The 57671-nt window shown below is 42.5% G+C and carries 60 protein-coding genes and 1 pseudogene (1 of these 61 running past the window's edge); 11 read left to right on the top strand and 50 right to left on the bottom strand.

Annotation, left to right across the window (positions count from 1 at the left end; all coding sequences use genetic code 11):
- A protein-coding gene (locus ACEQ1T_RS13000; RefSeq protein ID WP_370223247.1) for an EamA family transporter crosses the window boundary here: on the top strand, positions 1-454 show its 3' portion. 416 nt of this gene lie to the left of the window's left edge; only the last 454 of its 870 coding nucleotides appear in the window; its start codon lies off the left edge, out of view; it ends in the stop codon at positions 452-454.
- A 252-nt stretch (positions 455-706) separates the two neighbouring features.
- Here the strand turns inward: ACEQ1T_RS13000 and ACEQ1T_RS12995 are convergent, their stop codons facing one another.
- Together ACEQ1T_RS12995 and ACEQ1T_RS12990 are read right to left on the bottom strand one after the other, a co-directional pair.
- Complete coding sequence (locus ACEQ1T_RS12995; protein ID WP_370223246.1) at positions 707-1552, bottom strand: GNAT family N-acetyltransferase; 846 nt, start codon at positions 1550-1552, stop codon at positions 707-709.
- 68 nt (positions 1553-1620) lie between these two features.
- Positions 1621-2124, bottom strand: coding sequence for a hypothetical protein (locus tag ACEQ1T_RS12990; RefSeq protein WP_206844456.1), 504 nt, complete (start codon positions 2122-2124; stop codon positions 1621-1623).
- Positions 2125-2255: 131 nt separating this feature from the next.
- Between ACEQ1T_RS12990 and ACEQ1T_RS12985 the strand changes: the two genes are divergently transcribed.
- From ACEQ1T_RS12985 to ACEQ1T_RS12975, 3 genes are all read left to right on the top strand, one after another.
- Positions 2256-2300 (top strand): erythromycin resistance leader peptide, encoded by a 45-nt coding sequence (locus ACEQ1T_RS12985; RefSeq protein WP_142301762.1) that lies wholly within the window; start codon positions 2256-2258, stop codon positions 2298-2300.
- Between the two features lie 334 nt (positions 2301-2634).
- A complete protein-coding gene (locus ACEQ1T_RS12980; protein ID WP_370223245.1) occupies positions 2635-3507 on the top strand; it encodes a putative RNA methyltransferase in 873 nt (290 codons plus the stop codon).
- A gap of 2 nt (positions 3508-3509) precedes the next feature.
- Positions 3510-4976, top strand: coding sequence for an Msr family ABC-F type ribosomal protection protein (locus tag ACEQ1T_RS12975; RefSeq protein WP_370223244.1), 1467 nt, complete (start codon positions 3510-3512; stop codon positions 4974-4976).
- 57 nt (positions 4977-5033) lie between these two features.
- On the opposite strand, the gene ACEQ1T_RS12970 is transcribed toward ACEQ1T_RS12975, so the two are convergent.
- The 5 genes from ACEQ1T_RS12970 to blaOXA all read right to left on the bottom strand — a co-directional run bounded on the left by ACEQ1T_RS12970 (position 5034) and on the right by blaOXA (position 11480).
- Positions 5034-5444 (bottom strand): RidA family protein, encoded by a 411-nt coding sequence (locus ACEQ1T_RS12970; protein WP_370223242.1) that lies wholly within the window; start codon positions 5442-5444, stop codon positions 5034-5036.
- 334 nt (positions 5445-5778) lie between these two features.
- Positions 5779-8106: an alkaline phosphatase gene (locus tag ACEQ1T_RS12965; RefSeq protein WP_370223241.1), complete on the bottom strand. Its 2328-nt coding sequence runs from the start codon at positions 8104-8106 to the stop codon at positions 5779-5781.
- Between the two features lie 534 nt (positions 8107-8640).
- Positions 8641-9213 (bottom strand): glycerol-3-phosphate responsive antiterminator, encoded by a 573-nt coding sequence (locus ACEQ1T_RS12960; protein ID WP_370223240.1) that lies wholly within the window; start codon positions 9211-9213, stop codon positions 8641-8643.
- A gap of 247 nt (positions 9214-9460) precedes the next feature.
- A complete protein-coding gene (locus tag ACEQ1T_RS12955; protein ID WP_370223238.1) occupies positions 9461-10480 on the bottom strand; it encodes an SDR family oxidoreductase in 1020 nt (339 codons plus the stop codon).
- A gap of 199 nt (positions 10481-10679) precedes the next feature.
- Positions 10680-11480 (bottom strand): class D beta-lactamase, encoded by an 801-nt coding sequence (gene blaOXA, locus ACEQ1T_RS12950; RefSeq protein WP_370223237.1) that lies wholly within the window; start codon positions 11478-11480, stop codon positions 10680-10682.
- A gap of 144 nt (positions 11481-11624) precedes the next feature.
- On the opposite strand from blaOXA, the gene ACEQ1T_RS12945 reads away from it, so the two are divergent.
- Together ACEQ1T_RS12945 and ACEQ1T_RS12940 are read left to right on the top strand one after the other, a co-directional pair.
- A complete protein-coding gene (locus ACEQ1T_RS12945; protein WP_370223236.1) occupies positions 11625-12971 on the top strand; it encodes a PLP-dependent aminotransferase family protein in 1347 nt (448 codons plus the stop codon).
- Between the two features lie 112 nt (positions 12972-13083).
- Positions 13084-13578 (top strand): hypothetical protein, encoded by a 495-nt coding sequence (locus ACEQ1T_RS12940; RefSeq protein WP_370223234.1) that lies wholly within the window; start codon positions 13084-13086, stop codon positions 13576-13578.
- A 107-nt stretch (positions 13579-13685) separates the two neighbouring features.
- On the opposite strand, the gene ACEQ1T_RS12935 is transcribed toward ACEQ1T_RS12940, so the two are convergent.
- The 18 genes and pseudogenes from ACEQ1T_RS12935 to ACEQ1T_RS12850 form a co-directional block, all read right to left on the bottom strand.
- Positions 13686-14771, bottom strand: a complete 1086-nt coding sequence (locus tag ACEQ1T_RS12935; protein ID WP_370223233.1) for a hypothetical protein — start codon at positions 14769-14771, stop codon at positions 13686-13688.
- A 419-nt stretch (positions 14772-15190) separates the two neighbouring features.
- Entirely contained in the window at positions 15191-16297 is a 1107-nt protein-coding gene (gene menC / locus ACEQ1T_RS12930) for an o-succinylbenzoate synthase (protein ID WP_370223232.1), read from the bottom strand.
- 21 nt (positions 16298-16318) lie between these two features.
- Positions 16319-17137: a GNAT family N-acetyltransferase gene (locus ACEQ1T_RS12925; protein WP_206844426.1), complete on the bottom strand. Its 819-nt coding sequence runs from the start codon at positions 17135-17137 to the stop codon at positions 16319-16321.
- 2 nt (positions 17138-17139) lie between these two features.
- Complete coding sequence (locus ACEQ1T_RS12920) at positions 17140-18267, bottom strand: M20 peptidase aminoacylase family protein (protein ID WP_206844424.1); 1128 nt, start codon at positions 18265-18267, stop codon at positions 17140-17142.
- A complete protein-coding gene (locus tag ACEQ1T_RS12915; protein WP_206844422.1) occupies positions 18264-19127 on the bottom strand; it encodes a MurR/RpiR family transcriptional regulator in 864 nt (287 codons plus the stop codon). The genes ACEQ1T_RS12920 and ACEQ1T_RS12915 overlap by 4 nt, the downstream gene beginning before the upstream one ends.
- Positions 19128-19299: 172 nt before the next feature.
- The gene (locus tag ACEQ1T_RS12910) at positions 19300-20379 is read right to left on the bottom strand and encodes a Ger(x)C family spore germination protein (RefSeq protein WP_370223231.1); all 1080 of its coding nucleotides are present in this window, start codon (positions 20377-20379) and stop codon (positions 19300-19302) included.
- Complete coding sequence (locus tag ACEQ1T_RS12905) at positions 20376-21464, bottom strand: GerAB/ArcD/ProY family transporter (RefSeq protein ID WP_206844417.1); 1089 nt, start codon at positions 21462-21464, stop codon at positions 20376-20378. The genes ACEQ1T_RS12910 and ACEQ1T_RS12905 overlap by 4 nt, the downstream gene beginning before the upstream one ends.
- Positions 21465-21500: 36 nt before the next feature.
- A complete protein-coding gene (locus ACEQ1T_RS12900) occupies positions 21501-23027 on the bottom strand; it encodes a spore germination protein (protein WP_206844415.1) in 1527 nt (508 codons plus the stop codon).
- A gap of 232 nt (positions 23028-23259) precedes the next feature.
- Positions 23260-23409, bottom strand: coding sequence for a 50S ribosomal protein L33 (gene rpmG / locus ACEQ1T_RS12895; protein ID WP_370223230.1), 150 nt, complete (start codon positions 23407-23409; stop codon positions 23260-23262).
- Between the two features lie 26 nt (positions 23410-23435).
- Positions 23436-24602, bottom strand: coding sequence for an FAD/NAD(P)-binding protein (locus tag ACEQ1T_RS12890; protein ID WP_370223228.1), 1167 nt, complete (start codon positions 24600-24602; stop codon positions 23436-23438).
- 60 nt (positions 24603-24662) lie between these two features.
- Positions 24663-25037 carry a hypothetical protein gene (locus ACEQ1T_RS12885; RefSeq protein WP_370223227.1) on the bottom strand — a complete coding sequence of 125 codons (375 nt, stop codon included), beginning with the start codon at positions 25035-25037 and terminating at the stop codon, positions 24663-24665.
- A gap of 24 nt (positions 25038-25061) precedes the next feature.
- Positions 25062-25313 (bottom strand): type B 50S ribosomal protein L31, encoded by a 252-nt coding sequence (locus ACEQ1T_RS12880; RefSeq protein ID WP_370223226.1) that lies wholly within the window; start codon positions 25311-25313, stop codon positions 25062-25064.
- Positions 25314-25336: 23 nt separating this feature from the next.
- On the bottom strand, positions 25337-25606 hold the full coding sequence (gene rpsN / locus ACEQ1T_RS12875) for a 30S ribosomal protein S14 (protein WP_370223225.1): 270 nt from the start codon (positions 25604-25606) through the stop codon (positions 25337-25339).
- A 520-nt stretch (positions 25607-26126) separates the two neighbouring features.
- Entirely contained in the window at positions 26127-26612 is a 486-nt protein-coding gene (locus ACEQ1T_RS12870) for a peptide ABC transporter substrate-binding protein (RefSeq protein WP_370223223.1), read from the bottom strand.
- Between the two features lie 403 nt (positions 26613-27015).
- A complete protein-coding gene (locus ACEQ1T_RS12865; RefSeq protein WP_370223222.1) occupies positions 27016-28617 on the bottom strand; it encodes an ABC transporter permease in 1602 nt (533 codons plus the stop codon).
- On the bottom strand, positions 28617-29519 hold the full coding sequence (locus ACEQ1T_RS12860; RefSeq protein WP_370223221.1) for an ATP-binding cassette domain-containing protein: 903 nt from the start codon (positions 29517-29519) through the stop codon (positions 28617-28619). Before ACEQ1T_RS12860 ends, ACEQ1T_RS12865 begins: the two co-directional genes overlap by 1 nt.
- A 2-nt stretch (positions 29520-29521) precedes the next feature.
- The gene (locus ACEQ1T_RS12855) at positions 29522-30124 is read right to left on the bottom strand and encodes a TetR/AcrR family transcriptional regulator (RefSeq protein ID WP_370223220.1); all 603 of its coding nucleotides are present in this window, start codon (positions 30122-30124) and stop codon (positions 29522-29524) included.
- Between the two features lie 392 nt (positions 30125-30516).
- Positions 30517-30804, bottom strand: a pseudogene (locus tag ACEQ1T_RS12850) (aminoglycoside phosphotransferase family protein); the annotation flags it as partial.
- Between the two features lie 276 nt (positions 30805-31080).
- Here ACEQ1T_RS12850 and ACEQ1T_RS12845 point away from each other — a divergent pair.
- Positions 31081-32199: a YibE/F family protein gene (locus ACEQ1T_RS12845; RefSeq protein WP_370223218.1), complete on the top strand. Its 1119-nt coding sequence runs from the start codon at positions 31081-31083 to the stop codon at positions 32197-32199.
- Positions 32196-32972 carry a YibE/F family protein gene (locus ACEQ1T_RS12840; RefSeq protein WP_370223217.1) on the top strand — a complete coding sequence of 259 codons (777 nt, stop codon included), beginning with the start codon at positions 32196-32198 and terminating at the stop codon, positions 32970-32972. The genes ACEQ1T_RS12845 and ACEQ1T_RS12840 overlap by 4 nt, the downstream gene beginning before the upstream one ends.
- Positions 32973-33064: 92 nt before the next feature.
- Here ACEQ1T_RS12840 and ACEQ1T_RS12835 read toward each other — a convergent pair whose 3' ends face one another.
- Entirely contained in the window at positions 33065-34084 is a 1020-nt protein-coding gene (locus ACEQ1T_RS12835) for a DUF3231 family protein (RefSeq protein ID WP_370223216.1), read from the bottom strand.
- A gap of 242 nt (positions 34085-34326) precedes the next feature.
- On the opposite strand from ACEQ1T_RS12835, the gene ACEQ1T_RS12830 reads away from it, so the two are divergent.
- The gene (locus tag ACEQ1T_RS12830) at positions 34327-34818 is read left to right on the top strand and encodes a CBO0543 family protein (protein ID WP_282172349.1); all 492 of its coding nucleotides are present in this window, start codon (positions 34327-34329) and stop codon (positions 34816-34818) included.
- 87 nt (positions 34819-34905) lie between these two features.
- On the opposite strand, the gene ACEQ1T_RS12825 is transcribed toward ACEQ1T_RS12830, so the two are convergent.
- The 6 genes from ACEQ1T_RS12825 to ACEQ1T_RS12800 form a co-directional block, all read right to left on the bottom strand.
- The gene (locus ACEQ1T_RS12825; protein ID WP_370223215.1) at positions 34906-35709 is read right to left on the bottom strand and encodes a DUF817 domain-containing protein; all 804 of its coding nucleotides are present in this window, start codon (positions 35707-35709) and stop codon (positions 34906-34908) included.
- 68 nt (positions 35710-35777) lie between these two features.
- Complete coding sequence (locus ACEQ1T_RS12820) at positions 35778-35987, bottom strand: helix-turn-helix transcriptional regulator (RefSeq protein ID WP_048008671.1); 210 nt, start codon at positions 35985-35987, stop codon at positions 35778-35780.
- A 9-nt stretch (positions 35988-35996) separates the two neighbouring features.
- Positions 35997-36479 (bottom strand): DUF2975 domain-containing protein, encoded by a 483-nt coding sequence (locus ACEQ1T_RS12815; protein ID WP_206844373.1) that lies wholly within the window; start codon positions 36477-36479, stop codon positions 35997-35999.
- 255 nt (positions 36480-36734) lie between these two features.
- Positions 36735-37883 (bottom strand): M20 family metallopeptidase, encoded by a 1149-nt coding sequence (locus tag ACEQ1T_RS12810; protein WP_370223214.1) that lies wholly within the window; start codon positions 37881-37883, stop codon positions 36735-36737.
- 30 nt (positions 37884-37913) lie between these two features.
- Positions 37914-39596 carry a gamma-glutamyltransferase gene (gene ggt / locus ACEQ1T_RS12805; RefSeq protein ID WP_370223213.1) on the bottom strand — a complete coding sequence of 561 codons (1683 nt, stop codon included), beginning with the start codon at positions 39594-39596 and terminating at the stop codon, positions 37914-37916.
- A 241-nt stretch (positions 39597-39837) separates the two neighbouring features.
- A complete protein-coding gene (locus ACEQ1T_RS12800; protein ID WP_206844369.1) occupies positions 39838-40392 on the bottom strand; it encodes a DUF3231 family protein in 555 nt (184 codons plus the stop codon).
- A gap of 93 nt (positions 40393-40485) precedes the next feature.
- On the opposite strand from ACEQ1T_RS12800, the gene ACEQ1T_RS12795 reads away from it, so the two are divergent.
- A complete protein-coding gene (locus ACEQ1T_RS12795; RefSeq protein ID WP_206844367.1) occupies positions 40486-41061 on the top strand; it encodes a CBO0543 family protein in 576 nt (191 codons plus the stop codon).
- Positions 41062-41102: 41 nt separating this feature from the next.
- On the opposite strand, the gene ACEQ1T_RS12790 is transcribed toward ACEQ1T_RS12795, so the two are convergent.
- Entirely contained in the window at positions 41103-41783 is a 681-nt protein-coding gene (locus ACEQ1T_RS12790; protein ID WP_370223211.1) for a lysoplasmalogenase, read from the bottom strand.
- A gap of 53 nt (positions 41784-41836) precedes the next feature.
- The gene (locus tag ACEQ1T_RS12785; RefSeq protein ID WP_370223210.1) at positions 41837-42403 is read right to left on the bottom strand and encodes an MOSC domain-containing protein; all 567 of its coding nucleotides are present in this window, start codon (positions 42401-42403) and stop codon (positions 41837-41839) included.
- 209 nt (positions 42404-42612) lie between these two features.
- On the opposite strand from ACEQ1T_RS12785, the gene ACEQ1T_RS12780 reads away from it, so the two are divergent.
- Positions 42613-43197, top strand: coding sequence for a hypothetical protein (locus ACEQ1T_RS12780; RefSeq protein WP_370223209.1), 585 nt, complete (start codon positions 42613-42615; stop codon positions 43195-43197).
- A gap of 134 nt (positions 43198-43331) precedes the next feature.
- On the opposite strand, the gene ACEQ1T_RS12775 is transcribed toward ACEQ1T_RS12780, so the two are convergent.
- The 16 genes from ACEQ1T_RS12775 to ACEQ1T_RS12700 form a co-directional block, all read right to left on the bottom strand.
- Positions 43332-43826: a CBO0543 family protein gene (locus ACEQ1T_RS12775; RefSeq protein WP_370223208.1), complete on the bottom strand. Its 495-nt coding sequence runs from the start codon at positions 43824-43826 to the stop codon at positions 43332-43334.
- 156 nt (positions 43827-43982) lie between these two features.
- Positions 43983-45179, bottom strand: coding sequence for a CbiX/SirB N-terminal domain-containing protein (locus ACEQ1T_RS12770; protein WP_370223207.1), 1197 nt, complete (start codon positions 45177-45179; stop codon positions 43983-43985).
- A 252-nt stretch (positions 45180-45431) separates the two neighbouring features.
- On the bottom strand, positions 45432-46412 hold the full coding sequence (locus ACEQ1T_RS12765; protein WP_370223206.1) for an ABC transporter substrate-binding protein: 981 nt from the start codon (positions 46410-46412) through the stop codon (positions 45432-45434).
- Between the two features lie 23 nt (positions 46413-46435).
- Positions 46436-47200, bottom strand: a complete 765-nt coding sequence (locus ACEQ1T_RS12760) for an ABC transporter ATP-binding protein (protein WP_370223205.1) — start codon at positions 47198-47200, stop codon at positions 46436-46438.
- 2 nt (positions 47201-47202) lie between these two features.
- Complete coding sequence (locus ACEQ1T_RS12755) at positions 47203-48243, bottom strand: FecCD family ABC transporter permease (RefSeq protein ID WP_370223204.1); 1041 nt, start codon at positions 48241-48243, stop codon at positions 47203-47205.
- Entirely contained in the window at positions 48240-49076 is an 837-nt protein-coding gene (locus ACEQ1T_RS12750) for a methyltransferase domain-containing protein (protein WP_370223202.1), read from the bottom strand. The genes ACEQ1T_RS12755 and ACEQ1T_RS12750 overlap by 4 nt, the downstream gene beginning before the upstream one ends.
- A gap of 64 nt (positions 49077-49140) precedes the next feature.
- Positions 49141-49680 carry a cob(I)yrinic acid a,c-diamide adenosyltransferase gene (locus tag ACEQ1T_RS12745; RefSeq protein ID WP_370223201.1) on the bottom strand — a complete coding sequence of 180 codons (540 nt, stop codon included), beginning with the start codon at positions 49678-49680 and terminating at the stop codon, positions 49141-49143.
- A 13-nt stretch (positions 49681-49693) separates the two neighbouring features.
- On the bottom strand, positions 49694-50248 hold the full coding sequence (locus tag ACEQ1T_RS12740) for a nitroreductase (protein WP_370223200.1): 555 nt from the start codon (positions 50246-50248) through the stop codon (positions 49694-49696).
- A complete protein-coding gene (gene cobA / locus ACEQ1T_RS12735; protein ID WP_370223199.1) occupies positions 50242-51003 on the bottom strand; it encodes a uroporphyrinogen-III C-methyltransferase in 762 nt (253 codons plus the stop codon). Before cobA ends, ACEQ1T_RS12740 begins: the two co-directional genes overlap by 7 nt.
- A complete protein-coding gene (locus tag ACEQ1T_RS12730) occupies positions 51000-51629 on the bottom strand; it encodes a bifunctional precorrin-2 dehydrogenase/sirohydrochlorin ferrochelatase (protein ID WP_206844338.1) in 630 nt (209 codons plus the stop codon). The genes cobA and ACEQ1T_RS12730 overlap by 4 nt, the downstream gene beginning before the upstream one ends.
- Positions 51598-52983, bottom strand: coding sequence for a cobyrinate a,c-diamide synthase (locus ACEQ1T_RS12725; RefSeq protein ID WP_370223197.1), 1386 nt, complete (start codon positions 52981-52983; stop codon positions 51598-51600). Before ACEQ1T_RS12725 ends, ACEQ1T_RS12730 begins: the two co-directional genes overlap by 32 nt.
- Positions 52980-54116, bottom strand: a complete 1137-nt coding sequence (locus ACEQ1T_RS12720; protein WP_370223196.1) for a cobalt-precorrin 5A hydrolase — start codon at positions 54114-54116, stop codon at positions 52980-52982. Before ACEQ1T_RS12720 ends, ACEQ1T_RS12725 begins: the two co-directional genes overlap by 4 nt.
- Positions 54109-54891 carry a precorrin-4 C(11)-methyltransferase gene (gene cobM, locus ACEQ1T_RS12715; protein ID WP_370223195.1) on the bottom strand — a complete coding sequence of 261 codons (783 nt, stop codon included), beginning with the start codon at positions 54889-54891 and terminating at the stop codon, positions 54109-54111. The genes ACEQ1T_RS12720 and cobM overlap by 8 nt, the downstream gene beginning before the upstream one ends.
- Positions 54888-55592, bottom strand: a complete 705-nt coding sequence (gene cobI, locus ACEQ1T_RS12710; RefSeq protein ID WP_206844331.1) for a precorrin-2 C(20)-methyltransferase — start codon at positions 55590-55592, stop codon at positions 54888-54890. Before cobI ends, cobM begins: the two co-directional genes overlap by 4 nt.
- Positions 55593-56786 carry a precorrin-6y C5,15-methyltransferase (decarboxylating) subunit CbiE gene (cbiE, locus tag ACEQ1T_RS12705; RefSeq protein WP_370223264.1) on the bottom strand — a complete coding sequence of 398 codons (1194 nt, stop codon included), beginning with the start codon at positions 56784-56786 and terminating at the stop codon, positions 55593-55595.
- Positions 56761-57671, bottom strand: a 911-nt coding sequence (locus tag ACEQ1T_RS12700; RefSeq protein WP_370223194.1) for a cobalt-precorrin-5B (C(1))-methyltransferase, incomplete at its 5' end; no start/stop codon positions are given. The genes ACEQ1T_RS12700 and cbiE, both read right to left, overlap by 26 nt.

Genomic DNA, 57671 nt, shown 5'->3' with positions numbered 1-57671 from the left:
CCGGAAAAAGGGCCGCAAGAAGAAAGTATTCAATACAAAATCGTATATTTTTCTCGCAGTCCTTTCTGCTGTATTTGCGGCAGCCACCAATATTTTAGCGAAAATAGGAATTGAAGACGTCGACTCCAATGTGGCCACTTTCATCAGGACTGTGGTTATCATTCTTTTCGCCTGGGGAATTGTGTTTTTTCAGGGGACCTTTAAGGAGCTTAAAAGCATTTCGAAAAAGTCTTATTTATTTCTTTTCCTCTCGGGAGCTGCAACCGGATTATCCTGGCTGTGCTATTTCGGCGCTCTTTCCATCGGAAAGGTTAGTGTCGTCAACCCCATCGATAAATTCAGTGTGGTGCTGACAATGATATTAAGTTTTATCATTTTAAAAGAGAAGCCCTCAATGAATACAATTGCCGGTGCTATTTTGATTACGATCGGAACGGCTCTGCTGATAATCTAGGCGAAAATTAGAGTTAAACACATAAAAAAACGGCTTTAATCCTGAGATTAAGCCGTTTTTTTATGATTTTGCATGGAGATTGGACTTCCCGCAGCCGTTTTTCAGAGCTATATAAGCATTATTGACCCGCTAGTGAAATTTACGTGCGGATAGACCAAATTTACTTTCGGATAAAATATTTTATTTGCACATAGCCCTATTTTACTTGCGGATAAAACTATTTATTTGCACAAAGCATATTTCAACATTCCCCTATCCAAAAGCCTGCGAAGCAATTGCATATAAGGAATGGTTCCTCTGCGGCATAGCTGCTGAATTTTTCATCATGACTGGTGGAGTATTTGCTTTAACAAAACCGCTTCGTTCCAAAAAAGACATAAAATCCGTTCTTCCCTCTGGAACATCAATTCGCAGCTTCCCTTTATGATGTAAAGCCAATTTTGCTGCGATTAAAGCAGCTGTTTCTGAATCAGCTGCTGCAATGGGTCCGAGTATTAAATTGACTGGCCCCTGTATGGATAATCCATACCCAATGATTTCTCCATTATTATTTTTAGCAACAAGACATTGTTTGGACTGGCTGATTCGATTGCGGAGAAAAACGCTTCGCTTATCGCCAAAGGCAGCAGCATCTATTTGGAGGATTTTTGGAAAATCTGCCTGGATAAAGGCTTCAATAGAAATTCCATCTGCAGACTTATCGGAAGCAAACTCATCACAAATAAATTTGTGAATAAAATCCACAGTGATAAAGCCCATTTTTTCATACAAAGGCTTTCCTTCCTTTGTCGCAATTAACATGACAGCAATATCGGCGGGTACACTGGATGCACACGTTTGAGCAGCTTCCTTTCCCAGCCCAAGTCCTCGATAATCCTCATGAACAATAACCATGCCGATAGAGGCCAAATTAGTATCATAACGAATGATAGCTGCACTGGAAACAATCCTGCCCTCAGCATTTTTATGTCCGAAAACTCTGCCGGACCTCAACAGGGTTTCAACCTCATGTTCGTCATAATCCCAGCCAACTGAAGCCGACAGATCAATCAGTCCGGGGATATCTTTCTCATTTAGTTCTCTTAAGTCTAATATCATTGGTTTCTCACTCTATATCCCTTCTGATAAAATATACTCCCTCATTATAATTAAGGATTGCTAATGCATTATCCTTCCTGCTTTCCGCATCCCTTTAATGTATTTTGTAAAACTGCCGGTCCCAGATTACCGGAACGGGAATTGGAAAGGCGCAATTGCACGATTGCATCAGCAGAAAGTTCTGCGGATATTTCGTCAAACTTTCCGGCCAATGGGAAGCCGCCAAACCAGCTTGGCTGATCTTCTTTAACAGGATACATTTTAAATCTCCAGCTGATCACACCAGGTATTTGTGCAAACCCTTCATATTGATCATAATCGCCAAATGCTGAAGGCAAGGGCATCCAGTCAGCGTAGACTCCAATAGCTGTCCGTTCTCTGACAGGACTCCCCGGCATATCTGAATATGGTTTCTTCACTTTAGTTATAAGAGCTGTGCCCTGGATATTCGGGATATCTTTTACAGGCTCCAGCACAATGCTGCAGGGATAGGAAAGAGACGCTGCATGCGCTGCATTTATTTGAAGTGCAAAAAATGCAAAAAATACCGTTAAAATCAAGAATTTATTCATCAGATTTCCTCCATTTCAAAGAGTAATTTTCCCCTTCCTTCTTTTTAAAATTCGGAGGAACCTTTGACTTTTTTAATAGATGAATTTATAATGACCAATGTATCTAATTATTTTAGGAGGATTATTAAAAAATGACACACGCGATGAGACTTCGATTCCCAACTTTGAACCAGTAATTTAATACGTTCAAAGGCTCTGTTTGTGTTAACAGAGTAAACGGGATTAGTCTGTCCTTTTTTAATAATCTTCAGTTCATATTGAAATAGCCCATTTTGGTGTTATTTCTTAAATTGCCAGTTATCTGTGGCAATTTTTGATATGAATGGAAAGGCGGATTTTTCTGCCTTTCTTTTTTTTATGTCTATACGTCTTCCCATAGACAAGCAAAAGGAAGGTTTATTTGCTGACGGCTCCTGATCAGCCCCTAACCGAATAAGGATGGGTCCTCTTCCCTTTACTCTGAATCACAGGCAGATGCCTGTGATTTTTTTATTGAAAGGAAGAAGAAAAATGGAGAATCATGCAAAATATAAAAATTTCGGAAATGCACTTAGATGCCCGCTCTGTGAGAAATCACTGCAGGTTGTTCAAACGAAAAGCCTGATTTGCCCAAACAGGCATACCTTTGATATTTCACACCATGGCTATGTGAACATGCTCAGCCATTCACCGAAAAGCCGTTACAATAAAGCCTTATTTGAAGCCAGGAAGAAAATCATTATGGGGAGTGACCTTTTTAAACTGCTTCATGAGAAGATATCAGCCGTAATTGACACCTATTCCGCCAATTCTGACACCCCTGCCTTTATCCTTGATGCAGGATGCGGTGAAGGATCCCATTTGGATAAAATTTTGGGCAATTCCAGAAACGGAACAGTGACAGGCATTGGCCTGGATTTATCCAAAGCCGGTATTGCTCAGGCTGCAAAAAGTTATAAACATTCAATTTGGCTTGTCGGGGATCTGGCAAAATCTCCTCTGGCAGATCACTCTATGAACATGATTTTAAATATCTTTTCTCCTTCTAATTACAAGGAGTTTAAAAGGATCTTGGCTCCAGATGGGCTTATCATTAAGGTGGTTCCGCGAGCTGCCCATTTAAAAGAGCTGCGGGATGCCATTCATGGAAGCAAAGAGAAAAGTCTTTACAAGAATGATGAAACCCTTTCTCTTTTTAAAAAGTATTTTACTCTTACTGACAAAATCACTGTGACGGATGCAAGAGAGTTGGATAAAAGCGAACGGACACATTTAGTGCAGATGTCTCCGCTTGCCTGGGATTCAAATGAGACAGCTTTAGATGCATTTATCACCAGGAGCAGTCAAATCACCACCGACGCCGATATTTTAATCGGATTAAACCAAAAAGAAAAGAGGTTATAAGAATGGAAAATGTACTTTTTGAATTAGAAAATATAGAAGTGTCCTATTTAGATAGATTAGTATTAAACATACCCCGGCTGGCCGTGCACCAGTTTGACCGGATTGGCATTGTCGGTAAGAACGGGACTGGTAAAAGCACCCTGCTGAAGCTGATGGCTGGACAGTTAAAGCCTGAAAAAGGAATGGTTAAAAGATTTGCTGATTTTGCCTATTTCGATCAGCTGTCAGCGCCAGAAGCGAGAGAAATAGATTATAAACTGGCTGGTCAGCTATCGATTCCTCAAACCGAAATAGAAAATTTAAGCGGCGGGGAAAGAACCAGGAGGAAATTGGCGCAAATTTTTTCCAGCTATTATGAAGGCTTATTAATTGATGAGCCAACCACCCACCTCGATAAGGAAGGCACACAATTCTTTATTGAAGAGCTGACCTATTATTATGGAGCCCTTGTGCTTGTCAGCCATGACCGATATGTGCTTGACAATCTCGTCACGAAAATTTGGGAAATTGAAGATGGTTCTGTGACAGAATATACCGGGAACTATTCTGATTACACGGAACAAAAAGACCTGCAGCGAAAACAGCAGCTCGAGCAGCATGAAAAATTTGTGAAAGAGAAGTCCCGCCTATTAAAAGCGGCTGAGGAAAAAATGAAAAAGGCTGATAAGATTACACAGGCGAATGGGCATATCTCCAAAAAGGAAACAAAGGCCAAAGCCAATAAAATGTTTATGACAAAATCCAAGGATACCAGCCAAAAAGCTGTCCAGCGCGCTGCCAAAGCAATTGAACAGCGGGTACAGATGCTGGAGAATGTGGATGCGCCAAAGGAAGAAATGACGATTCGTTTTCATCAGCAGCCGGCACTGGAAATGCACAATAAATTTCCCATCATGGGCGATCGGGTAACGTTAAAAGGCGGAGAAAGAACACTCCTGAAAGAAGCAAGCTTCCAATTTCCCCTTGGCCATACCATTGCCATTACAGGAAAAAACGGATCAGGAAAAACAACTCTGCTCAACCACATCCTGAATCGCGGCGAGGGCATAACCCTCTCTCCTAAAGCAGTTGCAGGCGCCTATGAACAGATGGATTATCAATTCGATAAAAGCAAAACGGTGCTGGAATATATGAAAGAAAAAAGCGATTATGAAGATAGTAAAATCCGTTCTGTTCTTCACTCCATGTGTTTTACAGGGAATGACCTGAAAAAGGATGTGCGCAATTTGAGCGGCGGAGAAGCTATCCGTCTCGTGCTGTGCCAGCTTTTCCTTGGCAGATATAATGTGCTGATATTAGATGAACCCACAAATTTTCTGGATATTTATTGCATCGAAGCGCTGGAACGGTTTTTAGAAGCCTATAAAGGAACCGTCCTGCTGGTTTCACATGATAAAGTGTTTGTTGAACGGGTGGCTGATTGTGTGTATGCCATAGAAGAAAAGATGCTGGTTCTAAAGAAGAGCTAAAAGAAAAAATTGACCCGACTGCTTTTGCAGGAGGGTCCATTTCTGTAGTCAGGCTGCTTATTTTGCGTTTTGGGGTAATGCAGCAACCGCTTCTATCTCAACTAATTGGCCGCTATAACCCAAAACGGTGACACCTGACAATGTACTTGGAACATCATGAGAACCGAATTCTTCTCTAATTGCCTGCCATGCGGCCACCAAATCTGACTGGTCAGAAGATGCGACGAGGACTCTTGTATATGCCACATCCTTTAATTCAGCACCACATTCCTTTAAGGCAGCTTTCAGGTTATCAACACACAGTTTGGCCTGTTCTTCATATCTGATTCCCTCAGGCACTTTTCCCTCTTGGTCGAGCGGGCAGGCTCCTGCCATAAAATAAAGATCCATTCCAGCAGGAACATGGGAGGCGTAAGCATAGTCAACTGCAGGCAACATCGACGAATGTATTAACGAAATATTTTTCATTTCTAAAATTCCTTTCAAACCGTATTACCTATTTAAATTCTACCTATTTGCATGATTTCCTTTTTAGATAACTGTTATAGGGCTTCCTGACGGGTGGAAATATGGGATGTATATAGATATGATTTTAGTTTTTTCCGTTCTCCAAATGTTTGAATGTCCAAATAAAGCTGTTGAAGAAACTGGTTTTCCTCCTTTGACGCTTTTTTTTTTCAAAAGAGTCCCAGCACAATATATTTTCCTATTGTTAACTGTTTCACCTTTAGAGTTCCTGAAATCCCTTTGTATCTAGCAGGTGGCGGCAATGTGAAAGCCACCTGCAAATGACCTCACTATCCTACTTCATCATTAGGGAAACCAGTCTCCACCATCCATCTCCAAGCTCCCCCGTAATGGACAAGTCGATTTCTTTTCCGCTGCTGCCTCCATCTAAATCAAAATGGAGCCATTTGAATTGTCCCGGTGCCAGCGTTCCGCCTGTCTCAGCAAGCATCTTGTTATCTGAATGAATGATCGTGTTTGCTGAGGTATAAATGGCATCTCCTGTTAGGAAATAAATGCGATGAATACCCGCTGGAATCGCCAGCCTTAACGTTGCTGGAGCATCCCGGCCCACGATCATATCGCGCTGCAGCTCATCCAGCTTATTTCGATCCCTCGCCGAATGGGAAGTTCCGATCCATCCATACCCCTTCGCATTATCCCAAGTATCTTCTGGAACAAAGCGTTTAAAGGACGTAAAGACAGGCGACGTTGAAACTCCGGCATCAAGAGCGAGCAGAAACTCGTCTCCAGCGGGGACAGAGACTGCCTGAACATCTCTTGGCCGGCCAAAAACAGTTGTTTTGCCGGCGTCCACCTCTACACGAAGTCTTTCTGCAGCTGGAACAGCAGCTGGAGGTGTTGCCATTACCTCAACCGTTAATGAAGATTGAGCTTCAATAACCGCAGTCACACTCTCACTCTTCCAGCCCATTGGAACTGGAATGCTTACATGAACTTTCGCTGCTTTTTTCGTCCCATTGCTGAGGGAGACGGTAACAGGGCTTGGTTTTCCTGCTATCATCGTGTTAGCTTGAATGTCTGTTACATCCACTCCGCCTATTCGCATCGCCCCAGCCTTACCATTCTTTACTTCAAAGGAGGCGATGGTGCTTGCGGCAGCCACTGGATTACTAGGTGATGAGACAACTCGATAATCACTTTGCCATGATTTATGTGTGACGTGAAATCGTACATATCCACGATATTCACCATCAAAGAACTTGACATGCGGATTAACCGATAATGCTGCTTCAACCTGATCCTTCCAGCCACAGCCAGAGCTAATCGACGTCCCGACAAACTCGGTAGCAAGTGTCTTGGATTTTGGATCACTGAAATCCTCCTTTAAATCATTTACCCAGCTTGAATGCCAATCCCCGCCTAGAACAATTGGATTGGATGGTCGACGCTTCTTAATAAATTCGAAAAGGCGATCCCGATCTGCCGAGTATCCATCCCACTGATCATGGTTAACACTAATTCCCTCACCTGGATCGTAGTCATATTGAGCCATCATTGTTTGCTGTGCCAGCACATTCCATTTTGCCTGTGAACGGTGAAGATTTCCGATGAGCCATAATCCTTGTTCAGATCCTACCATCGTTCTTTCCGGATTAGAAGCTTCAGGATCAAGCGGACCGCCTGGAAATCCTTTTCCTACTTGATTGTCACGGTATTGTCTTGTATCCAGCACACTGAATTCTGCAAGATCTCCATATGTAAATTTACGGTAAAGAAGCATATCTGGGCCATTCGGTTTGGAGCGGCGCCTTAGCGGCATATGCTCATAATAGGCCTGGAACGCAGCTGCACGCACTGCCAGAAAACGTTCACGCTCTCCTTCCGGATAGTTCGGATCAGAAATATCATTGGACCAATCATTATCTACCTCATGGTCATCAAACGTCACAATAAAGGGGAAAGCGCTATGCGCTGCCTGCAAATCTGGTGATGTTTTGTATTGTGCATGAAGGAGGCGATAATCTGCCAGTGTTTCAGTATCCCCTTTTTCATAAATATAGTCACCAAGGTGGAACACAACGTCCAGGTCCTCCTCAGCCATATTTTTGTAAGCGGCAAAGCGTCCACCTGCCCATGCTTGGCAGGAAGCAATTGCGAATGAGAGACTCTTAAGATGTGAGCCTTCATCAGGAGCAGTTTTTGTTCTCCCCACGGGACTAATTTCATTACCAGCCTTGAAACGGTAATAATACTCTCTCCATGGCCTTAAGCCAAAGACTTCAGCATGCACTGAATGACCTAGTTCAGGCCCTGTAATTTCTTTTCCTCTACGAACAATCTTCTTAAACGCTTCGTCTTCTGCCACTTCCCATTCAACAGAAACATAGCGCTTATCCATCCCTCCATTTCCGTCCTCTGCAAGCGGATTAGGAGCAAGCCTTGTCCATAAAACAACACTATCCGAAAGCGGGTCGCCAGAGGCAACACCCAGCGTAAATGGATAAGCTGAAAAGTCTGGTGTTTCCTCTGCGTTTACTGACGTAATGACAGGCAGCGAAAAAAAGGCTGCAACTGCGGCTGTTTTCCCTGTAACTTCTAAAAAATTTCGGCGAGTCATCTTTTTTGCGGTAATGTCTTTTAACCATTTTTGGTTATTCAATGTACTCTCTCCCTTTTACTAGATTTAAATAACTTTAAACGAGCTGGCAGGAAATTTTTCCAAGCTGACTATGCAGCTTCTAAGCTCGCTTTCTAGCTATTTCGATAACGAAAGCAGCTGCACTTAATAGGTGCAGCCAGAAGGGCGTTTATTTAGCGTCCTTATTTAATTCTTTGTCTTATTTGCTCAATTAGCGCTTCCTCCCTTTCAAAAATAAAGGTTTCTATATTGAATCCACTTTCGTGGAGGTCAATTGACAAAGACAACCGAAGCAGTATAGGCTATTTCCTCATCCTATATTGACTAAAGAGAACAAAAAACCCAAGTATAGCCAGCCCTAAAAAGCATTCCTATGCTTAATAAAACTAGTAACTATACCTGGGTTTTCTCCATTTACTCCACCCTTGGCAGTTAGATAATATGTAATTTTTTACATATAAGTATTCATCATCTACATTGTCATAGTAAAACTTCATTATTAAAACAGTATTGTTATTAAGTAAAATAATTGTTAAAGATTTCTTCACATTTCAACTAGAATTTAGAGTCTAAACTCCATAAATCAGGTTCACCGATCGCTACACCATGTGCTCCAGCCTCTAACACCTCTTTTATCTCATTCGGATTTTTAATTAATCCAGCTGTAATAATAGGACAATCTATTTTTTCGTAAATCTCCCTTATGACTCTTGGCATTAATCCGGGCATAATCTCAATTGCATCAGGCTGTACATTAGATACGTTTCGAATTCCATTTTCATATGCTTGTGTATCCAGCATAAATAAATGCTGGATCGTTAATAATCCCTCTTTTTTAGCAGCCTGAATCAATTGATTTTTTGTCGAAACAATCCCATCTGGCTTTACTTTTTTAGACAAGTACTTTATTCCTTCTCGATCATTCGCTATGCCTTTGATTAGATCAACATGCAGAAAAATAGACTTGTGATACTTTCTGCTTTCTTCAACGCAATGCTCAATTGAGAAAATATCACCTGTCATTAAAAAGATCGTCTCAACAGGTGAAAGAACAGCTCTCTCAATTAATGAGACATCGCGTACGGCAGCTATGATAGGATTATTTTTCACTAAAACTTTTTTCTCCATCACTTCCACCTCCAATAATATGTTTATAGCACTTTGTCATTAAGAAATAGGTACCCTTTTGTAAAAGTTTATTAAGTTTCTGAGTAAACAGAAGGAGGGTAACTGATAGTGTACAAACAGATGGTAAGTGTAAAAAAAATGACAGTGTAATTTATACCTGTCATTTTTCATTAGCATTATTATTAGTAAGGTAAGTACAACCTAATATGGACGTTGGGATAATACCCCATCACAAAGTATCCTTTTTCTATTTTTGAAACCAGGCATCCAGCAGCTCTTGCTCTTTTTCACGAGATATTCCAGCTTTTCTTCCGGAACCCTGTCTCCCTTTCTCCCATTGATATACATCCTGAATTGTATCTTCAAGCGGTCTGAAGGAAAGTCCGTTTTCTATGGCCTTTTTTACGCTGATGCACATGTGCCACGGTTTATCTTCTCCATCTAACGGGAAATGTTCAGGAATCCATAACGGCATTTCAGTCCATGGCTGTATTTGATGATCCAATACAAATTCTTCATCGGCCCAGACAAATTTGGCATTGCTGTTTGTAACTGATTTACATGTATTCAAAAGCTCTTCCATCGTCAATTCATAATCGGGGCCTGTAATATTATACGTTCCAGCTTTGCTATTTTCCGCCATATTAAAGCCCCATGCTGCTATATCTTTCACGTCGATCAATTGAATTGGACGGTCCGGACGTCCCGGCACCGCTATATTTCCGCCTTCCGAGACACGCTGAACCCAGTATGGGAGCCGATCTGTATAGTCAAACGGCCCAACCAGCTGACCTGCCCTGATATGCAGCACTCGCCCCGGCCAATGCTTTTCTGCTTCAGCTTCGCATAACACCTTCAACGCGCCGTAATACTCATAAGGAGAAATTCTGCCTTCCTCAACATCTTTCAATCGATCCTGCGGCATGGACTGTAAATGATAGTCTTCCGTGAGATTGAGCGGAATCCAGTCTTTATATACAGAGATGCTAGAAATGTACGTATAATGTTCGATGCTATCTCCAAGCACTGCTGCGATTTTGTTAATTTGGTGCGGTGCGAATCCGCATGTATCCATTACGGCATCCCATTTTCTGTTTTTGAGCTGCGACACATCACCATCTCTATCACCTGCGAGCTGTTCCACTTCGGAAAACGCTTCTTTATTATTCCCGCGATTGAATAATGTAATATCGTGACCTCTTTTCAAGCCTTCTTCTGCCAGCGCTTTTCCTAAAAAACGAGTACCTCCCAATATTAAAACCTTCATACTTTTCCCCCGTTCACTTTAATAGCTGCAATAAATACATTCATCTTATATAACGTTTTTCCTTCCAAATAAGATACGGAGAGTATTAAGAAATATGGGAATTTTGGTAAAACATTTTATCTATAAGCTATTTATTCCTGCATCCTTTTTACAATTGGGAAACCATAAACATGGTTTCCCTCAATAGGATCAGTTAAAATTACTCTTTAATGATCACTTTCTCCTTCAGTACTTCTACAGCAATATTCCTGGCCTCCGTACCTGTTCCATCGATATTCACCGCAAACACCCATGTGCCCTTCCCTGTTTCAATAAAACCAACGTACCAGCCCAGTCCCATGTCGGACAGCCTTGTCCCCGTTTTGCCATGCAGTATGAAATGATCCTGTTCATCCTGAATCATCATTCTCTTGACAGTTTTTTGATTTTTCTCTGTAAAAGGCAGCTTCTCCTCCACAAGCTTTTCTATAAAATCAGCTTGCTCTGCTGCGGAAATTTTCAGGCTGCTGTCCAGCCAAAACGCATCAATCCCACCGGAAATATCCTGGTTGCCATAGTCTATCTTTGAAACGTACTCTTTCATGTTCTTTTCACCAATCGTTCTCGCCAGGTCCTGATAAAACCAGATAGCTGATTCCCTCATGGCAGAAGCCAGCGAATGGTCCCGGTTCCAGCTTTCGAATTCGCGTTCAACTCCATCCCATCTTTTCACTTCGTATTCATCCCTGACAGCGGCAGTTTCCAGCCCGATCAGGGCATTTGCGACCTTAAAGGTTGATTCAGGCGTCAGTCTCTCTTTGCTCCTCTCCTTGTTGTAGACATAAACCTTGTCATTCTTAAGATTTTTGAGGACCATGGTGCCCTCTGTTCCTGCAAAAGCTTCTTCAATGTGCAGGTCTTTTATGTTTTCTTGTCCGCCTGATGCCCCAGCTCCTGTACCCGTCAGCAGCAGCAGCAGCACGGAAAGGGCCGCAATACCCGCTCTTCTCATCCACTTCATCTTTTCTTCCTCCTTCATAAAATAGGATTTCTGTCATGATGTCAGCTCTGTATTTGTCACTTATACTATAAACAGCATGATGGATACAGAAAAGAACAGTTTTGGCCATCTGTACCCATACAAATCAACGAGAGGAGTGTAAACTTGGGCACTAAATATGATGAAATCATAGGAGAAATCCAATCCAGATTGGCTGATGAACGCTTGAAATCCGGAGAAAAGCTCCCTTCCATCCGCAGCTTTGCAAAGGTATACAACTGCAGCATCAACACTGTACTGAAAGCTTACAGTGAATTGGAAAAGGCCCATCTGATTTACTCTGTGCCAAAAAGCGGCTATTTTGCGGTAGGCACCGATTTGCCTAAAAAACACAAACCTGCAATCATTGACTTTGTCTCAGCAGGACCGGATAAAAGCAAGATGCCATACCGTGATTACCAGCACTGTATGAATCAGGCAATTGAGCTTTATAAAGAGGAAATGTTTCAGTATTCCCATCCCCTCGGTTTGCCGAGTCTTCGGCATCAGCTTTCAGCTCAGCTTCAGGATCTGCAGGTTTTCGCCCCGGCCGAAAGAATTGCGGTGGTATCCGGCTCCCAGCAGGCTCTGGATCTCTTGATCTCACTCCCTTTTCCCAATAATAAAAAAGAGATCTGCTTAGAGCAGCCAACCCACTTCAGTTTCATAGATTCCATCACTTCCCGCGGCTTGAAGCCTATTGGCATAGAGGTGAATCAGAATGGCATTGACCTCCATTACTTAGAAAAGATATTCAGAGAACGAAGCATCAAATTTTTCTATACTGTTTCCAGATTCCAGAACCCCACAGGCTGCAGCTACTCCAACCGGGAAAAAAAGGTGATGGTCGAGCTTGCTCAGAAATATGATGTCTACATAGTGGAGGATGACTATATGGGAGATCTTGATACAAGAAAAAAGGCAGATCCCATGTTTGCCTATGACCCTTCCGGGAGAGTCATTTACACAAAAAGCTTTTCGAAGGTTTTGCTGCCAGGGCTGCGATTAGGATTGGCCGTTCTTCCAGAAGCCTTAATGAAAAGTTTTACACAAGCCAAATTTGCAGCGGACGTCCATACACCAGTCCTCACACAAGGAGCACTTGAGATTTACTTAAGCAGCGGCATGTTTAAAGCTCATATTGAAAAACTCCGGCGTCAATACAAGAAAAAGGGCACCATTCTCAAAAAGGCTTATCTGGAGCATTTGCCCCCCAATACTGCATTTACTGGCGGGGATTCGGGATTCTATTCGACAGTTGTCCTCCCGGGCAGAATGAAAGCAAAGCATCTTGTGAAGCATCTTGAAAAGAAAAATGTATTGGTTCAGGATGCTGCACCAATGTATCTTCCAGAATATCTAAAGGAAAATAGAATTCGATTGAGTGTCTCTCAGGTCGAGGACCAGAAAATTGGAGTTGGAGTGAAGAAGATCGGGGACGGGATTCGTGCGTTAACCTATTCTTATATCTAAAAGGTAAGCTTAAATATGGACTAGCCGCCACCGCCCAAAATGACATGACCCCCGATTAACAATCATATCTATAATGATGGGGTTCCAATATCCATAAAAGGAGATGGTTCGATTGAATCCTTATTATTATTATCCATATTATCGGGCAACTGGCTGGGAAGATATATTAACACTGCTGCAGCAAAGTTTATATGCTGAGGAAATGGTTTGTTCCATGAGTTCTGAACTTTTTCATATTCCAGAGACCAAAGATTTAAAAGGAAATGCAGAGATGCACAACCACCTCGTTCCGGCTTCGTATCACCGCGTTACCGCTGTTGGATGTGCACATAGACTAGTAAATGGAGAACAGCGGCAATCGATTATCACCACAATGGCGGCTTGCATCGTGAATGCGGAAAATCAGGATAAAAAGGTGCGGGAAGGACTAAAAACGATGGAGGAAAATGCAGGTCCAGAGTATAAGGCGTTTATAAGTTTAATCATCAGATGGCAGGACCAGGCAGAAAATTACCTCTCTCAAGCTAAAGAAGCTTTGCGAACGATGGGTGTAACTTTTCCTTCAGCTGGAAGCGGACCGGAGAACTCAGAATATAATCTTTATTAATGAATAAGGAATCCAGCCACTGCAGGTACAGAGGCAAGTATGAGGTAAATTTGAGAAGGTATAGAAAGCTCAGGGATACTGAGCTTTCTATTGTTTCAGCATAGTTTTTATTGTTTTAAAACAACTTCACGCCCTATACTTCCAGACGTCTTCCTCTTCCCCCTAAACCAGGCAACCACAATCGCCGCAATCAGTGTAAATCCCAGGTATCCCATCAAAGGATAAACCGTCCCTACCAGTGTAATGAAGCCTGCGAAACTGGCACCGAACGCTGCTGCACCAAATAATACGGCAAAAAGATTGAATTTAGGATTTTCTCTTTTCACGACCCTGGCCGTGAAGGCATACAGCATACCAACAGCTGTGTTGTAAATCATGCCCAGCAATACAACGAACATCAATAATCCAAACACAGGTGAAATTTCATTGGCGAGAGCAAGAATTGGCATGTCTGAGCCACCCACCACATCCATTTTGACCAGCATGGCTGCATTGATAAGCAAAATAAGTATACCCAGTCCAGCACCGCCCAGGATGCCGCCTACCCCTGCCTGCTTTTCATCTTTCGTTGTTCCGCCCATGACAGCCAGCATCGCGGCCCCAGCCGCAATATTGTAAGAAACATATAATAGTCCGCCCATAAACCAGTTGGAAGCGGCAGGCGTTTGGCTTTCCGCCAGTTTCTGAACTTCCGATAAATCCACCCCCATCGTGCTGAGGGCATAACCGCCAATGATCACCACCATGATTAATAGAAATGGTGTGACCAGGCTGATAATCGATATCACTCTTTGGATATTCAGACAAACGGTCAGGATCGTTAACACGGCCATGATGATATTCCCCGCCATGCTCGGGATTCCGAATTGCTCTTCGAAAATGGATCCCGATCCCGCAAGCATGACAGCTGCCACCCCAAAAAGAAAGAAGGTAATGATGAAGTCGACAGCCATCCCCAGATACCTTCCGCAAATATGATATATCACGTCTTTGTGAGAATCTGTCTGCAGACGGCTTCCAAGCTGAGTTAAATTCATGCCAAGAAAAGCAAAGAAAAAGGTTGCAAGTATGGCTCCGGCAATCCCCATCCAGCCAAAGCCCGTGAAAAACTGCAAAATCTCCTGGCCTGAAGCAAATCCCGCTCCGACTATGACCCCAATAAAAGCACCGGCAATTTGAATACTCTTTTTCATTCTGATCCCCCTTTTATATATTTGAATTTTTTGACAATTTAACTTAAAAGAGAAAGAGAGAATCTCTCTCTGAGCCCACTCGCGGTTATTTATTCGACTTCAGCGGAGCTATTCCTGGCGTTGTGTGACACTCACATTTGACTATCTGACTTAAGCGGAGCTATTCCTGACGTTGTGTGCCACTCGCGTTTGATTACCCGACTTCAGTGGAACTATTCCTGGTCTGGCGTTGGGTGCCACTCGCGTTTGTTTTTCCGACTTAAGCGGAGCTATTCCTGGGGTTGAGTGCCACTCGCGTTTGATTTTCCGACTTCAGCGGAGCTATTCATGGCTTAAAGTGCCACTCGCGTTTGATTATCCAAATTAAATGGAACTATTCCCTCCAATGAGTGCCTCTCGCGCTTGATTATTCAGCTTGCTTAAGAAAAGCTTTTTTCAAAAACAGTAAACTGTTTAATGGTCTCATAATTTGGTTCATATCCCAAGCCTGATTTATCAGGAACCTTAATCATTCCCTCTTCAACAGTTACTTCAGGGTCAATCAGATCCTTCTCCCAATAGCGGGATGATGCGGCTGTGTCCCCTGGCATAATAAAGTTGGAAAGTGTGGTTAAGGCAATATTGTGCGCCCTGCCAATTCCGGATTCCAGCATGCCTCCGCACCATACCGGAATGCCACGCTCCTTGCAGAGATCATGAATTCTCCTGGATTCTGTCAGCCCCCCAACCCGACCGATTTTGATATTAATAATTTTGCAGCTTCCCAGTTCAATCGCCTTGCGCGCATCATCATAGGAATGAATGCTTTCATCGAGGCAGACAGGCGTTCTGAGTTCTCTCTGAAGAACGGCATGATCAATAATATCATCTGATGCCAGCGGCTGTTCGATCATCATTAAATCGAATTCATCCAGCTGTTTTAATAGTTCGATATCTTCAAGGGTATATGCTGAGTTTGCATCTGCCATAAGCGCTATATCCGGGAAATGCTTTCTCACTTCCCTCATGACCTCAACATCCCAGCCTGGCTTGATTTTCACCTTGATGCGCTTATAGCCTTCCTCTACATATTCTCTAATAAGGTTCAGCAGGTCATCAACACGATCCTGAATCCCGATGCTGATGCCAACCTCAATTTCATTAGCTGTTCCGCCAAGGGCCTTTGCAAGCGAAATTCCCTTTTGCTTGGCATATAACTCCCAAACCGCCCCTTCGAAGGCTGATTTCGCCATATTGTTTTTCCGTATGTAGGAGAGAGTTTCCGAAACCTCATCAGGGTGTTCGATTTCTTTGTTTAATAGATTCGGGATGATGAAATCTTCAAGCATATGCCAGTTTGTTTTCAGCGTTTCTTCGTTATACCATGGTGAATGAAAGGCAACAGACTCTCCCCAGCCGCTCACACCATTTTCGTCCTTGGCTTCCAGCAAGAGAAATTCTTTATCCTGAAACGTGCCGAAGCTTGTTGTAAATGGAGCTTTCATTCTCATTTTCATATGCCGCAATACGACTTCTGTCACTTTCATATTCATTCCCGCCTTTTCCTGTTAGTTGAGTTTAAGCTGATTCCTCTGAACGAATACATAATAATGCACCGGGCCTTCCAGCCCTTTTTGAAATCCTGCCATGGCGTACCCTTTAGAAAATAACTCCTGAAAAATCCTTCTTGTTTTAAAGCGCCAATCGATCGCAAGCTCGAAATTCTTATTTTTAATAGTCTGGAAGTTTGCCGGAATTGGAACTAGCACTGGACCGGCAGCAGCATCCCATTCAGTATTTAATAAAACAGGAAAGTCATCCTCCGATACTCCCCAATCGTAGGGATTCTCTGCGTGCGCTGTTTCAATGCCCAATGGCTCCTCCACATGTGAACTGGTGATCCACCATTCTGCCTTTAAACGGTCTGTCGGCAGCCCATGGTTCAGGCTATCATCCATATCTCCGTAGCAATTCTCCACATATGTGGAACAAACCGCATTCAGCTTGGAAAGATTCAGGTAAGCATTCCGGCTTTCAAGCGGATCAAAAGTCCAGGTGATCAGGTCATAGCCCATCCCGGAAGCCAGTTCTTTTTGTTTCTGCTTCAATAATGCCCCCATTCCCTTATCCTGGTGGTCAGGATGAATGCCCAGCATATGGGAGCATAAATAGCCTTTGCCCTTGTGAAAGCCGGGAAATCCGTAGCTGAATCCCACAAGATCATCTTCAATAAATGCCCCGAGGAGCAGCCCTCCGTTCTGGGCAGCTGTGATGGTTTGATGAACCGGAAGGGGAGCCATATTCCAGATTGTCTTCTCCAGCTTTTGAATGAGATTCATATCGGATGCTGTCTTTAATACTCGTACATCCATTGTCACAGCAGCCATCTTCACTCCTCCTTTTCCAAAGTGGCCATTACCGCTTTGGCCAGTATTTCCATTCCCGAGTAAATCGCTTCCCGATTGAACGTCATGTCCGGATGATGAAGCCCCGGCTTTAAATCACAGCCCAATCCGAGCATCGCGGCCTTAATATTCGGCTTCTTGAGAGTATAAAAATGGAAGTCCTCCCCGCCTGAAGTCAAGATTGGCTCCCTTAATTGTCCGGCTCCAAGGACATCAATTATGGCCTTCTCCAGAAAATGCTGAGCTTCCTCATCAACTTCAGCTGCTGCCACATTCGCTTTTGTCTCAAGAGTAATCTTGACTCCATACAGCTTGGATAAATACTCAGTGATCGTCTCAATTTTTTCTGCCAGTGCATGAATGACTTCATTTGTTTGTGCCCTCAGATCCAGGCTAAAGGATGCTTTTCCCGGAATGATATTGCCTGAGTCACTGCCGGCATGGAATTTGGTCATTTTAGCCGTATGCGGAACCATCGGATCCAAATAAATATTTTTAATTTCATGGATGAAAGAAGCACCGATCTCGATGGCATTCTGCCCAAGGTGCGGGCGGGCCCCATGGGCATCTTCCCCGATAATTTCCCCGGTCAGAAATCTTGCAGCACCATGGTAAATGGCTGCAGACGCTTCTCCATCCCTTATTTCCTGGATTGGCCTAAGGTGTACACCGTACAGGTAATCCACATCATCCAGCACGCCATGCTCAATCATTTTCAGGGCACCAGTGCCCTTTTCTTCAGCCGGCTGGAAGATGAATTTCAGTTTGCCTTTTTTAGGAAAGCCTGCCTTTTGAAGCAGCAGCATGGCCCCAACCCCCATTGTCATGTGGGCATCATGTCCGCAGGAATGATTAGCCTGGAACTTGCCGTCCACCTCCTGCCAAAGTGCGTCCATATCCGCTCTAAGCGCAACGCATGGACTCCCTTCCCCCACTTCAACAGCCAAACCAGTGCAATCCCCAAACAGCTGAACCTGGAACCCCCGGCATTCCAGGAATTTTTGCAAGTACTCAGTGGTTTTATATTCCCTCCAGCTCACTTCCGGGTTTTCGTGCAAATGATCAAAAACCATATCCAATGCAGGCTTAACCTCTTTAATAATTTCCTTCAATCCATCTTCCCTCCCGGCTGAATAAAAAAATGTTCACTTTCAAGCTTTTCATATTGCTCTTTCCTTGTTTGAAACCGGTCACAGTCTTGAATGGATACACCCGCAATCACCGCATTCAGAAAGGAAAAGAGTGCCGGCGCCGCATCAATCGTCGATTTTTCCGATGAATGGATTTGAAAAAGCAAGTCGGCATGCTCCTTAATCGGCGCGATAGCTGAATCTGTTATGCCAATTACAAATGCTCCCTGCTTTTTCGCCAGTTCCGCCATTTTAATCGTATCTTTCATGTAGCGGTCAAATGAAATGGCAATGAACGTGGCTTCTTCATCCATTTCAGTGATCGTCAGCAGCAGATCATCCGTATCCGGCCGGATCAGCTTCGCATTTCCCCTAACAACACCAAGGGTAAAAGAAAGCCAGCTTGCTGCCGCAAAGGAAGACCGCAGACCTGTAACATATATTTTTTTCGTTTGGATCAAACGCTCCACTAAAACATCAAAATCGTCCTGACTTATATTCTGAATCGTTTCCCTGATATGGAGACAATCCTTTTCCATCACACTCGCAAGGAACTCCGGCTTTTCTGCCAGTTCCACCTTGCTGGTAAAATACTGACCAAGTGTGCTATTCGCCTTCAATAGCTGTTCCCTTACCATCTTCTGCAGCTCCGAATACCCGGAAAGCTGAATGGAATAACAAAATCGAATGACTGTCGTTTCACTGACCCCGATTCTCTTGCCGATCTCACCGGCTGACTTCACGGCGAATTCCTTTGGATGATCGAGCAAATACTTTGCTGCCTTCTGCTGTCCTTTGGAAAGGTTATTAAACTCTTTTTCTATTGTTTCTGTTAATATCATTAGACTCACCTTAAATCAATGAAGTTTATGCTTTTTTTTTATATTTTTGAAGTCTGAACTTCGTTTTAACTAAACTATCACATATCCCCTTGGAAAACAATAATAATTCTGAAAATTTTATAATTAAAAATGACACCCGCACGGATGCCAATTTCAATTATAGTTCACATGATCATTCAATAATCCCGGACTGAACAGCATTTACATCTGCTTCGATCTTAATTTCCATTTCACTATACTGCTCTCTCCATTCCTTCCGATTGAAATCGGAGCGCTGCCTGGCCTTTTCACCGATGCGAAGAGGATCTGTGTTCAATTCCTGAAACCTCCTGACCATTTTCTCCGCTCTCTCAGTTATTTCTTTTTCCACTGCTTTTTCAATTCTCTCAATCGTTTTCTTGTCTGTAAGATCTAAATCAACTCCTTCCATTGCTCTGCCGTTTACTTTCACCTTAAAAGTGGCTATATATTTTCCATTCCTCTTGTCCACCATTATTTTAGGTTTTGATGACAGGTTTTCCAGACTTACATCTTCTCCGCTGCTAAGTTCAACTTCAAATTGGCCCCGCCGGAATTTTTCATAAAGTATTTTAAAGATATAGGCATCACCAAAGCTGATTGTATCAACAAGCTTATCGTCTTTAAAAATTCCCAGTCCGCTGACTTTTAAATGCTTACCCTTTTTCTCTATTAAAGGTAAAAAAGGGTCTGCATCTTTGCTGTAATAGTGAACAAGAAAACGGTGTAAATTGATCTTTGGAATGGTCTGCTCAAGATTCTGTTCAACTACATCGATTAAATACTGTGATACAGAATCGCTTTGCGAGTAATTAGAATCAATGATGTCTTTCGCCTTCTCCTTCGATACAACAAGCAGCAATTTCCGGCCGATGCTGGGGTTTCTCTGCAAACTGTCTATTTGATTTTCAATCCCATGCTCTGCGAGTTCCTGATTGAAAATGACTAGTCCCACCCTGCCGATGACTATGGGCCTTGCTGCTTCCGCCTGAATCTTTTGCCTGATCCGTTTACTTGTCTTCCCTGTTGCGGTAAAAACCTCATTTACCGGCAGTGACTGTTCACCTGGAGGGATATTGGAAGACCCTGCTGTTCCTTCAAATTCCTCACCATTGACATAATCATACCCAATGGTCTGCACCAATTGGAGATCCTCCAATACTTTTGGACTTGGAGTACAGCCTGCCAGGAGGATTGGAATCAAGGAACAGCATAAATAGTTTTTAACATTCATCCTTTTTTCACCTTCATGATGATATATTGTAAGACCAGTAAGCATGGTAAGTAAAAGTAGATGGTATATAACCCGATTTGGGAGACTGCTTTCTGCAGCAAATCAATTTGCTGTCTATTTGTTAATAGAACACTGATGAAAAACAGCAATAGGCAAAAAATCCTCAAGGCACTTCTTTGAGAGACGGGAAACAGACGGTTCAACCCTCGGCTGGCACACCAGAGACCGATGCAAATATTCGGAAGAATGGTAAAGAACCATACGGAAATTCCTATGTATTCGAACCTTTCCACAATGATTAAGTCCACGATTTTCCATAGTGTGAGTGTAGCCCAAATGGTGCCTTTCAACTGTTCCTGGTTGAAGTAGACAAACGTAACAAAAGCAGTCAGCAGGTAAATAAATATACTGAAAAGTACGCCGAAATAGGCCCACTTTTCAGATTTCGGCCCATCTTTAATAAAAGGATAGAACATAAAAAGCGTCTCGAACCCGAGAAAATTAAGGGTCATCTCTTTTGAAGCTTTAAATAATTCTGCAGGAGAAGCATTCAGGATTGGCAGGAGATTTCCATAATCGGCATACTGTAAAGGATAAAATTTCACCAATAATAATGGCAATCCGTATAAAATCCCTAAATAGCTTACTCCTGTTACAACCCGGAAACCTCCTGTAACATAGGAATAGGCTAAAAAAATGATAATAAGTATGAATATCCATTCAGAGACTTCTGGAAATACCCATACCTGGAGCACTTCCACATATGATCTCAGTACAACCAATGCAAAGGAAAAGAAATATAAAGAAAATAAAAAGCTGAAAAAACCGCCGATCCATTTTCCCATAATTTCAGCATGTATGGCTACGATGTCATTGTTCCCCTTATTCAGGATGCGATAGGAAACCCACACCAATCCGATAATGGAGGCGCCGGATGTTAAGATTGCGATCCAGGAACTATAACCGGCAGACTGGACAATAATTCTTTCGAAGCCCAGGATGCCTACGCCTATTTGCATTGCATGTATTAAATAAAATACAAAATAGGGAGATACCTTTTTATCCTCTTTAGGCAATGGAAACATCAGCTATCCTCCTTTATCGGAACATATTAACCCCAATTAATCTTCTATGTCTGTTTTCGATTTCTCGTGCTTTTTAGGCTGAAAACGAGCTCGTACAGGTGATCTGACCTGCAATGGCCGCTTCGTTTGCATGAAAAACGGAAGTCGGAAGAGAGAATCCCTTAAATCATCCAGCCGCAATGGATAGACGGGTGCCAGATAAGGGCGTCCCAGAGAAGTCATCTTTAGCAAATGGCTCAAAATGTATGAGAAACAAAAGGTAACTCCGAGAAGTCCCCATAATTGGGCAGTGATTAAAAAAGGAAAGCGGATTAATCTGATCGTGTTGCCCATTTGGTATACAGGCGTTGTAAAAGACGCCAGGGCCGCAAGCGCTACGATGATCAGCAGCACATTACTGGTCAGCCCAGCCTGTACAGCCGCAGTCCCAATTACGATACCGCCTACGATACCAATCGTCTGTCCGATTTTTGTCGGCAGCCTTGCTCCAGCCTCACGCAAAAGCTCAATGGTCAATTCCAGAATAATCGCTTCCAGTATCGGCGGGAACGGGATGCCGCTCCTTGAAGCGATGAGCGGATTAAGCAGGTTCTCCGGAATCATTTCGTAATGATAGGTTAGAACGGCGACATAAAGAGAAGTCGACAAAACGGAAAAGAATACCGCAAACAACCGGACAAGACGAAAAATAGAAGCAATATGCCACGATAGAAAATAATCTTCAAAAGCGGAAAAAAACTCTACTAGAGTTGTTGGGCCGGTTAGAGCATGGGGTGAGCCATCTACAATGATCGTTATCTTCCCTTCCGAGAGCACACTCGCAACCCTATCAGGCCTTTCCGTGTCAATTAAATGCGGAAAGGGAGAATTGTGGTTATCAGATATGATCTGGTTAATAAAGGAGCTGTCCACGATTTGATCAAATTGAATTTCATTCAGGCGCTGAAGAATCGTATTCACGTTTTCTATATCTGTAACTCCTTTAATATAAAGAACAGCCACCCTTGTTTTTGTCAGGCTTCCAATCTTCACTTCCTCCACGATGAGATCAGGAATAGGCAGCCTCTTCCTGACCAGATTGATGTTAGCATCAATCGATTCGACAAAGGCTTCTTTTGGCCCCACAACACTGTACTCGACTTCCGGCATACTGACGGGCCTTTTCTCAAGCGATACTGCAGAAATGACAAGAGCCTCTTGCAGTGAACCTTTTACTTCTATCACAACACAGCCCGTCAGCAGCTTATCCCTTATTTCATGAACATTATCTATAATTTCAGTATTATCAATGGGAATAGCCTGCTGCAGATCAAAAAGAGTCTGGCTTTCATTCTCTTTGATATAAGGCAAGACATATTGATGCAAGATATTAATATCTACAATTGTCTGGTAATAATGAATATAAAATGGGCTGGATTCTGAATATCTGTAGGAAACAAAATCTGTAGATTCTTTACAGCGATGAAGGAGTTCATCTATCCGCAGTTCATGCTCACTATTTTCATTCTTCCTTTGTTTATTGTCCCTATTAAACCTTTTTAATTTTGATTTAAAAAAACCCACCGGACACTCCTCCAAAACTTAACAAATCGTAGTTTTAGTATGTGCCGGCGGGTTTTTAATATTCTATTTCAATATGTTAGCTTAATTTTTACTTTTAGCGCTTTGAAAATCAATATTACCATTTAATAAAGATCTACAATTCGTTTTCTAAAGGTGCCTACATGACTCTAACCTTTAAACTTTCTGCAGCTATTATGCTTACAAATAGTAATTAAAGTATTACATTTAACCCTTACTTCGTCTCACGGTGCAATGTATGCTTCTTTAAACGTGGAGAATATTTCATTAATTCGATCCGGTCAGGATTGTTCCGCTTATTTTTGGTGGTAATATAATTCCTGTCCCCTGTTTCTGTACAAGAAAGTGTGATTGTTACTCTCATTATAAAACTCCTCCTATAGTTACTTCTTATACACTTCTGACAATTCTCTCTGCCGCCTGGCGCGCTCCTGAAATATTTCGGGCGATCGGCCCAATCTCCAATTCTGCCAGTGGTCCTGTTACATATAGATGCTGGCACCATTCAAGGGATTGACTTATGATCGGATATCCGCACTTTGCACATGGAAGGCCAAACGTTTCAATGGCTTTCTCGAGCCAGCTTCCGCCAGGTCTGGATGGCCTGAACCCGGTTGCAAAAACAATTGACTGCACCTTGACTTCCTGCGTGTCCACGGAAAGAATCAGTTCCTTGTTTTCTCCTTCCTTCACCGAAGTAACCTCTCCGTCTGCCAGCTTAATCGTTTGATTATTTTCAAGCTTCCTAAGCTTATGAAATAATTCTGAGGGCAGCGATCCCCGGTTTCTTGCCTTTTTGATTACATCTCTTCGTTCGGAATAATCCGTGATTCGCTGGTAGTTTTTTTGATATTTGGGTCCCAGCCATCCCGGATCACTGTCAAAATCACAAACCTTAAAGGGATGTCTTTTTATTAAAGTGACTTGACCTGGATAGAGTGCCGAAAGCTTGATGACTGTATGGGCAGCTGTAATCCCTCCTCCAATGACGGCAACTGGCGTCCTCAATTCAGTAAAATCTGCAGCTTCATCAAAAATATGAAACAGCTGATTTTGGGTGTTTTTAATAGAATCTGCCCATTCCGGTACATGCAGCTGGTCGTTTATGCTTAACGCCAGTACGACTTTATTGGATTTTAGACGTTCTCCTTCAGCTGTGCTTACAACCCAAAAATTGTCCTCTCTATCGAGACCTTTTACATATCCCTGATGCCAGCTGGCCCCTAACCCAAGATCATGGAGCAGTGATTGACTGTGCTCATTGAACATTTCCAGGGATGGTCTTTTATAGACCCCATAGAACTCACTTTTCTTCCATTGGTGATTTGCTGCATAACTTCTTAAGCTGAACGGATCGACATCAAGGTGATGTACAAAGGGTGAGCGCAGAAATTTCATGCCAATCCGTTCCGTACTTTTAGTCCACTTAAATAATGGCATTTCATGTGGATCAATAATGCGCAGCTTATCAGTTGATACCTTATTATTCTTTAATAAGAAGGCTGCAATGGTACTGCCCTGAATGCCGCCTCCTACAACGATCCAATCATAGATCATATGACCCTCCTGATGCAGGTTTTAATACGAAATCATTACGATTTAAAGAACAAAATTTTTTTACGATTTACTTTCGTTTAAGGAGAAATAAAAATATTTAACTTTATTCCTTTTCTTTCTTGCCCGGACACTGTCTGTTAATTCGACCCATGTTACATGTTTCAATTTATTCTCAAGCTGCCTGTTAATCATGTCTTCAATTTCATGCATGGTCATCATCAGCTGTCCAAATGAAAGGTTAAAATGTGCTGCAGCCTGCGTATGAGGTGAATGCTTCACAAGAAGAGCCATAAATTCTTCGGAAGTCGAAGCCTTTTGAGCCAGCTCTTCTTCCAGGCCAACGACAAATTCATAAATCTCCTTTTGCTTAGGAGGGATTGACTTTACAATCTCTCTTGAGATCATTTCCATAAGATGTGAATTCAAATCTTTCACCTCACCTTGCCAAGTGGAGAAACCTTACTTATTATTCATGTTATATTTCTTCATAAATCGTTCAGCACGTCCGCCGCGATCCGTGAACTTCTGAACACCAGTATAAAAGGGATGTGTGTCTGAGCTTACTTCAACTTTAATTAATGGGTATGTGTGTCCATCTTCCCACTCGATTGTTTCATTTGCAGTCTTTGTTGATCCTGTCAAAAATTTATAGCCGCTGTTCATATCTATGAATACTACTTTATGATATTCCGGGTGAATATTTTCCTTCATTTTCATTCCCTCCACATTTTATTTTACCAGCTGGATTTCTTTACTCCCGGAACTTGCCCTTTGTGAGCATATTCCCGGAAAGCGATTCGGGACATTTTAAATTTGCGGAGATATCCCCTTGGTCTGCCCGTCACCTGGCAGCGGTTTTTCAGCCGTGTCGGTGATGAGTCTCTTGGCAGTTTCCTTAGAGCCTCATAATCCCCTTTTTCTTTTAGTTCCTTTCGTAATTCTGCATACTTTAATACAAGCTCCTGGCGTTTTAATTCCTTAGCTACTTTTGACTTTTTCGCCAATGAATTCACTCCTTTCCGATGAAAATCGTAATTATTACGATTTGGATAATGCTATTTAACCACAAAAATTTTGATATTGCAACACATGTACTTCAGAACTCCTTTAAGCTGATATTAGGTATCTAATAATGTTGTATGCCTATTAATGTTGTCCGTTGATTTCCGCTCCAGGCTGCTCGCTTTCCGCGGGGCGGGCGGTGAGCCTCCTCGTCGCTGCGCGTCTGCGGGGTCTCACCTGTCCCGCTACTCCCGCAGGACTTTGAATAATCTTCCTTGAGTAAACACCGCACGAAGAAAATGCGAATGTATTTTCGAGGATCTCGCACCTTCCGCTACAATCAACTCTTTAAAATATACAAAAAGCAACAAACCTTGCGAAAATAGCCTAAATAAACAACGCAATCCCTATATTGTAACGAGTTTGATATGAAGTACAAAATATTATAAATGTCCATCAGAAAAGAGGTGGCAATTCTCACCTATTTTTTGTTTACCGTTTGAATAGGAATTCGCACCTCAATTAGCTTACCCAAGTTTCTTTCGACTCTTTAATTTTCCATTCTCCATTTTTATAATAAACTGTACTCTCTACACCGATTGCACCTTTTCCCGACTTAAATTTAGAGCCTTCGAATAATACATTGTTATTGAGTTTAAAATCAACTTTCTCAATCCTAAGATGCACACCTTCCAATGCCTGTGTGTCTGAGTTGTAATAACCTTGTTCTTCTAGTTCATCCATTGTGGCATTCATTACCTCAACCTTATATTTATCTTTAAAATAGTTTAAAATCGCTTTTTTCTGTTCCTCATTTACTCCATCAAAATTACTCATATCAAAAGCTATAAATTCCATATCGCTATTCAACTCTTTATCCTTTTGCATAATGGAGTCCAATGCAATGGTGTATATTTCTTCCAAGTGGTCCTTTGGATTTTCCCCAATGTTACAAGCAGTAAGAAGAGTTGTTAAGATAAATAGAATAGGGATAAATCTAAATTTCAATTTAATACCCCCTTTATTTATAGACGAAAGTTGTTGAAAAAGATTACAATTACCTTATTTAAATAATAGCATTTAAGCTCAATACCTTGTTAGAAAATCCCAGTCTATATAAAGTGTGTTGCAGTACAATTAAACTTACGATTCACAATAAATTTGGAGTTGTAATTAACAAAGGTTTTGGCAAGCTGCCATTGGCTTTTGTCAATTCTGCTAATGTATTCGTTAATTCAGGTTTTAATTTATTGATAAAAAATCTAAATACATAGATATATCAACAAAAATTAAAGGTTCAAATCGTATGCGATTTGAACCTTTAATTGATATACTAATTTATTTTTTGTACTCTTAAACAGAACCCGTTTCCTATATGGAATGCGTTTCTTAATTTCCATTTTATTATTTATTACTGCTCAATATCCCGTTTATTAAATCCAATAAGTCCTGCAGCCGCAAGCACCCCCGCAATTACACACAATAGAAGCAGCGGGATAAGTGTAAATTCCTCTATCGGCGCCTGCGGAATATGGCCAAAAGGAGAAATGCTGCCGATCCAGTCAGAGAATTGGAACAATCCTCCTAAATACAGCACAATAAAAGAATATAAAACATAAAGCCAAATAAAACCCGTGAATTTTGGCAGGAATCCAATCAGAAAGACAGCCAGGCTAATCATGACCAGCATGGCTGGATAATATGACAGTGCTGCCCCAAAGATCATTCCAAAGGATAAACCTCCTTCAACTGCTGCAGTTCCCGCAGACCATAGCCCAAGTGCTGCCAGCGAGATCATGAGAAATCCATTAATGACAGAAATTACGAAATAGCTGCCTAACAGTTTGGTCCGAGAAACAGCTCTGCTTAAAAGATGAACAATTCGTTCCTTCTTCTCTTCACCTCGAAGTTTATTCATGGCCATCACTGGAGGAATAGTTGCCATCAGTGAAATAACAATCATCAGCATGGGAATGAATTGTTCCACCAATGTTACCCCTTCTGTTGGCTTAAGGAGCTGCTTCATGGCTTCATTATCGGAGAAAAATGATTCCAGATCCCCTAATACTGAACCGTAAGAAGCCCCCAGGACCAACATGCCTATTGCCCATGAAATGATTCCGGTCCGCTGCAACTTTAACGCAAGGCCGATTGGACTCTGTAAAAAGCGGGATGCATATTGTTTTCCGGGCCTGGATGGCAAAAATCCGCGATCCAGATCCCGAATAGCGTTCAAATAATTCGCAACAGCAAATAGAACCATGGCTGCAGCAATCATTAAGACAATTGGCCACCAATTATTAGAATCATACACTTCCGCTTTTGTTACCCACGCGAGCGGCGAAAGCCAGGATAATGATTCATTGCTGATGTCTGTGATCGCTCTAAAAAGATAAGAAATAAGAAGAATGGCTATCGAATAACCAATTGTTCCCCGTGAACTATCTGAAGCTTGAGCAAATACGGCTGTTACACCTGCGAAAAAAATACCCGCCGCCCCTAATGCTGCACCATAAAGCAACGACCCTTCCAGATCCATGCTTTCAATTCCAAGGGCATAAAGGCCGAACCCATTAATCAGAGCCAATCCGATGCAGGCTGCCGATACTACAAGCAGTGATGCATTTAAATAGGATAGACGCCCTACTGGCAGTGAACGGAGCAATTCCAGGCGTCCATCCTCTTCATCAGCCCTGGTATGCCGCGCAACCAGCAGGATGCTCATTAAGCCGGTTACAGCAGCAGTCATTAAAAGCATTTGATGAGCTGTCATGACACCAATTGTATAATTGTTTAAATCAGCAGGACCAGTCATGGCAGTCATTGCCGGGTTGGCCATCGTTTGTGCCATAGCGTCTCTTTCCTGCTGAGAACTGTATAATCCCTTGAAGGCTGTTGGGACAATTATCGTAAAAAAGGAAAGTGCCACCACCCAAATTGGAATCCGCAAACGGTCCAGCCGGAATATAAATCTTGAAAGGAAAGCGGTTTTTGCCAAGTGATTGCCTGCCATCAGAGGACACCTCCAGTATCCTTTTCTCCTTCATAATGACGCATAAATAAATCCTCTAATGTTGGCGGAGCACTTTCCAGCCTGCTGATGCCAAATTGGCTAATATGCCTGATAACTTCATCTATTTGCATCGTATCAACCTGAAACTTCATTCCATGCTCACTTTCTTCAATGCCGTGGATGCCTTTCAGCTCATTTAGACCCGTAATCGGCTGCCTCGTGTCAACGAGCATTTGTGTCCTGGTTAAATGGCGAAGCTCACTTAAGGTCCCAGACTCAATAATCCTGCCCTGGCGGATAATACTAATACGGTCGCAAAGTTTTTCTACCTCAGATAATATATGACTGGAAAGCAGGACACTTTTCCCCTGCCTCTTAACATCCATTACACATTCCTGAAAAACCTTTTCCATCAATGGATCAAGTCCTGATGTCGGCTCATCCAGGATGAAGAGGTCAGCATCAGAGGAAAAGGCCGCAACCAGAGCAACCTTTTGCCTGTTCCCTTTAGAGTAGGTTCTGCACTTCTTGGATGGATCCAGATCAAACTTCTCTATTAACTCCTCACGTTTTGCCTTATTGGCAGTTCCGTTCAATTTTATAAATAAATCAATGACCTCTCCGCCTGTTAAGTTCGGCCATAAATTCACATCACCAGGCACATATGCCACCCTTTTATGAATGTCGACAGCATCCTGCCAGGCGTCCTTGCTGAAAATCTTTACTTCTCCATTTGTCGCCTTTAAAATTCCCAATAACACCCGGATGGTGGTTGACTTGCCCGCGCCATTGGGTCCGATGAAGCCCAGAACTTCACCTTTATCCAACTCAAGATTTACCCCATCCAATGCCGTAAATTTGCCGAATTTCTTTGTCAGGCTGGTTACTTTTAAAAGGCTCATGCTCATTCCTCCCCATTTTTATAAAAACAGCGCTTTAAAATTTCCTTATATCTGTCCCATTCGTTAAAAAGCTCGATACCGATATCCTCAAATGACTTGATTTTCGCGATTTGCAGTTCTGCGAAACCCGTCATGGTCCAATTCAGGATATTCATCGCTTTTTCAGGTTCTATCTCCTCCCGAAGCTTTGACCAGTCGATATTTTCGTAGATTCTTTTGAAGCCATCTTTTTGAATGTTTGCCAGCAGTTGATTTATATCCGATTTTACATCCTGCGCATCTTCTTCCAGCAGCGATTTTAAGAAATCAAATACAAGGGGATACTTTTTTTGAATGTTTAATTTAATGAACCCCACCTGACTGATTCTTTCAAAAATGTCCCTTTCATTCATGTCTATTTCAACATAGATTTGTTCAATAATGTTTACTGCATTCTTAATCAAAAAGAAGTACAAATCCTTTTTATTGCTGAAATAGTTGAACAATGAGCCTTTGCTTATTTGTGCATCCTTTACAATTTCATTTGTTGATGCCTTCTCATAACCGCTCTTTACAAATTCATTCATGGCTGCATTGATAATTCGTTCCTGTTTTTCTGGTTTCAAGCTGTAAAAAGTAGTATTTATTATATTGCACTCCTTTCACAATAATGACCAATATGGTCATATTAAAAATAACAAAATTGACCACTTTGGTCAATATTATTCCTTCAATCATTTTGACAAAAATTATCAATTTTTTATTCTTAGTTTTATTTGAAAATACAGGGGGGATACATGCTATTAAGGAGGTGATTAAATTGACTTTGCTTTTCTATAAAGCAATGGAGGCTTTCAAGAAGGATGCTGAAAATCAGAAAAAAGAGAAACAGCAAAAAGAAATGTTGAATGTGCAAAAGAAATAATGACATGAATCAGCTCTTTCATCCTTTTGGATGATTTTTTTTTGCAAATGCATGATAAGTTCTACTTTAGGCGATAGGCAATCACAAACAGGATTACATTGTTTGCGTAACAATCTCCAGCAATCTCTTATATTGTTCCCCGGAAACATTTTCAGATAGCCTTGCAGCAGCAATAATAGGAGCCCACTGGAAGATTTCGTCTCTTGTTAAGCCTGTATTTCTACAATAAATATGCACATACATTTCTGCTAGCTTCACCGAAGCTTCTGATAACAATAGAAATGTGCGGATGACATCAGCACGTACATCGCCAGAACTCGAATCAACCCAATCTATAATGCTTACAGTACCATCATTTAATATCGAGTAGAAGGCGGTAAATGCTTTTTAAATACTTTAACGATTTTGTCATCAAATTGATAGATTTCAGCGGTATTTCCAATAGCTATCGGATTGACTAGATTCACTTTTTTTCTCTCCTAATAATAAATAATTTTATACTTTGATTAAGGTTATTCGATTTCCCTAAATTAGAATCCTTCTTTCACAAATTTCTCCAAAGATTTGAATCCCGATAAACTTGACTATCCGAAAAAGTTACTGATATCCTTATTCCGTTGCAAAGGTCTTGTATTTTTATACTGCTGGAGGTTTATTTTGAAAAACATCCCTATTAAAAAGTTCTATTTTTATATCATATTGGCAATATGCATAGCTGCCTCCGTACTGTTTGTCCAGAACAATGATTCTTTCTATGAACGGACAATAGCTGAAGTAAAGGAAGTCCAACTTGTTCACTCTGAAGAAGTAACGGATATTTATGATAATGAAGACCGCGTATATGAACAGCGGATCATAGCAGAAATTACGAATGGAAAAGCAAAAGGACAGCATATTCTCTTAACAAATCAGTATTCGAAAGCCAAAGCCTATGACTATGAAATTCAAAGCGGCCAAAAATTATTTGTGTCCATAAAGGAGAATAAAGCGGATGCTGCAGAATTAAGCGGAGATATCCTTGATCTGAAGCGGGATCATTACATACTGCTAACAGGATGGATCTTTATCCTGATACTTCTCTTTGTCGGTAAAAAGCAAGGTCTCTTTTCCATCATCAGCCTGGCAGTTAATGCCGTGCTGCTTTCCTATGCATTAGATGTTTATCTGAAGAATCCGGAAATAAGCCTGCTGCTGATATGCAGTGCGGCAGTCATCTTATTTACCGTTACCTCCCTTCTGCTCGTAAACGGCTTTAACGAAAAAACATATGCTGCCATTATCGCTACGCTTGCGGCAACATTCTTGTCATTATTGATCACTTATCTGGTCATATGGCTAACTGGCGGGAAGGGTCTAAGATACGAAGAACTCCAATTTATAACCAGGCCCTATCAGATGGTTTTCTTAGCCGGTTTATTTATCGGCTCGTTAGGAGCGGTTATGGATGTAGCCATTACCATGTCATCTTCACTGTTTAGCTTATATGAAAAGAATAACAGCATTCCAGTGCAGGATCTTAAACGCTCTGGAATGGAAGTGGGCAAAGACATTATGGGCACCATGACGAATATCTTGTTTTTTGCTTATATCAGCGGCTCCATTCCGATGCTTATTTTGTATATAAAAAATGACTCACCGCTCGGATTCAGCCTATCCATGAACCTTTCATTGGAATTAGCCCGGGCACTTGCCGGAGGAATCGGAATCGTGATCACCATTCCGATTGGCCTGTATACTGCCATATATTTCATTAATAGAAAGAGGGCACCCAAATGAATGCAATTCTAGTGCTGGCAGCCATATTATTTATTCTGATGACCCTTATAGGCGGAAAAAAAGGAGCCAGATCATTTTTTGCGATCTTCCTCAACTTCGGAGTGATTATTTTTGTCCTTTTCTTCATGAACGATCCAAACATCAATCCAATTATCGTTACATTAATTGCCTGTGCCTTCATTGGCTGTATCAATCTATTTTTTATAAATGAAGTGAACATTAAAACGACAACCGCATTTCTGGCTTCTATCATTACTACGGTCGTTCTCATTGTGTTCATTGTCATCATTGCAGAAAAGGCCATGATTCAGGGATTTGGTGAAGAGGAAATAGAAGAGTTAAGCATATTTTCGCTTTATATTGGGGTTGATTTTGTTAAAGTGACAGCGTCTGTCATCATCATGAGTACTATCGGAGCCATAACGGACGCTGCCATGGCCATCTCTTCCCCCATGAGGGAAATTCATTATCATCACCCAGACATTAGCAGAAAAGAATTGTTCCAGGCTGGCATCAGCATCGGTAAGGATATTCTCGGAACAAGCACCAACACGTTATTTTTCGCCTTCTTTGGCGGATATTTAGCACTGCTTATATGGTTTAAAGACCTATCTTATTCACCAGGTGAAATTATCAATTCCAAGATTTTCAGCGGCGAGATGATTACGATCTTCTGTGCAGGAATTGGGGTAACAATGGTGATTCCTATTACTTCGTGGATTACCGCACTGTATTTAGTGAAAAGAGGAAACTCTGCTGATTCCTCTGAATAGGCCTTGAAGCTCAACTGCAGTCCCAGTGAATGACTGCAGTTGAATATTGCTGGGCAAACCCATAACTGGAGTAAAATTTTTCTGATTTCTTGCTACTGCTTTTTATGTATCAGCATCTTCCTATTTGTTACAAGCGGGGGCTGTTCGAGCCATTTTTGCTTTACCACTATATCAAAGGTATCCTTTGCATAAAGCATGACTTCTGCAATGATCTTACTATATTGAGATGTTAGATCAGTTCTCATGGACACTGACATGGCATGTGAAATTAAGCTAATGTCTACGGAATTCAAAACATTGATCATTGAAAAAATAAGTTTATCTGAGAAAGGTGATACAATCGATTCTGTTACTTCCATTCCGACAGTCACGGTTCCAAGAAGCTCTTCCTCCATTAATAAGTTATTGAAAAAGGATATCTGTTTTTCGCTGATCGTTTTTCCTTTCATGATATGCTTCTTTAATTCTTTATCTTTAACCACTTGAGCAAACGCAAGCATGATGAGTACTGAAAAGTAATTTCGTTCAATGTTGAAGAAGATTTCCGATAATTCAATTGCATTCAAGGGACGCTTAGTCCCTATGATTCCTGTAAGAAAGGATTCTTTTTGAACATATTCAATTTCTTTAGGATAGTTCATTTTTGGAGGGCGATCATAAATGCCCTTAGACAGCATCATCTTGACAGCTTTACCAAACATTTCAGTTGAGGTATGTATACATTCTGTAAAAAAATCCAGTACATCAAGACGAACATTATTTGATGCAGTATAGCTGAAGTTAATCATTCCCAATCGATTCATCATATAAATGTAGCTTAAGGTGAACACATCATTAAATAATGGAGGGGCTGACAGATTGATATCCCCTTCTGAAAAAGCTGCTGGCACTGGAAAATTTTCTGCAAGGAAGATTTTTTTTATCTTATCTAATCTCCCTTGCGAAATGTTCAATGACTCTTCTGCTAATGGAATGATTTCCTCATCTTGAAGATGGTGTAAAAAATACTTAAGAAAACAGGAACTCATGCTTTCTTGTAAGTAAACACCCCAAAGACCTCCAATTTCTGTGCAAGACAGTTCAATATTTACCTTCTTACTCTCGAATCCCACAGATAACCCCCCTACAATGTTTTTGTAGGTTTAGTATTTCATAAAGGCTTACAAAAAAAACCATATTTTATAAAGTAAAGTACCCCATGACTATGACCATTACTTTTATCAAACAGCTGCTGTTCAGCATCTTAACCTAACTCACAAATAGATTTTTTAGGATAATTTATCCATTTTTACATATATTGGTATTTTATTTCAGATGTCGTCAATACTAATTACCAGAAAAATGAGGTGAACGTATGCATTGCATCCTTGTTATACTGGTCATTATCTTTGCTTATTTTAGAGGAGACTGGAAAAGTTGGGAAAGTTATTATCCGACCATGCTTTATATATCCGTGGCTTCTTTCATTTATGAGTTTATTTCACATAGCCATTTTCACTTATGGGAACTTGAAAAAGGTCTTTTAAATCTAATGGGAGTTCATCTATTGCATAATATAGTGATCAATCCTTTAATGGGGTTTGTGTTTTTATCTAAGTTTCCCAGCCAGTTTAAAGATCAAATCTTCTATTACGCAAAATGGATTGTCTTGTTTTGGGCTGCTGAATGGCTCGCATCACGATTTAGTTTCATAAGCTACCATAATGGATGGAATATTTGGTGGTCTTTTTTATTTGTCGTCATTATGTTTCCTATGATCCGACTGCACTATATCCATAAACTGCGGGCATTAATTCTTTCGGTTCCGATTGCAGCCCTTTATTTATTTATCTTTGATTACCTATAAATAACGTACCGAGGGATGCCGGTCAAAAGCATAGCCTTTGAAAATGACACTTGAACGCAAAAGTTATAAATTGTGACAAGAAGCTCCCTAAGCGGAGTTTTTCCCCTTAACCTGCTTTAGCGTCGCCACTATAAGGAAGCTGACAATTACTAATAGAAGCCAGGAACTCACCTTCCCCAGATGAACGAGACTCCATGCATCGGTCTGATTGGGATACTCCCACGCCCCAAAGAATGTTGCGATATTTTCCGCTATCCATATGAAGAATCCGATAAGCACAAAAGATAGTGCAAGCGGCATACGGTACAGGATACCGCCTACCTCGTAACTGACCCAGGATCTCCAAAAAACGACCAGAACCATTCCGGAGAGCCACCAGCGGATATCGATCCAATAATGGTGGGTGAAAAAATTCAGATAAATAGCAGCGGCAAGAGGCACTACTGCGAGAAATGGCGGCCACTTGACCAGGTCAACCTTGAGCCTCCTCCATGCCTGGCACAGATAACTTGCTACACTGGCATACATGAAGCCGCTGTACAAAGGAACCCCAAAAAATTTGGAATAACCCTCCTCCGGATAAGCCCATGAGCCCATATGTACCTTAAATAGTTCAAGTGCAAGGCCGATAATGTGGAACAAGGTAATAACCTTCAATTCATCCTTTGTTTCAAGTCCTGATTTCACCATCGCCCACTGCATCAGAAGACAGATGATCAGCAGCCAGTCATACCGCGGCAGAATGGGCAGCGGCAGAAATTTGGTCAAAGCTAAAGAAGCAAAAATGACAACAGGAAACAAACAGGACAAAGCCTGCTCCCAGCCGAAACGAAAAAGCTGCTTTAGGAATCTCGTCGGCTGGGCTTCTAATTTTCGAATAGTCAAATGCATTCTAATCCCTCCCTTTTAGGACAGGTTCTTCGTCCGTCTGGGACAAGGAACCTGTCCCCTAATCCCGCTTATTCATCACTTCGATATTCCAGGATATCTCCAGGCTGGCAGTCCAATGCCTTGCAAATGGCCTCCAAAGTTGAAAAACGGATCGCTTTCGCCTTTCCATTTTTCAAAATAGAGAGGTTTGCCATGGTGATTCCTACCCTCTCTGAGAGTTCTGTTACACTCATTTTCCTTTTTGCCAGCATCACATCAACATTTATAATAATAGCCATGTTCTCACCTCAGACCGTTAAATCATTTTCTGATTTGATATCAATTGCTTCTTGCAAAAGCTTCTGCAGAACTGCCGCAAAGACTGCGATAACCATTGAAGCAAAAGGAACCAGCAAGCCAACAAAAATGACACCCGGGGCATCGTCTAATTCTGCAAAAATATAGAATACCGGCAGTACCAGTACATGCAAACCGGCGATGGTGATGGCACAGTATTTAATTTTCTTTAAAGCTATGACGGATAAATCAGAGAAAGCTTTATTTTTGTCAATATAGCGCAAAAGTTTGAACGCCTGATACAGAGCAAAGTAAAAAGGAATCGTTGAAGCATAAAACACGATGTAAACCCAATATTTAAGGAAAGCAAACTTCGGCAGCAATTCACCTGCAACTCGCCCCAGTTCAGGGACCAAAAAAATACACAGAACTAAAATGGGGACTCCTAAAAGAAAAACGGCTATTTTTAAAAACAATGTTGTTACTTTTTCCATAAAAAACACCTCACTTGTTATTTTCAGTTTGATTTTAATCTATTATTTATCGTTTTTCAATAAATAATTAATGTTTTTTATTATTTTTTTATTGAAGGAAAGATAATCCTCATTCTGAAATACTAAAGGAATGGTCTTCATTCTCATAAAAAATTAATCAAAATCAGGAGGTCTAAAGCTTTTATTCTTACGTGGCACATTCTTTTTTTCATCAAAAAACCCGGCCCACTCAGGCCAGGCTTTCACGTTTCTATTCTACACTTTGCTTAACCTCTCGATCGTCCTTGCCAGTAAAGCCGTTCGCTTCGGAAACGTTTTTAAATCGATATACTCATCTGTCTCACTGTGGGAAAATTCTCCGAGCGGCCCCATGCCGTCCACGGTTGGGACGCCTTCAGTGGAAGTATACGCTGCGTCCGAACCTCCGCCCGTGCTGACTTCCCTAATAGACATTCCTAGTTCTTCCCCTGCAGCCTTTATTTCCTCAATCAATTTATCCGTTCCTGCGACTTTTTCCATTGGCGGTCGTCCAATTTTGCCTGATAAGCTCGTTTCTGTTCCCTGCACTTCCTCCTCCTCTGCAATTTCTGTGATTTTTGCCGTAATCTCCTTTGCCTGTTCCATATTCTTCACTCGAACATCCACTTGCGCTTCTGCATCTGGGGCGACGGTATTAGAAGAGATGCCGCCGTCAATTAAGCCCACATTGACTGACAAGCCTCTCTCGTAATCATTTAAATCATGAAGTTTAACTACTTTATGTGCCAGTTCATCGATGGCGCTTCGTCCTCTTTCGGGTTCAACCCCGGCATGGGCACTTTTTCCTTTAACATCAAAGATAAATCTGCCAATTCCCTTTCGTTCTGTGACTATGCCGTCATCTGGCCTGCCGGATTCAACGACAAGTGAGAATTTTTTGCCTATCGACGCCTCTTTAATAATGGCTTTTGATTTTCGTGATCCGATTTCTTCATCACTATTAAAAATGACATGAACGTTTTTATAAGCGTCCGAACCTTTTTCTTTAAGTGCTTTCAATGCATATAAAACAGACACATGGCTTGCTTTTTCATCACTCACTCCAGGGCCATAGGCCTTATCCCCGATCATTTTGAATGGGCGTTTTTCTGCTTCGCCTTCCGGAAATACGGTATCCATATGGGCGATAATAATAATATTGGGGTCACTATCCTTTTCCGCTTTTATCTCCAGATGGTCCCCATACTCTGATTCACGGTGAACAAGTACATCCATATCCAATTCCTCAAATTCCTTTCTCAAAACAGTGCCAACCTTGTCCACTCCTTCTTTATGATAAGAGCCGCTGTCTATATTCACCAATTCCTCGAGCAGGTTCATCATTTCAGGCATTTTATCTTCCAAATAGACTTCATATTGATTCAACGAAATCACTCCTTGTTAATTAATCACGGGTTATGCTTTGTTAATTCCAATGGCTGATCCTGGCCTGCTTGAATCAGCAGCACCATGAAGTATTCCTGTTTTGTGATCCATGAGGATGGCCTGGACATTGCCAATGGGCCTGTCTGTATCATCAAACTGAAATCCCATTTGACGGAGCTTGTCAATTTCACTTTGGCCAATGCCCTGCTCAGACCAGACATCCGGTCCCACACTGTTATAAATCCTGGGTTCTTCGATTGCAGCTTTTACATCCATTTCAAAATCGAGAATATGACTGATAACTTGTGAAACTGATGCAACAATAGTTGGACCGCCAGGAGAGCCCAGCGTTAAAACAGGCACCCCATCCTTGAATACTATAGCAGGTACTTTTGCGCTGACCGGCTGTTTATTTGGTGCCAGGCTATTGATATGGTCCGGTTCCGGGGTAAAATCGGTCAAATCATTGTTCATCAAAAATCCGTAACCTGGTACCATGATGCCTGAGCCCATAATATGCTCATTCGAAGACGTGCATGCAGCAATGTTCCCCCATCTGTCAGCTACGGTAAAATGCGTAGTATCTTTTCCTGTTTGATGCACTTTTACTTCTCCCCTGGGACGATCGCTGCCCTGGAACTTCCAGGGATTGCCGCAGTCAATTTCCGGATTTCTCGATTTCCAGTCGATCATTCCCCGCCGTTCTTCTAAATACTCTTCTTGAAGCAGACCTTCAACCGGAATTTCAGAAAAATTAGGATCTCCCATATAAGCCAGCTTATCAGTGAATGCCAATCTCATTGCCTCTGAGAATAAATAATACTTTTCCCAGGAAGATACTCCATACCTGTTAAGCTCAAACCCTTCCAGAATCCCTAAAATCTGCAGCAGTGAAATTCCCCCGCCATTAGGTGGTCCTGGAACGGCAATTTCATAGTCTCTGTAGGTTCCCATCACCGGTTCTTCTATCGGAGCCCGATAGTTTTGCAGATCCTCATTCGTCATAATACCGCCCTGCTCTTTAAGTGTCTTGATGATAGCATCTGCAATTTCACCTTCATAAAGCGCTTGTATTCCTTTCTTTTGCAGAATTCTAAGAGTCTTTGCCAGGTCTTTGTTTTGAACCCAGTCTCCTTTCACTAAAGGAACTCCTTCCGGCATAAAAAACTTCTTTGCTTCTTCTCCCAATCTGATATGAAGAATTTCGATGACTTCGTCCCATTGCCAGTTCACCCGAAAACCTTCTGCAGCCAGTTTAACGGCAGGCTCAATCAGATCCTCCAGCGGCTTTGTCCCAAACTTTTGATGTCCTTCATCCATAGCTTTCATGATCCCTGGAATCCCTACTGACTTGGGATCAATGGTTTGCTGAAAGTAAGGAGTAATCTCTCCTTTTTTATTTAAGAACTGATCTTTATCTGCCCCTGAAGGGGTCTTTGAATGACCGTTGATCACCTTCGTCTTTTTTGTTTTCTGATCATAATACACGATATATCCGCTTGCTCCAATGCCAGTGTTAAACACTTCAACCACACTAAGAGCAAATTGGATTGCGACCAGGGCATCCATGGCGTTGCCGCCGTTTCTTAAGATTTCGGCACCAGCTTTTGTTGCTTCATGAACCGCCGAAGCAGCCATCCCATGAGTGCCAGTCGCCTTCTGCCGCTTGTCCTCGGTGTCTCTTGCCATATGCCTGGTATCTACCTTATCCATTGATATCCCTCCTATGGGGTACAGCCAAAATCTCATTCATATATCTTAAAAGCTTTTCATTTCTTGTACCCGGCTAAAAATAGCTGAAACATACAAAAAAAGGCACCTTACCTTAAGCCATTTAGATGACTTAAGATCCGGGCACCTGTTATAAATGGATCTTTTATTTGAATTTATAATTCTACTCAAAAAAACTCATCCTAAAAAATAAAAATCCAACTCAAACCTTTGAGTCAGATTTCTACCTTTGTGGAGAACCTGGAGCATAGTAATAGGGAGGAACTTTGAGCCATCCCCTTTTCCTCATCAAGGTTTTTACAGTTGCTCCTATTGCTGTCCATTCTAAAAAGAATTCAGTCCACATGAGCCCTACATCATTTCGGACAGCATCAACCTGGCCCGTTGCACATGCTTGTGAACATATTACTAATTTGAATGCGACGCCATTGGCAATTTCATCATCCGTTAACTTAACTCCCAAAGGAATATCCTTCGGGTTTGAATTTGGTTTTGAAGATGTTACGTCAGGTAAAGGAATCCCTTCGTTTTTCATGAATTTGCTTAATCTTTTTACTTGCGCTTCACATACCTTTACTACATCTGTAAGCATTTCCCGCACTTCATCATCTGTAGTTGTGTTTAAGCTCATTTCTTCATACCGGATAAATTCTTCTACCAGGGTTAAATACTTCCACAAGTCTCCGACTTCAATCACATGCAGCGGAGATTTCGGTTCATTAGTATTATCAAATGAAATTCTGAGCATATTAAAGATTGCTTCTAATGGGTTAGGCATCTTTTGACCTCCTTACTTTTATATGTTGTCTATTGGTGGAAAGAAAATACAAAAAAGCAATTGAAAATAAGTAAAAAGAATGGGGGCGCAGCCATGGCGTTTGAAAAAGGACTGGCCAAGTCTGAACAAGCATACGAACAATATACGGAGATAAGCACAGCATTCGCGGATATAGTGAAAAACGAATTTATTACTACGGGGCAATGGTGGGCTGGTCTTGCTTTGTTTATCATTCCCTGGCTGATATGGTTTAAGTATAGGAAGAAGGACAGCACCGGGCGTCTTCTCTTAGCTGGCTTATTAGTCATCATAATGTCTCTTATTATCGATTTAGCTGCGTTATCTATGGGATTATGGTCATACCCTATGATCATTATTCCACTGGCACCATTTTTATTTTTGCCATATCACTTTTCATTAGCTCCAGTCGGAGTAATGTTTGCCCTTCAAATAATGCCTAAAATGAATAGCTTCTTTAAAGGAATACTCTTCTCTGCCATTGGAGCTTTTGGAGGGATGAATTTCTTTGATGCCATCGACTTTTATAACCCAAAAAACTGGTCTACTTTATATGACTTTGTCATCTTCCTCACTCTTTACTACAGTGGGTATTGGATAACGAGAATGGAGAGTTTTCATGGTCTGGAAAAAGGATCAGGAAAAGAATAAAAGACTTTCTTTTTATAGAGAAAGTATTTTGGGCATACAAATCACAGCTGCTGTTTTACATCCAGTATTGCTGCCTTTTCCCCTGCCGATTCTCCAAATGAAGCAAGGCTATCGGCAATCAGAAATTGGGCAGAGTAGTAAGTAGTCATAATAAACACATCTGAATAAACAATATCTGAAACAAACATATTCCATGAAAGGATTGAATCCGAGATAACAAACAAAATGCTTCCGGCAATGGCCCGCTTGTTCCCGGTTAGTATGGCTGATAAGGCCATTAATGAAATGACAAGCATGTAGGCCATAACCGGGATCACTAATGCATCATTTCCTCCTTCAGATAAGGAAGCAATCAGCTGGCTGCCAATAATCAAAGAATAGAAACCTATCGGGATGATGGCTGAAAGGCGCAGCTTTGACATCCGAGACATTTTCAAAAATCCAGTCAAATAAAAAAGATGCCCTACAAGGAAAGCACCAAGACCTGCAACAAACGAAACAGCAATGAATCCATCACCAAGCATGCAGAAAAACAGGCCAATAACGACAAAACGCAATGCCGGCTCTGGGCTGGCAGGGAGTCTTCGGAATGCATAAAAAATAATGAGCACCATAGGAATCAGCTTAAAGATAATTTTGATTGCCTGAGGCTCATGCGGAACAATGAAAATATAGAAGATAGCCGTCAGTAGAATTAAAATAGTAATCAGCATTTTTTTCAATAGAAATCCATCTCCCTGTGTCCGAATGAAAGTTGCTATTTGTTTAAAAGGTTTTAAACCCTTTCCAGCTTTTTAAAAGGCTTTGGCGGAAATTGAACGCGGATTTCATCGCCTGGCTTCACTTCTCCGCTCTCCAGCACGATACCCATTATACCAGCCTTTCTAATGAGTTTTCCATTTTCATCCTTCTCTATTACTGCATGTAAAAGCCCAGGCTGAAATTGATCGATTTGAGCACAGGGATTGCGCAATCCTGTTATCCTGATAACAGCAGATTGCCCCAAAAAAAGGATTGTGTTTACAGGCAATTCAAGAAGATTGATTCCGGAAGTTGTAATATTTTCACCCATTTGGCCTGGTTCAATAGGGAAACGGTCTGCTAACTCCTGAAATAACTCACTGTGGATTAAATGAACCTGTCTTAGATTCGGCTGGTCAGGGTTTTGTTTCACTCTGGACCGGTGTTTAACTTTTGAACCAAAATGGGCATCTCCTTCAACCCCTAAACTCTTCACCAGTTTTATGATATTTTGATTTTTTTTACTGAAAGTATGCTTTTGGCTTAAGCTAACCGCTATGACTGTACCCACTAGTGAAAATTTCTTTATGTCATCCTGCATTTATTCCACACACCTTTTTTTCTTTAGTCTCCTGTTAGTTATTTATTCCATAAAGAATTAATTAGTCCTTCACTCCATCAACATTGTTTGATAAACGATAAGTTAATGATTAATCCTTGCTCAATATCCTTTTATAATCACACATATAAAAATAAGAAATTTGGAAATATAGACATAACTAACTCGCAGCTAAAAGGGGTTCATTTGCCATGGAGGAAAACCGGCTAAAAGAATTTGATCATATTGTCAAAATGGGTAAAGAGGGACAAAAAGCTTTAAATGATTACTGGTTGGAATTTAGCATTTACACTTCTTTTGAATACTGGTTTATGGTTATGCTATTTATTGTTCCTTTACTTGTGTTATTTTTCAAAATTGATAAAAGGAAATTATTTTTTATAGGATTTTATGGTTATAGTATTCATATGCTTTTTGGCTATATCGACTTGTACAATAAAAATGCCGGGCTGCTGAATTATCCTTTTCCAATGATTCCAATGATTCCAGGTATATCCCTTGACTCAAGTTTCGTTCCTGTTACATTTATGCTTGTTTATCAATGGACATTGAATCATAAAAAAAATTACTACGTGTATACTGTGCTGACTTCTGCGGTTTTAGCATTTGTTTTTAAGCCTCTTCTTATAGGTCTCGGTCTTTTCAAGTTATATGGAGGCACGAATTATTTTTTTCTTTTTGCATGTTACCTAATCGTAATTATATTAGCTAAGGTGATAACGGACGTTTTTTTATGGACAGAGCGTAAATTTAGTAATCATGATCATTCACATTAAACGTGGAATGCCGGTTGTGCAATAATACCTGTTGCCTTTTTGTGACTTTGCATGGAGTAAGATTTGCATAAAAAAATGCTGCCTTAATGGCAGCATTTTTTAAGGGAGATAGTAAGACGGTTTGCAGAACATCATCAACCTTCCAACTCAGATAAGTTCCGATTACTCTTTAATCGATCCAATATTTTAATAAACCCGACAAATCCTCTTATAGTGAATAAAGTAAAATTCACACTGCCAAATGTATGGAAAATGGACCATTTCCTCCACCTAAATAGTCTCGTGTTTCTTTCAAAGAACCATTGGGCAATGCTCATTGGCACACTGAACAGCAAGCTTTTGAGAAGAATATTTCCTAACTTGTCATTGTAAGAAATTTTAACCCAAATCACACTTAAAAGCGGGAAGAACAAAATATCATAAATCAGATTCGTTTTAAAAATTCTTGAAAAAGGGCGGACTGGATATTCTACTCTTTTTGTTCCGACAACATAGGCATCAATCAGAGTGGCAAGAACCCCTTTCGAGAAAAAAATAACTAATGTCTCCCTCATTTTCTTCCCTTTAAACAAAAACGGAACTGAACAAATGCACAATCCGAGAAGCAGGTTTAATAATTTTTTCTCCATTGAAGACCAGCCTTTCTATTACAGATAATACTAAATTCACCCATTTTGAATTTATTTATTCTTGAACCTGTTAATTCTATTTTGCACCTAAGCTTTTATAAAAAAATAAAGCTGCCATTTGGCAGCCGGATCCATTATCATATAGTTTTATTCATTTTAATGATGGTGATGATGTTCATAGCCATGTTCTTCTGCATACTTACGGAAATTTTCCAGGTCCTGCATTCCTGTCGAAGTGCCGTCAAGGGCTTGATTCATACGCTCTAACAGCACTGTTCTCAGCTTTGGATGGTAGCCGAAGTATTCAGCAATATTTATGGATATATGTGGATAGCTTTCTTTAAACTGTTCGGCCATTTTATTCATTCTTTCCATTAAGATGCCAGTAAATAAGAAATATGGCAGCATGATGATTCTTTTTGCGCCCAGCTTAATGCAGCGCTCCATTCCATCCTTTACGGTTGGCGTAGTGACCCCCATGAAGGCACATTCAACAGCTGATACATTTAACTTTTCCCACAGCAATCTGCTGATCTTATAAAAATCAGCATTGGCATATGGATCGCTGCCGCCTCGTCCGATTAATAGTATGGCTGTATCTTCATGCGTCTGATTTACATCAAAGCCGGTTTCGGCAAGTCTTGTTTTTAATATTTCAAGAACCTCATCATGAACCCCTATCGTCTGTCCATAGGTAAACTGAATATCCGGGAAGTGCTCTTTGGCATGTTCAATTTCTGCTGGAATGTGCAGCTTGGAGTGTCCGGCATGCAATAGGATGATGGGAATGACATGGATTTCATCTGCCCCTTTTTCAGCACAAAGCTGAATTCCATCTTCGATATTGGGGGATGCAAATTCTAAGAAGCAGGTTTCTACCAAGAGGGCTGGGTCAATATAGTCTCTCATTTGATCGACGAATTGGCGGACTTCGTGATTCCCTGCCTCCATCCTGCTGCCATGGCCGACAAATAGGACAGCTTTTTTCATTGTTCCTTTTCCTTTCTTGTATTTATCGATTCCTTTTATGCGGTTTTCATTGCGTTTGCGTTCGCCGTGTTCCATGGAGTAAATGATTGACTCTTCCTTCACTGCTTCATGAACAATATCGCGGGCTGTTTCTTCCTGCTGGACTGAATACCAGGTTCCTTTTGGGTAATCAATGACGACGCATTTGTCTTTGCAGCGGCCGTTGCAGCGGGTACGCGATGTATGAATATGCTCGTCCAGCCGGTTTTTCCGGATTTCATCACGTATTTGCTGTGTGACTTCTTCTGCGCCTGCACCCATACAGGTTGCGCCGTTGCAGATGAGCAGGTGACGCTGCATTTGTGTTAGGTTCCAGGTTGTCATTAGGTGACCTCCCTCTATTAATTTTGATACTCTATCTTGAAATCTTGTTTAGGCTTAGTATTAAGCCCGTTGCTTTCCGCTGCGGGCACTTGCTTTCCGTGGGGCGTGCGGTGAGCCTCCTCGGCTTCGCCTGTGGGGTCTCACCTGTCCCGCTGCTCCCACAGGAGTCAAGTGCCCTCCGCTCCAATCAACTCAGCGGTTATATTTAAATAACCGTTCAAAAGCAACAAAGTTCTCATAAACACCCAAATGTTAAAAAGCCTCCGGATAGAAACCCTTGGCCAAAACCTCAAGCGCTTCCCCGACACGAACCCCTTCAGAAGCTGCCGACAGCGGGAGGACGACAAAGCGTTCGTTTTGTACGGCAGGTGTCTGGCTTAATGCAGGGTCCTTTTTAAGGAATTCTATTTTTTGTTCGGCAGTTGTTGAGCCATAATCTATCACTACGATGACATCAGGCTGGCGATCTACTGCGTCTTCTTTTGAGACGGTGGCCCAGTTTCCTTTTACATCACCAAAGACATTGTGCCCGCCTGCCATTGTGACAAGTGTGTTCATGAAGTTTTGTGTGGCCGTGAACACGTCTGTTTCGCCGCTGTCGTAAACCAGCACATCTAATGGCTCTTTTACTTCGGGCAATTGGGATGTAATGGCATCAATTTCTTGATTCATTTCGTTAATTAGTTTTTCACCGCGTTCTTCCACACGGAAAATTTTTGCGATATTGCGGATGTCACTATAGATATCTTCCAGGGTTGGTGCCACTTTCACAGATGAAGATTGTAAGTAGCTGTTAATGCCTAATTCCTTTAGTTCTTCACGTGTTGCAATGTTTTTCTCATTGAAGGCACTTTCCCAGCCGCCATATAGAAAGTCTGCTTCTGATGAGATGACTTGCTCTTTTGATGGATATTGCTCTGCCAATACTGGTACTTTGCCGTATGCCTCCTGTAATGGCTCATAAATTTCGTTATCCAAGAATGCAGTACCAGCCATTGAATCTTCTAAGCCAAGTGCCAGCATGATTTCTGTCACATGCTGATTCAATGATATCGCACGCTTTGGCGCTTCTTCGTATTCATTCACAAAGCCTTCATTTTCAATAACCACTTTCTCCGTCTGCTCCGCTTGTTCACTTTTCACCTTTGCTGTGTTTGCTTCCTCTGCTGAGCATGCGGCCAATAATAATGCGGCCGCTAAAACCAGGAAAGCCCAAATTCTGCTGCTTTTCATTTTCATAGGTCCCTCAATTCACGTTAATAGTTTGTGTGAAAAAACAGATGAAGTTTTTTGGTAAATGGATTTTTCGAAACACCGGCCTGCATATGGAAGACTTCCTTCAATGTCTCTTCTGTCAGGACTTGCTCCGGTGTTCCCGACATATAAAGAGCTCCATCGTTCATGACAAGGAGTTCATCGCAATACCCGGCGGCCAGGTTTAAATCATGAAGGGCAGCCACAATGGTGATCGGCAGATCCTTTACTAAATCCATTAATTGATATTGATGTTCAATATCCAGATGATTGGTCGGTTCATCCAGAATTAATATGTTTGCCTGCTGTGCCAGGGCGCGTGCGAGCATCACCCGTTTCTTCTCTCCGCCGGATAATTGGTTAAACATGCGGTTTTCCAAGTGAAGCACATTTGCGAGCATCATGCTTTCTTCCACAATGGCAAAGTCCTCCTGGTTATCAGCGGCAAGCCATTTTTTGTAGGGCGTCCGCCCCATCATGACCAAATCTTTTACTGTAAAATCGAAGAGTACCGGTGTTTCCTGACTGACAGCAGCTAACTCCTGAGCAAGCTTTTTCTGCGGAAGATCGAGAATATCTTTTTCATATAACGTCACGAAACCGCTCGTTTGTTTTAAATGACGATAAATGATTTTTAGCATCGTCGATTTTCCGCTTCCATTCGGTCCAATGATTCCAACGAATTTTCCCTGTTCCACAGAAAAAGTGATATTATTTAAAATTTGCTTGTCCGGCACTGAAAAGGACATATTTTTGACCTGGAGCATCCTTACTCACCGTCCCCAAAAGAATAACGCTTTCGCCTAAGCATCCAGATAAAGAATGGGCATCCGCAAATAGCGGTAATAATCCCGATTGGCATTTCTTCAGGCGCCAGCACCATACGGGCGGCCATATCCGCCCAAACTAAGAAAATGGCACCGATCAGTGCGCTTATCGGCAGAACCAGTTTGTAATTAGACCCCACCAGCATCCGCACGATGTGAGGAATAATCAGCCCGACGAAGCCAATGCTTCCGCTGACCGCGACGACCACACCGGTCAGAAGGGATACAAAGAGAATGATAAAGATTCGAAACCGGTCCAGATTAACGCCAAGTGTCGCGGCCGTTTCCTCTCCAAGCAATAAAGCATTAAGCTGCCGATAATTCATGAGCAGCAGAATAAAAACGAGCAGCAGTGAAAAAAACGGGATGCCAAGATTGGACCATTTCGCCCCCGCCAGACTGCCGAGCATCCAATGCATGACAGCTTGAATGCCGCCCTGCTGCTTGGACATCATCAGCATAAAATTGGTAATGGCGGATAACACCATCGAAACCGCAATCCCTGCCAAAAGCAGACGAATGACCGATATGCGTCCATTGACGCGTGCTAAAAAAAACACAATCATGACCGCAAAAATGGCGCCTAAGAATGCGGCTAGGGAAATGGCATAGACGCCCAGCACGCTGAATGCACCAAGTAAAATAACAGATGCAGCTCCAACAGATGCACCGGAAGATACACCCAGAATGTAGGGATCTGCGATTGAATTCTTTACTAATGCTTGAATGGCTGCCCCGCAAATGGCAAGTGCGGCACCTACTATGGCCGCAAGTACAATACGGGGGAATCGTATATCCCAAATAATAACTGCCTGTGCCTTAGAAGCATCGGTTTCTATGAATATACCCAGCTTGGAGAACAGCACTTCCCAAATAAGGCGCGGGGTAATGTCCACAGATCCCACCATCACTGCAAAAGTCATGGAAGCAAGCAGCCCCGCCCCCAGTGCAGCCAACAGTAATGCAAACCGTCCCCTTGTCATATATGCTTCACAGGCTCCCAGCTGATGATTGCCGCATGGAAAGGATAACGGTACACATACCCGCCATCCTCTTTGGAAATAAATCGTTCCAATGAAGCTTCCACATGTGCCTGCTCAAACCGGGGAGATAAGATTTTCTTGCTCCCGGCATCAAGTAACTGCTGCCATGTATCATAACGATGCTCCCGCTCAAGCTTTATTATTTCACAATCTGCATAAATGCCTATCTGGTACAGCATGTTGACGATCATGATATAATCCCTGCGCGGGTATTTAATGTCATAGCCAAACTGCTCATCCAACAGAACGTAATGCGGCTGAATAGGACCGGTCGTTAAGCCGATTATGGCACGCTTTTTTGCGAGCCTGTTCATTTTTTTCAGCGCTTCATTCATTTCATACATTCGATAAAAGCAGTTTACCCCCACCACGACATCATGCGGCTCCAATGGTGCTTCTTCCCATTTACTGTGGACAAACTGGATGGAGGCCTCCTCTTCAAAATACTGCTTTAAGTAAGCGAGCACGCTCTTTGAACCATCCACCAGCGTTAAACTTCTGACATCCTGGCTGAGCGGAAAAGTATAATTGCCCCATCCCGGACCGAATTCAATACAGCTTGAGTCTTCCGGGATATGCTTCTTCATTTTTTCGTAGATCCTTTTGGCATACTCATCTGTCTGCTTGTATTTCTTTTTCTTCATGGACTGCATCCAAAAGGCTTCCTCCAGTCCATCATCTGCCATTCGCTCCGGCATCCTGCCATGCCAATCCAGCATGCCTTCCTTCCAGAGCTTCTCAAAATCGTATTGCAAAGGGGATTCTTTTATCATTGAAATTCTCCTCAATTTCCAAAACCTAACTAGATGCAGGATCCTAAATACTCGGGAGGGCTGCTTAAAACTCCAGCCCCTTCATGGCTTTAACATCCTGTTCGGCATAATAATGTTTGGTGGCATCAATGGTAGACACTAAATCGGCTAATTCGAGAATGGCAGGATGTGCAGAACGCCCTGTGATCACCAAATGCATCGTTTTGGGACGGTTTTGAATGGCCTCCAGCACCTCAGCTAATGGCAGCACATCATCAATGGGAAAACGTGTGATGGCCAGGGCATTATTCAGTTCGTCCAGTACTAATACATCTGTTGTTTCATCTTTTAATTCTTCTTTTACCGTCTGCCAGGCTTTTGCAAGTGCTTCACGATGCTCCTCCGGTGTTTTCGTCCAGGTAAACCCGATTCCCAGCTGCACAGTTTCAACACCCAGTTTCCTGAGGGCCAGCTGTTCACCATATGTACGTTTCGGTGATTTAATAAATTGATAGTATTTTACCTTCATGCCCCGGCCAATTGCCCTTAATGCGACACCAAGCGAGGCGGTTGTTTTTCCTTTGCCATCGCCTGTATAAACCAGCAGCATCCCTTTTTGTGCCATAGACCATACCTCCTTAAAGCCACGTAGTCTTTTCAGCAAATGGGGTACGCTTTTTCTCGGAAGCAATTTCTTCTGCCGGGTAGCCGATGCATAGCGTTCCCACTAATTGCTCCTGCTCAGATGCTCCAATAAAATCATGCAGTGCGGTATCATGCACCAGGCCAACGCCTCTTGTACGCCATACCATGCCTAATCCCAGCTGTTCTGCCATCAGCCACATCGACATAATGGCACTGCTTACGGCAAAGACATTATCTTTTGTCGCCCCTTCATCGCCTTCAACAATGGCGGATGTCACAACAATAATCAGGGGTGTGTTCGTGATGGCTTTCATGGAGCTTTCCACTAAATGCGGCTTCGCTGGAAAGCGTTTTTGCAGGTAATCAAGTGCCACCTGCTCGTAGCGTTTTAAGCTTTCTCCCTGCAATACATAGAAATGCCACGGCTCACGCATGCGGTCATTTGGTGCGTATGTGGCTGCTGCTAATAATGTCTCGATTTTTTCCCGTTCTACTTCGCGCAATTCAAAATTTCGAATCGCACGGCGTTTTTTCAAGGCTTCTAACATAATTCATGCTCCTTTTCTTTAAACCAGGCAATTTGATCCCGTACTCCAACAACATCTCCAACCAAAATCATCGATGGATTCGAGATGCCATGAATCCGGATATCCTCTGTAATCGTTTCGAGTGTCCCTGTAATCGTCCGCTGCCTGGCAGTTGTGCCCCATTCAATCACAGCAGCAGGGGTTGTTCCGCTTTTTCCATTAGCTATTAAGCTTTTCGTAATGTGTTCAATGTTGCCAATGCTCATATAAAAGGCGACCGTGTCAATTTGAGCAAGCGCAGACCACTTTAGAAAGTCCTGCTCCTTTTCGGCGCGGCCATGGCCAGTTACAATCGCAAAGCTTGCCGCATGATCACGGTGTGTCACAGGAATTCCTGCATACGCAGGCGCAGCAATTCCGGCAGTTATACCTGGAACAATTTCAAAGGGAATACCTGCTTCCCGCAATATGGCCGCTTCTTCAGCACCTCGTCCAAAGACAAATGGGTCGCCTCCCTTTAAGCGCAGCACCTGCCTGCCAAGGTTTGCCTGTTCTACCAGCACCCGATGGATTTCATCCTGAATCAATCCATGCCTGCCAGGCTCTTTCCCGCAATAAATCAGCTCTGCATCTGCTTTTGCGTGTGTTAACATTTCCACATTCACAAGACGGTCATATAAAATCACATCAGCCTGCTGGATGCATTCCAAACCGCGAATTGTCAGCAGTTTGGGGTCACCTGGTCCAGCTCCAACAATATAGACAAATCCACTCATTGCTTTTCTCCAATACGCTTAAGCAGCCGGTCTTCACATTTTTGCTTCTCGCCTTGCTCTATCCACTCCAAAATTTGAGGATCCAGAAGCTCTGCCAATAGCTGCTTTTTCTCATCCCCAGTAAACTTTTCTAAGATCCGCTGACGGGCTTCCTTTAAAAAAGATACATACTGCGCATAATGCTCTCCATATTCCTCTGCTAATTCTGACTTCACTTTGCGGGTCAGACCGGGGCTTGCGCCAGATGTTGATACGGTCAAAACGAATTCACCGCGTCGGACAACTGCGGGATTAATGAAATCAATACGGCCCTTTGCATCTGCACGGCTGAGCAGCTGCCAATGCTGTGCGGCTTCTTCCACTGCATTGTTTACTTCTTCGTCGTTTGTTACGGCAAAGATCAGGGCCGCGTCATCTAAATCAGCCGGTTCGAACGATTTTTCTTTCCATGTCACAAGTCCTTCATGGATATACTGCTCTAATTTTTCAGTAACCACCGGGCTGATCACAGTTACTTGGGCTTTTGTCGGCAGCAGGGCTTCAGCCTTCTGGCGTGCCACATGTCCGCCACCGACAATAACCACCTTTTTATAATCAAGATTCATTAATAACGGAAAATAATTCATGTTCTGCCTCCAAACAAGCTGCCAGCCAATTTTTCACAAGCTGCGGATTCGATGCAAAGTGAAAGTGTGTATAGCCGGCTACAAGATTATCAGTTAAATAGCCTTCCTTCTGAGAGCGGAAGCGGCCCTTGCTGAAATAGGCCGGTGAAGGATGATTCCCTTCATATGCCGAGTAATGGAATTCATGCCCTTTTGCCTGCTCTCCTTCATTCATCAGGAAGTTGCCCGGAACACCTGTAATTTCCCGATACCCGAGTGCAGCCAATTTATCCTGCATCCTGACCCGGCCCGGAATCACACCGATCATCGGGAATGCCTGTCCTTTTCGATCCACAATTTCTTCTGTTAAATACATAAAGCCGCCGCATTCTGCCAATGTCGGCACTCCCCGCTCCAGCGCGGCCTTTATAGATAGCTTAGCTGCCTCATTTTTAGCCAATGCTTCAGCAAACTCTTCCGGGAAGCCGCCGCCGATGTAAAGCCCCTGCGCTATTTCAGGAACTTCCTCGTTGTCCAGCGGAGAGAAGAAATGCAATGCGGCACCATGGGCCCGCAGCAATTCTAAGTTTTCTTCATAGTAAAAATTAAAGGCCGCATCTCTGGCAACCGCAATATGTACTTCCTGTCTTTCCGGCTGTGCATCAAAAATGGAAGAGGAGACCTCCAATACCTTGGCTTTCGTTAGTTCCAGAAGCTGATCAATATCCACTGTTTCTTCAATCGCTTCTGCCAGACTTTCAAAATAGGAATCTAAATCACCGCGTTCTATGGCCGGCACCAGCCCTAAATGACGGCTTGGCATCTCGGCTACAGCTCCTTTTGGGAGATAGCCAATGACAGGAATTCCGCATTCTTGTTCAATCGCTGATTTGACAATATCAAAATGGCTTTTGCTTCCTAATTGATTGGCAAGGACTCCAACGATATGGGAGCTTTCATCCAGCATTTGAAAACCTTTGACAATCGCCGCCGCACTTCTTGCCATACTTGCCGCATTGATAATTAAAATGACGGGACTTTTTGTAATCCCGCTAATATGGGCAGCAGAACCTTCATTGGATAATGGTGATTTTCCGTCATAAAAGCCCATCACTCCCTCAATCACCGATACGTCTGTATCGCGGCTCGCTCTTGCGACAATGGCACGCACGGTATCATGGGACATCATGAAACTATCAATATTTCGGGAAGGGCGTTTGGTGACAGCTGTATGATACGCAGGGTCAATGTAATCAGGGCCGCATTTAAAGCCCTGTACGGTTAACCCGCGCTTCATCAGCGCACGCATAATGCCGATGGTGAAGGTTGTTTTTCCGACACCGCTTCCTGTTCCGGCCAGAACAAATCGATTCATCCTCTTCCCTCCTCAAAATTGATGCGTGCAATACTGATGGTCACATTGCCGCTTTTCTTCTTCTCCAGCAGCAATTCCTTCGCATTCGCATACCTCATGGCCGCCGGCTCACTGACTCCATACGCGCCCGTATATTTAAAGACGGTGTCCGACGGATTTTGCATCAGAATCTCATTCAGCTCTTCAGGTGTGTATGTAACAAACGGCCAGTTATATTTAGCTGTTAATTCCAGCAATCCTGCCTCGTCTTTTTTCAGATTAATAGATGCAATCGCTTTGACGCTTTTTTTGCTCAAACCTAGCTCCGCCAATGTTTCATCAATTACTCCTTCAATCTCTGCCAATGACGTGCCTCGATTGCAGCCAATACCAAGCACTATTGATTTTGGACGGTACAGGACCCCGTTCTCAAGCAGCGCCTCTTCATACGGTACTAGAATGCGATCTGTAATAAGCAGTGCTGCTTGCGGCTTTGCCTTGATGGCTTCCTCTATTGATGGATAAATTTTTAGATTGTCCGGCATTTCCCTGTCATACGTCCACCAATTCTTTTCCCCGGTTTCCTGCACGATCGCCACATGCTCTTCATTAACAACCGATGCACTGACAGGTGTTAATTTTTCTTCGCTATCCCACATCCAACCAAATTGGGCGCCAAATAAATCGACCGGAATTGTTTTTTGAACATCTGATGCGGTGGTCACAACAGGCGCCGCCCCAATCGCATGGGCAAATTCATGTGTTAATGCATTGGCACCGCCAATATGGCCGGATAATACGCTGACGACATACTGGCCTTTATCATCAACCACCAGCACGGCTGGGTCCTTCTTTTTATCGATCAAAAGCGGGGCAATCATGCGGACAACAGCACCGAGGGAAATGATGCAGATAATCCCTTTATACTGCTGGAACAATGCGGGCAATAATAGGCGGACCGTTCCATCAAATAATTGAATCTGCCGAGCTTCCTCATCGCCCTGTTCGAATTTTTTCATATAATATAGATCTGCATATGGGAATTTTTCCGCATAGCTTCTTGCATGCGCCACCCCATGCTTTGTAATGGCAACAAGGGCATAGGGTTTGCACTTTTCGATTACCGGGATTTCACCTTCGCGCAAACTAATCATTCGCCGTCACACCTTTGCGGAAGCCATGTGTGAACGTTTTGTCATATAGCTTCGAGCGGTATTCTTTCTCATGGATATGCGGGTCCAATGCCCAGCCTGCCAGAATCATCGCATGCTTGCGGATGCCGTTGACACGCATCGCTTCGTCCAGCTCAGACAATGTGGTGCGGACAATTTTTTGATCCGGCCATGAAGCACGCTGCACTACCGCCACCGGTGTATTGTCTGCCCAACCGGCTGCCTGCAGTTCTTTTGTGATTTTCTTTGTTAAGGTCGCACTTAGAAACATCGCGATGGTACAGTGATGGCTGGCCAATGCCTGTAATTTTTCACGCTCCGGCACTGGTGTCCGCCCTTCAGCCCTTGTTAATATAAGGGTTTGCGTTAAATCCGGAATGGTCAGCTCTGCCCCGACTGCTGCTGCGGAGGCAAAAACAGAACTGACGCCAGGTACAACTTCACAGCTGATATCGTGCTGCTTCAATAGTGCCACCTGCTCCATCGTTGCCCCGTACATGGCCGGGTCGCCTGTATGTAAACGTACAACCGTTTTGCCTGCATGGACTCGTTCAACAATGCAATCCACCATTTCTTCAAGATGCATCCCGGCTGTGCGGATAATCTCTGCCGACTCCTTGGCTTCCGCCACTAATGTCTCGCTGACAAGAGAGTCGGTATACATGACAACATCGGCTTCTTTTAATAGCTTTAAGCCTTTTACCGTAATTAAATCGGGATCTCCAGGACCTGCCCCGATAATCCAAATTTTCTTCATTTGCGCACCACCATACATGACAAGTAATTTAATTCTGCACCCCGGAGCTCATGGACATTCCATATGACCTCTTCGTCAGATGTAACTTTTGTTACAACATGTGTTTTGTCCAATAAATCCATTTCCTCCAGCAGATTCAGCATTTCATCCAATACCTTCGCTACTTTAATGAAGACAATCGCATCATGAGTTTCAATCACCCGCCGCATTTCCTCCATATTCTCGGTTGCCGGAATCATCGCGACATGGTCATCGCCATCAGCCAGGGCAATTCCTAACCGATTAACAGAACCATTAAAGGACGATATGCCAGCTACCGTTTCAATCGGAACATCAGGATGCATTGCCTGCATCAGCTTCATTAAATGGATAAATGTGCTGAACAGCATCGGATCCCCTTCCGTCACGAATGCGACATCTTTTCCCTGAGACAAAAAGCCATATATGGCTTCAGCGGATTTTGTCCACTCAGCCCTTAGTGTATCTTCATCTTTTGTCATTGGAAAAACCAAACCGAGCATCTCTTTTTCTTCGGGATTTATATACATGTCTACAATGCGATGTGCGTAGGATTTACTGCCTCTTAATTTTTTGGGATAAGCAATGACCGGGCTTTCCTGCAATTTGCGGAATGCTTTTACCGTGATTAACTCCGGATCTCCCGGCCCGACTCCTAATCCATACAAAGTTCCAATTCTCATTTAGTTCTTTCCTTTCTTTGCAGTCACAATAAAAATGGGATTTAACGGTACGAAGCGCGTTAAATGCAGGATTGGCTTACTTTTTGAAATCTGCGCCTGCAATACGGATACTTCGCAGCCCAGATTTTTCAAATGCTGCATCGCTTCAGCGAGATTTTCAATTGTGGCAATGTTCATAACGAGCCGGCCGTTTGGCTTCAGCCGTGAATGGCATGTCTGTAATAAAAGCTCCATATTGCCGCCGTTGCCTCCAATGAAAATCGCATGCGGATCAGGAAATTCATCCAGCCTCTCAGGCGCCTTTCCAAGGACGGCCGTGAAATCTGTCCGGTGTTTTAATTGATTTTCCAGGCAGTTTTCCAGATCGCCCTCATTCTTTTCAATCGCATACACGGCACCTTCCCGGGCTATTTTAGCCGCTTCAACCGCAACGGAGCCTGTGCAGGTACCAATATCCCAGACGATGCTGTTTTCCTTTAACTCCAGCTCCTGGATACAAAGAGTCCTGATCTCCCTTTTCGTAATCAAGCCTTTATCCGGTTTTCTCTGCACGAACTTATCATCCGGAATTCCCAGTGAGGCGCGCTCCACTGCCTCACGCTGCTTTAAAATCACTACATTCAATGGAAAAAAAGACGATTGTTCCATTTCGTCCAAGGTGAGAAACTGGCAGCGCTCCTCGTCCCCCTGCAGATTCTCAGCAACAAAGGCATCATACTCCGTCATGCCGAACTTCTTTAAATACTTCGCAATGGCCTGCGGAGAATTTTTTTCGTCTGTTAAAATAGCAATCTTTTTCCGCCCGTCGATTCTTTGGGCAAAGCCTTTAATTGAACGGCCGTGCAGGCTGACAATATACGCATCCTGCCAGCTCTCCTGCATTTTTGAAAAAGCGAGCTGAACAGAGCTTGTGTAAGGATAAATCTCCAATGGAAGCTTTCTCGCCAATACACCGCCAAGCCCATAAAACAGCGGATCACCTGATACCAAAATAACCGTATTGCGTGTTTCCTGCTGCAGGTCAGCCGTTAATGCCGACAAGCCGCCTTTGATTACTTTTTTTTCTCCAGTAAATTCCGGGAAAAATTGCAAATGGCGTTCCCCGCCAACCAGGACTTCACATTCATGAATCCAGTCTATGTATGGGGGGAGCAATCCTTCCGCGCCATTATCCCCGATACCAATCATCTTCATCCAATTTGTCAATATTCTCAGCCTTTCCTAGACAGCTTCCGTTCATGGCATACAGAGTTGTCGACACTTTGACGTTTGCGTTCATATGATTCAGTGCATAATAGCAGCAGTTTCGGCAAAGGGCTTCAAAAAATTCTTCGTTTCCCTGAAGCATTTCACCAACCTGTGAAGCCGTATTTGCCTGTAAAATGTCCTGCTGAATTTCCTCATTGACTTCCACTTTATTGGCCATACCTGCTAAAAACTCGAAACTGACTGGGGCACTTTTCGAGTGCACCATCATAACTCCCTGTGCAACCTTTGAGAATTTCCCCATCATCCCTACAAGAGAGACTTTAGGAATCTTCTTCCTTGCAATATTCTTCAAAGTAAAACCGACAAAGTCGCCCATTTCGATAAAGGCTTCTTCCGGCAAATGCGGATACTGCTTCATGGCAAATTTTTCACTGCGGCCGCCTGTGGTAATGACTAAATGCTCACAACCTGCTTCTTTTGCGACATTGATCGCCTGAGCGATACTCGCCATATAGGCGGAACTGGAAAATGGCACCACCGTTCCCCGTGTTCCTAAAATCGAGATACCTCCAATAATGCCTAATCGGCCATTCAATGTTTTTTCTGCAATTTCTACACCGTCAGGAACCGAAATGACTACTTCAATGCCCCGATTTACTTTATATTTATCCATTGCTTCCTGGACGACACCATGGATCATTTTACGCGGCACAGGGTTGATCGCTGCCTGCCCTACCGCTACTGGCAGCCCTGCTTTTGTGACTCTTCCCACACCGATCCCGCCATCTAAATGGATGCCTTCTTTTTTTGCATATGTGACCGTACTTTGAATTCGTGCCTGATGTGTGGCGTCCGGGTCGTCCCCTGCAT

Origin of the sequence: Cytobacillus sp. (genome assembly GCF_964223445.1) — a bacterium.
Taxonomy (GTDB): domain Bacteria; phylum Bacillota; class Bacilli; order Bacillales; family Cytobacillaceae; genus Cytobacillus.
This window is presented reverse-complemented; position numbering and strand designations above follow the sequence as displayed.

Bases quoted from the DNA above. Each gene is read 5' to 3' on its own strand.
- ACEQ1T_RS12880 (WP_370223226.1), bottom strand. From the start codon at position 25,313: ATGAAGGAAAATATTCACCCGGAATATCATAAAGTAGTATTCATAGAT.
- cobI (WP_206844331.1), bottom strand. From the start codon at position 55,592: ATGAGAATTGGAACTTTGTATGGATTAGGAGTCGGGCCGGGAGATCCG.
- ACEQ1T_RS12925 (WP_206844426.1), bottom strand. From the start codon at position 17,137: ATGGCTGCTGTGACAATGGATGTACGAGTATTAAAGACAGCATCCGAT.
- ACEQ1T_RS12905 (WP_206844417.1), bottom strand. From the start codon at position 21,464: ATGTTTCCATTGCCTAAAGAGGATAAAAAGGTATCTCCCTATTTTGTA.
- ACEQ1T_RS12990 (WP_206844456.1), bottom strand. From the start codon at position 2,124: ATGAATAAATTCTTGATTTTAACGGTATTTTTTGCATTTTTTGCACTT.
- ACEQ1T_RS12800 (WP_206844369.1), bottom strand. From the start codon at position 40,392: ATGCCTAACCCATTAGAAGCAATCTTTAATATGCTCAGAATTTCATTT.
- ACEQ1T_RS12720 (WP_370223196.1), bottom strand. From the start codon at position 54,116: ATGATTAGTTTGCGCGAAGGTGAAATCCCGGTAATCGAAAAGTGCAAA.
- ACEQ1T_RS12775 (WP_370223208.1), bottom strand. From the start codon at position 43,826: ATGGAGAAAAAATTATTAAACCTGCTTCTCGGATTGTGCATTTGTTCA.
- ACEQ1T_RS12750 (WP_370223202.1), bottom strand. From the start codon at position 49,076: ATGATAAAAGAATCCCCTTTGCAATACGATTTTGAGAAGCTCTGGAAG.
- ACEQ1T_RS12745 (WP_370223201.1), bottom strand. From the start codon at position 49,680: ATGGCACAAAAAGGGATGCTGCTGGTTTATACAGGCGATGGCAAAGGA.
- rpmG (WP_370223230.1), bottom strand. From the start codon at position 23,409: ATGAGAGTAACAATCACACTTTCTTGTACAGAAACAGGGGACAGGAAT.
- ACEQ1T_RS12815 (WP_206844373.1), bottom strand. From the start codon at position 36,479: ATGGAAAAAGTAACAACATTGTTTTTAAAAATAGCCGTTTTTCTTTTA.
- ACEQ1T_RS12740 (WP_370223200.1), bottom strand. From the start codon at position 50,248: ATGTTAGAAGCCTTGAAAAAACGCCGTGCGATTCGAAATTTTGAATTG.
- ACEQ1T_RS12780 (WP_370223209.1), top strand. From the start codon at position 42,613: ATGGAGGAAAACCGGCTAAAAGAATTTGATCATATTGTCAAAATGGGT.
- cbiE (WP_370223264.1), bottom strand. From the start codon at position 56,786: ATGAAGATGATTGGTATCGGGGATAATGGCGCGGAAGGATTGCTCCCC.
- ACEQ1T_RS12825 (WP_370223215.1), bottom strand. From the start codon at position 35,709: ATGCATTTGACTATTCGAAAATTAGAAGCCCAGCCGACGAGATTCCTA.
- ACEQ1T_RS12730 (WP_206844338.1), bottom strand. From the start codon at position 51,629: ATGAATTATTTTCCGTTATTAATGAATCTTGATTATAAAAAGGTGGTT.
- ACEQ1T_RS12935 (WP_370223233.1), bottom strand. From the start codon at position 14,771: ATGAAAAAGAGTATTCAAATTGCCGGTGCTTTTATTGGGGTCATAGTC.
- ACEQ1T_RS12725 (WP_370223197.1), bottom strand. From the start codon at position 52,983: ATGAATCGATTTGTTCTGGCCGGAACAGGAAGCGGTGTCGGAAAAACA.
- ACEQ1T_RS12960 (WP_370223240.1), bottom strand. From the start codon at position 9,213: ATGGAGAAAAAAGTTTTAGTGAAAAATAATCCTATCATAGCTGCCGTA.
- ACEQ1T_RS12995 (WP_370223246.1), bottom strand. From the start codon at position 1,552: ATGATATTAGACTTAAGAGAACTAAATGAGAAAGATATCCCCGGACTG.
- ACEQ1T_RS12955 (WP_370223238.1), bottom strand. From the start codon at position 10,480: ATGAAGGTTTTAATATTGGGAGGTACTCGTTTTTTAGGAAAAGCGCTG.
- ACEQ1T_RS12840 (WP_370223217.1), top strand. From the start codon at position 32,196: ATGAATGCAATTCTAGTGCTGGCAGCCATATTATTTATTCTGATGACC.
- menC (WP_370223232.1), bottom strand. From the start codon at position 16,297: ATGAAAGTGACAGAAGTCGTATTGCGGCATATGAAAATGAGAATGAAA.
- ACEQ1T_RS12915 (WP_206844422.1), bottom strand. From the start codon at position 19,127: ATGATATTAACAGAAACAATAGAAAAAGAGTTTAATAACCTTTCCAAA.
- ACEQ1T_RS12910 (WP_370223231.1), bottom strand. From the start codon at position 20,379: ATGAATGTTAAAAACTATTTATGCTGTTCCTTGATTCCAATCCTCCTG.
- ACEQ1T_RS12795 (WP_206844367.1), top strand. From the start codon at position 40,486: ATGGCGTTTGAAAAAGGACTGGCCAAGTCTGAACAAGCATACGAACAA.
- ACEQ1T_RS12975 (WP_370223244.1), top strand. From the start codon at position 3,510: ATGGAAAATGTACTTTTTGAATTAGAAAATATAGAAGTGTCCTATTTA.
- ACEQ1T_RS12765 (WP_370223206.1), bottom strand. From the start codon at position 46,412: ATGAAAAGCAGCAGAATTTGGGCTTTCCTGGTTTTAGCGGCCGCATTA.
- ACEQ1T_RS12770 (WP_370223207.1), bottom strand. From the start codon at position 45,179: ATGACAACCTGGAACCTAACACAAATGCAGCGTCACCTGCTCATCTGC.
- ACEQ1T_RS12970 (WP_370223242.1), bottom strand. From the start codon at position 5,444: ATGAAAAATATTTCGTTAATACATTCGTCGATGTTGCCTGCAGTTGAC.
- ACEQ1T_RS12755 (WP_370223204.1), bottom strand. From the start codon at position 48,243: ATGACAAGGGGACGGTTTGCATTACTGTTGGCTGCACTGGGGGCGGGG.
- blaOXA (WP_370223237.1), bottom strand. From the start codon at position 11,480: ATGAAGTGGATGAGAAGAGCGGGTATTGCGGCCCTTTCCGTGCTGCTG.
- ggt (WP_370223213.1), bottom strand. From the start codon at position 39,596: ATGGATAAGGTAGATACCAGGCATATGGCAAGAGACACCGAGGACAAG.
- ACEQ1T_RS12820 (WP_048008671.1), bottom strand. From the start codon at position 35,987: ATGGCTATTATTATAAATGTTGATGTGATGCTGGCAAAAAGGAAAATG.
- ACEQ1T_RS12890 (WP_370223228.1), bottom strand. From the start codon at position 24,602: ATGATCTATGATTGGATCGTTGTAGGAGGCGGCATTCAGGGCAGTACC.
- ACEQ1T_RS12860 (WP_370223221.1), bottom strand. From the start codon at position 29,519: ATGAGCCTTTTAAAAGTAACCAGCCTGACAAAGAAATTCGGCAAATTT.
- cobM (WP_370223195.1), bottom strand. From the start codon at position 54,891: ATGAAGAAAATTTGGATTATCGGGGCAGGTCCTGGAGATCCCGATTTA.
- cobA (WP_370223199.1), bottom strand. From the start codon at position 51,003: ATGAGTGGATTTGTCTATATTGTTGGAGCTGGACCAGGTGACCCCAAA.
- ACEQ1T_RS12865 (WP_370223222.1), bottom strand. From the start codon at position 28,617: ATGGCAGGCAATCACTTGGCAAAAACCGCTTTCCTTTCAAGATTTATA.
- ACEQ1T_RS12760 (WP_370223205.1), bottom strand. From the start codon at position 47,200: ATGCTCCAGGTCAAAAATATGTCCTTTTCAGTGCCGGACAAGCAAATT.
- ACEQ1T_RS12980 (WP_370223245.1), top strand. From the start codon at position 2,635: ATGGAGAATCATGCAAAATATAAAAATTTCGGAAATGCACTTAGATGC.
- ACEQ1T_RS12785 (WP_370223210.1), bottom strand. From the start codon at position 42,403: ATGCAGGATGACATAAAGAAATTTTCACTAGTGGGTACAGTCATAGCG.
- ACEQ1T_RS12830 (WP_282172349.1), top strand. From the start codon at position 34,327: ATGCATTGCATCCTTGTTATACTGGTCATTATCTTTGCTTATTTTAGA.